Annotated in this window: 63 protein-coding genes, 1 tRNA gene and 1 pseudogene (2 of these 65 cut by a window edge); 58 read left to right on the forward strand and 7 right to left on the reverse strand. The window is 71.2% G+C overall.

Annotation, left to right across the window (positions count from 1 at the left end; genetic code table 11):
* Window positions 1–66, forward strand: partial view of a MaoC/PaaZ C-terminal domain-containing protein gene (locus tag C8D89_RS12590; RefSeq protein WP_116708440.1) — the end only. It extends 354 nt beyond the left edge of the window; the window shows 66 of its 420 coding nt (coding positions 355–420); its start codon lies beyond the left edge, outside the window; its stop codon occupies window positions 64–66.
* 154 nt (window positions 67–220) lie between these two features.
* Here the strand turns inward: C8D89_RS12590 and C8D89_RS12595 are convergent, their stop codons facing one another.
* Window positions 221–1,096 carry an SGNH/GDSL hydrolase family protein gene (locus C8D89_RS12595; protein ID WP_116708441.1) on the reverse strand — a complete coding sequence of 292 codons (876 nt, stop codon included), beginning with the start codon at window positions 1,094–1,096 and terminating at the stop codon, window positions 221–223.
* A 67-nt stretch (window positions 1,097–1,163) separates the two neighbouring features.
* The gene (locus tag C8D89_RS12600; protein WP_116708442.1) at window positions 1,164–2,414 is read right to left on the reverse strand and encodes a pyridoxal phosphate-dependent aminotransferase; all 1,251 of its coding nucleotides are present in this window, start codon (window positions 2,412–2,414) and stop codon (window positions 1,164–1,166) included.
* A gap of 175 nt (window positions 2,415–2,589) precedes the next feature.
* On the opposite strand from C8D89_RS12600, the gene C8D89_RS12605 reads away from it, so the two are divergent.
* From C8D89_RS12605 to truA, 57 genes and pseudogenes are all read left to right on the forward strand, one after another.
* A tRNA-Trp gene (locus C8D89_RS12605) sits at window positions 2,590–2,662 on the forward strand.
* 63 nt (window positions 2,663–2,725) lie between these two features.
* A complete protein-coding gene (gene secE, locus C8D89_RS12610) occupies window positions 2,726–3,100 on the forward strand; it encodes a preprotein translocase subunit SecE (protein ID WP_116708443.1) in 375 nt (124 codons plus the stop codon).
* Window positions 3,101–3,258: 158 nt separating this feature from the next.
* Entirely contained in the window at window positions 3,259–4,221 is a 963-nt protein-coding gene (gene nusG, locus C8D89_RS12615; protein ID WP_423716996.1) for a transcription termination/antitermination protein NusG, read from the forward strand.
* Between the two features lie 35 nt (window positions 4,222–4,256).
* Entirely contained in the window at window positions 4,257–4,691 is a 435-nt protein-coding gene (rplK, locus tag C8D89_RS12620; protein ID WP_116708444.1) for a 50S ribosomal protein L11, read from the forward strand.
* An 85-nt stretch (window positions 4,692–4,776) separates the two neighbouring features.
* Window positions 4,777–5,487 (forward strand): 50S ribosomal protein L1, encoded by a 711-nt coding sequence (rplA, locus tag C8D89_RS12625; RefSeq protein WP_116708445.1) that lies wholly within the window; start codon window positions 4,777–4,779, stop codon window positions 5,485–5,487.
* 297 nt (window positions 5,488–5,784) lie between these two features.
* Window positions 5,785–6,405 carry a 50S ribosomal protein L10 gene (gene rplJ, locus C8D89_RS12630; protein WP_116708446.1) on the forward strand — a complete coding sequence of 207 codons (621 nt, stop codon included), beginning with the start codon at window positions 5,785–5,787 and terminating at the stop codon, window positions 6,403–6,405.
* 65 nt (window positions 6,406–6,470) lie between these two features.
* Window positions 6,471–6,863 carry a 50S ribosomal protein L7/L12 gene (gene rplL / locus C8D89_RS12635; protein WP_116708447.1) on the forward strand — a complete coding sequence of 131 codons (393 nt, stop codon included), beginning with the start codon at window positions 6,471–6,473 and terminating at the stop codon, window positions 6,861–6,863.
* A 388-nt stretch (window positions 6,864–7,251) separates the two neighbouring features.
* Window positions 7,252–8,250, forward strand: a pseudogene (locus C8D89_RS30220) (ABC transporter ATP-binding protein); the annotation flags it as partial.
* Window positions 8,251–9,242: 992 nt separating this feature from the next.
* Window positions 9,243–10,037, forward strand: coding sequence for an MlaE family ABC transporter permease (locus C8D89_RS12645; RefSeq protein WP_116708449.1), 795 nt, complete (start codon window positions 9,243–9,245; stop codon window positions 10,035–10,037).
* A gap of 45 nt (window positions 10,038–10,082) precedes the next feature.
* Entirely contained in the window at window positions 10,083–10,919 is an 837-nt protein-coding gene (locus C8D89_RS12650) for an MlaE family ABC transporter permease (RefSeq protein ID WP_116708450.1), read from the forward strand.
* Window positions 10,916–12,397, forward strand: a complete 1,482-nt coding sequence (locus tag C8D89_RS12655) for an MCE family protein (protein ID WP_116708451.1) — start codon at window positions 10,916–10,918, stop codon at window positions 12,395–12,397. Before C8D89_RS12650 ends, C8D89_RS12655 begins: the two co-directional genes overlap by 4 nt.
* Window positions 12,394–13,461, forward strand: coding sequence for an MCE family protein (locus C8D89_RS12660; RefSeq protein ID WP_116708452.1), 1,068 nt, complete (start codon window positions 12,394–12,396; stop codon window positions 13,459–13,461). Before C8D89_RS12655 ends, C8D89_RS12660 begins: the two co-directional genes overlap by 4 nt.
* Window positions 13,458–14,849 carry an MCE family protein gene (locus tag C8D89_RS12665; RefSeq protein WP_207787194.1) on the forward strand — a complete coding sequence of 464 codons (1,392 nt, stop codon included), beginning with the start codon at window positions 13,458–13,460 and terminating at the stop codon, window positions 14,847–14,849. Before C8D89_RS12660 ends, C8D89_RS12665 begins: the two co-directional genes overlap by 4 nt.
* The gene (locus tag C8D89_RS12670; protein ID WP_116708453.1) at window positions 14,849–16,207 is read left to right on the forward strand and encodes an MCE family protein; all 1,359 of its coding nucleotides are present in this window, start codon (window positions 14,849–14,851) and stop codon (window positions 16,205–16,207) included. Before C8D89_RS12665 ends, C8D89_RS12670 begins: the two co-directional genes overlap by 1 nt.
* A gap of 35 nt (window positions 16,208–16,242) precedes the next feature.
* Window positions 16,243–17,400, forward strand: coding sequence for an MCE family protein (locus tag C8D89_RS12675; RefSeq protein WP_243418052.1), 1,158 nt, complete (start codon window positions 16,243–16,245; stop codon window positions 17,398–17,400).
* Complete coding sequence (locus C8D89_RS12680) at window positions 17,397–18,794, forward strand: MCE family protein (protein WP_243418053.1); 1,398 nt, start codon at window positions 17,397–17,399, stop codon at window positions 18,792–18,794. The genes C8D89_RS12675 and C8D89_RS12680 overlap by 4 nt, the downstream gene beginning before the upstream one ends.
* 19 nt (window positions 18,795–18,813) lie before the next feature.
* Window positions 18,814–19,431, forward strand: a complete 618-nt coding sequence (locus tag C8D89_RS12685) for a hypothetical protein (RefSeq protein WP_116708454.1) — start codon at window positions 18,814–18,816, stop codon at window positions 19,429–19,431.
* A 32-nt stretch (window positions 19,432–19,463) separates the two neighbouring features.
* On the forward strand, window positions 19,464–20,762 hold the full coding sequence (locus C8D89_RS29210) for a hypothetical protein (protein WP_165825678.1): 1,299 nt from the start codon (window positions 19,464–19,466) through the stop codon (window positions 20,760–20,762).
* Between the two features lie 407 nt (window positions 20,763–21,169).
* Window positions 21,170–24,649, forward strand: coding sequence for a DNA-directed RNA polymerase subunit beta (gene rpoB / locus C8D89_RS12695; RefSeq protein WP_116708455.1), 3,480 nt, complete (start codon window positions 21,170–21,172; stop codon window positions 24,647–24,649).
* Between the two features lie 91 nt (window positions 24,650–24,740).
* The gene (locus tag C8D89_RS12700; protein ID WP_116708456.1) at window positions 24,741–28,649 is read left to right on the forward strand and encodes a DNA-directed RNA polymerase subunit beta'; all 3,909 of its coding nucleotides are present in this window, start codon (window positions 24,741–24,743) and stop codon (window positions 28,647–28,649) included.
* Window positions 28,650–29,302: 653 nt separating this feature from the next.
* On the forward strand, window positions 29,303–29,677 hold the full coding sequence (gene rpsL, locus C8D89_RS12705) for a 30S ribosomal protein S12 (RefSeq protein WP_116708457.1): 375 nt from the start codon (window positions 29,303–29,305) through the stop codon (window positions 29,675–29,677).
* Window positions 29,677–30,147 (forward strand): 30S ribosomal protein S7, encoded by a 471-nt coding sequence (gene rpsG, locus C8D89_RS12710; RefSeq protein WP_116708458.1) that lies wholly within the window; start codon window positions 29,677–29,679, stop codon window positions 30,145–30,147. The genes rpsL and rpsG overlap by 1 nt, the downstream gene beginning before the upstream one ends.
* A gap of 102 nt (window positions 30,148–30,249) precedes the next feature.
* Window positions 30,250–32,352, forward strand: coding sequence for an elongation factor G (fusA, locus tag C8D89_RS12715; protein ID WP_116708459.1), 2,103 nt, complete (start codon window positions 30,250–30,252; stop codon window positions 32,350–32,352).
* Window positions 32,353–32,615: 263 nt separating this feature from the next.
* Window positions 32,616–33,809 (forward strand): elongation factor Tu, encoded by a 1,194-nt coding sequence (gene tuf, locus C8D89_RS12720; RefSeq protein WP_116708460.1) that lies wholly within the window; start codon window positions 32,616–32,618, stop codon window positions 33,807–33,809.
* Between the two features lie 440 nt (window positions 33,810–34,249).
* Entirely contained in the window at window positions 34,250–34,555 is a 306-nt protein-coding gene (gene rpsJ, locus C8D89_RS12725) for a 30S ribosomal protein S10 (RefSeq protein WP_116708461.1), read from the forward strand.
* Between the two features lie 50 nt (window positions 34,556–34,605).
* Entirely contained in the window at window positions 34,606–35,274 is a 669-nt protein-coding gene (rplC, locus tag C8D89_RS12730; protein WP_116708462.1) for a 50S ribosomal protein L3, read from the forward strand.
* Between the two features lie 113 nt (window positions 35,275–35,387).
* Window positions 35,388–36,035, forward strand: a complete 648-nt coding sequence (gene rplD / locus C8D89_RS12735) for a 50S ribosomal protein L4 (protein WP_116708553.1) — start codon at window positions 35,388–35,390, stop codon at window positions 36,033–36,035.
* The gene (gene rplW / locus C8D89_RS12740) at window positions 36,032–36,337 is read left to right on the forward strand and encodes a 50S ribosomal protein L23 (protein WP_116708463.1); all 306 of its coding nucleotides are present in this window, start codon (window positions 36,032–36,034) and stop codon (window positions 36,335–36,337) included. Before rplD ends, rplW begins: the two co-directional genes overlap by 4 nt.
* 2 nt (window positions 36,338–36,339) lie before the next feature.
* On the forward strand, window positions 36,340–37,182 hold the full coding sequence (gene rplB, locus C8D89_RS12745) for a 50S ribosomal protein L2 (RefSeq protein ID WP_116708464.1): 843 nt from the start codon (window positions 36,340–36,342) through the stop codon (window positions 37,180–37,182).
* A gap of 23 nt (window positions 37,183–37,205) precedes the next feature.
* A complete protein-coding gene (gene rpsS, locus C8D89_RS12750; protein WP_116708465.1) occupies window positions 37,206–37,487 on the forward strand; it encodes a 30S ribosomal protein S19 in 282 nt (93 codons plus the stop codon).
* Window positions 37,488–37,546: 59 nt separating this feature from the next.
* Window positions 37,547–37,954: a 50S ribosomal protein L22 gene (rplV, locus tag C8D89_RS12755; protein WP_116708466.1), complete on the forward strand. Its 408-nt coding sequence runs from the start codon at window positions 37,547–37,549 to the stop codon at window positions 37,952–37,954.
* A complete protein-coding gene (rpsC, locus tag C8D89_RS12760) occupies window positions 37,954–38,832 on the forward strand; it encodes a 30S ribosomal protein S3 (RefSeq protein ID WP_116708467.1) in 879 nt (292 codons plus the stop codon). The genes rplV and rpsC overlap by 1 nt, the downstream gene beginning before the upstream one ends.
* 3 nt (window positions 38,833–38,835) lie before the next feature.
* Window positions 38,836–39,252: a 50S ribosomal protein L16 gene (gene rplP / locus C8D89_RS12765; protein ID WP_116708468.1), complete on the forward strand. Its 417-nt coding sequence runs from the start codon at window positions 38,836–38,838 to the stop codon at window positions 39,250–39,252.
* Complete coding sequence (gene rpmC / locus C8D89_RS12770) at window positions 39,252–39,506, forward strand: 50S ribosomal protein L29 (protein ID WP_116708469.1); 255 nt, start codon at window positions 39,252–39,254, stop codon at window positions 39,504–39,506. Before rplP ends, rpmC begins: the two co-directional genes overlap by 1 nt.
* Window positions 39,507–39,646: 140 nt before the next feature.
* A complete protein-coding gene (rpsQ, locus tag C8D89_RS29740) occupies window positions 39,647–39,889 on the forward strand; it encodes a 30S ribosomal protein S17 (protein WP_116708554.1) in 243 nt (80 codons plus the stop codon).
* A 111-nt stretch (window positions 39,890–40,000) separates the two neighbouring features.
* Entirely contained in the window at window positions 40,001–40,369 is a 369-nt protein-coding gene (rplN, locus tag C8D89_RS12780) for a 50S ribosomal protein L14 (RefSeq protein WP_116708470.1), read from the forward strand.
* Between the two features lie 3 nt (window positions 40,370–40,372).
* On the forward strand, window positions 40,373–40,696 hold the full coding sequence (rplX, locus tag C8D89_RS12785; protein WP_116708471.1) for a 50S ribosomal protein L24: 324 nt from the start codon (window positions 40,373–40,375) through the stop codon (window positions 40,694–40,696).
* On the forward strand, window positions 40,693–41,277 hold the full coding sequence (gene rplE, locus C8D89_RS12790) for a 50S ribosomal protein L5 (protein WP_116708472.1): 585 nt from the start codon (window positions 40,693–40,695) through the stop codon (window positions 41,275–41,277). The genes rplX and rplE overlap by 4 nt, the downstream gene beginning before the upstream one ends.
* 2 nt (window positions 41,278–41,279) lie before the next feature.
* Window positions 41,280–41,465 (forward strand): type Z 30S ribosomal protein S14, encoded by a 186-nt coding sequence (locus C8D89_RS12795; protein ID WP_116708473.1) that lies wholly within the window; start codon window positions 41,280–41,282, stop codon window positions 41,463–41,465.
* A 286-nt stretch (window positions 41,466–41,751) separates the two neighbouring features.
* The gene (gene rpsH / locus C8D89_RS12805; RefSeq protein ID WP_116708475.1) at window positions 41,752–42,150 is read left to right on the forward strand and encodes a 30S ribosomal protein S8; all 399 of its coding nucleotides are present in this window, start codon (window positions 41,752–41,754) and stop codon (window positions 42,148–42,150) included.
* A 26-nt stretch (window positions 42,151–42,176) separates the two neighbouring features.
* Complete coding sequence (rplF, locus tag C8D89_RS12810) at window positions 42,177–42,713, forward strand: 50S ribosomal protein L6 (protein ID WP_116708476.1); 537 nt, start codon at window positions 42,177–42,179, stop codon at window positions 42,711–42,713.
* The gene (rplR, locus tag C8D89_RS12815) at window positions 42,713–43,126 is read left to right on the forward strand and encodes a 50S ribosomal protein L18 (RefSeq protein WP_116708477.1); all 414 of its coding nucleotides are present in this window, start codon (window positions 42,713–42,715) and stop codon (window positions 43,124–43,126) included. Before rplF ends, rplR begins: the two co-directional genes overlap by 1 nt.
* Before the next feature lie 43 nt (window positions 43,127–43,169).
* Window positions 43,170–43,802 carry a 30S ribosomal protein S5 gene (gene rpsE, locus C8D89_RS12820; protein WP_116708478.1) on the forward strand — a complete coding sequence of 211 codons (633 nt, stop codon included), beginning with the start codon at window positions 43,170–43,172 and terminating at the stop codon, window positions 43,800–43,802.
* 1 nt (window position 43,803) lies between these two features.
* Window positions 43,804–43,995, forward strand: coding sequence for a 50S ribosomal protein L30 (gene rpmD / locus C8D89_RS12825; protein WP_116708479.1), 192 nt, complete (start codon window positions 43,804–43,806; stop codon window positions 43,993–43,995).
* Window positions 43,988–44,455 carry a 50S ribosomal protein L15 gene (gene rplO / locus C8D89_RS12830; RefSeq protein WP_243418054.1) on the forward strand — a complete coding sequence of 156 codons (468 nt, stop codon included), beginning with the start codon at window positions 43,988–43,990 and terminating at the stop codon, window positions 44,453–44,455. The genes rpmD and rplO overlap by 8 nt, the downstream gene beginning before the upstream one ends.
* A gap of 209 nt (window positions 44,456–44,664) precedes the next feature.
* Window positions 44,665–45,984, forward strand: coding sequence for a preprotein translocase subunit SecY (gene secY / locus C8D89_RS12835; RefSeq protein ID WP_116708480.1), 1,320 nt, complete (start codon window positions 44,665–44,667; stop codon window positions 45,982–45,984).
* A 64-nt stretch (window positions 45,985–46,048) separates the two neighbouring features.
* Window positions 46,049–46,606 carry an adenylate kinase gene (locus tag C8D89_RS12840; RefSeq protein ID WP_116708481.1) on the forward strand — a complete coding sequence of 186 codons (558 nt, stop codon included), beginning with the start codon at window positions 46,049–46,051 and terminating at the stop codon, window positions 46,604–46,606.
* Between the two features lie 87 nt (window positions 46,607–46,693).
* On the forward strand, window positions 46,694–47,458 hold the full coding sequence (map, locus tag C8D89_RS12845; RefSeq protein ID WP_116708556.1) for a type I methionyl aminopeptidase: 765 nt from the start codon (window positions 46,694–46,696) through the stop codon (window positions 47,456–47,458).
* A gap of 247 nt (window positions 47,459–47,705) precedes the next feature.
* Window positions 47,706–48,152 (forward strand): DUF1707 SHOCT-like domain-containing protein, encoded by a 447-nt coding sequence (locus tag C8D89_RS12850; RefSeq protein WP_207787196.1) that lies wholly within the window; start codon window positions 47,706–47,708, stop codon window positions 48,150–48,152.
* A 201-nt stretch (window positions 48,153–48,353) separates the two neighbouring features.
* A complete protein-coding gene (infA, locus tag C8D89_RS12855) occupies window positions 48,354–48,575 on the forward strand; it encodes a translation initiation factor IF-1 (protein WP_030532868.1) in 222 nt (73 codons plus the stop codon).
* Between the two features lie 51 nt (window positions 48,576–48,626).
* Window positions 48,627–48,740 carry a 50S ribosomal protein L36 gene (rpmJ, locus tag C8D89_RS12860; protein WP_018330934.1) on the forward strand — a complete coding sequence of 38 codons (114 nt, stop codon included), beginning with the start codon at window positions 48,627–48,629 and terminating at the stop codon, window positions 48,738–48,740.
* 199 nt (window positions 48,741–48,939) lie between these two features.
* Window positions 48,940–49,320, forward strand: a complete 381-nt coding sequence (gene rpsM, locus C8D89_RS12865; RefSeq protein WP_116708482.1) for a 30S ribosomal protein S13 — start codon at window positions 48,940–48,942, stop codon at window positions 49,318–49,320.
* Window positions 49,321–49,374: 54 nt separating this feature from the next.
* A complete protein-coding gene (rpsK, locus tag C8D89_RS12870) occupies window positions 49,375–49,785 on the forward strand; it encodes a 30S ribosomal protein S11 (protein WP_116708483.1) in 411 nt (136 codons plus the stop codon).
* A 19-nt stretch (window positions 49,786–49,804) separates the two neighbouring features.
* Entirely contained in the window at window positions 49,805–50,410 is a 606-nt protein-coding gene (gene rpsD / locus C8D89_RS12875; protein WP_116708484.1) for a 30S ribosomal protein S4, read from the forward strand.
* A gap of 122 nt (window positions 50,411–50,532) precedes the next feature.
* A complete protein-coding gene (locus C8D89_RS12880) occupies window positions 50,533–51,606 on the forward strand; it encodes a DNA-directed RNA polymerase subunit alpha (protein ID WP_116708485.1) in 1,074 nt (357 codons plus the stop codon).
* A 98-nt stretch (window positions 51,607–51,704) separates the two neighbouring features.
* A complete protein-coding gene (gene rplQ / locus C8D89_RS12885) occupies window positions 51,705–52,445 on the forward strand; it encodes a 50S ribosomal protein L17 (RefSeq protein WP_116708486.1) in 741 nt (246 codons plus the stop codon).
* 11 nt (window positions 52,446–52,456) lie between these two features.
* Window positions 52,457–53,332: a tRNA pseudouridine(38-40) synthase TruA gene (truA, locus tag C8D89_RS12890; RefSeq protein ID WP_243418055.1), complete on the forward strand. Its 876-nt coding sequence runs from the start codon at window positions 52,457–52,459 to the stop codon at window positions 53,330–53,332.
* Here the strand turns inward: truA and C8D89_RS12895 are convergent.
* The 5 genes in view from C8D89_RS12895 to C8D89_RS12915 are tightly spaced (at most 48 nt apart) and all read right to left on the reverse strand, a layout consistent with a single transcriptional unit that may run on beyond the window.
* On the reverse strand, window positions 53,314–53,691 hold the full coding sequence (locus C8D89_RS12895) for a VOC family protein (protein ID WP_116708487.1): 378 nt from the start codon (window positions 53,689–53,691) through the stop codon (window positions 53,314–53,316). The genes truA and C8D89_RS12895 overlap by 19 nt on opposite strands.
* On the reverse strand, window positions 53,688–54,056 hold the full coding sequence (locus C8D89_RS12900; RefSeq protein ID WP_116708488.1) for a Rieske (2Fe-2S) protein: 369 nt from the start codon (window positions 54,054–54,056) through the stop codon (window positions 53,688–53,690). Before C8D89_RS12900 ends, C8D89_RS12895 begins: the two co-directional genes overlap by 4 nt.
* A gap of 48 nt (window positions 54,057–54,104) precedes the next feature.
* Window positions 54,105–54,854 carry a hypothetical protein gene (locus tag C8D89_RS12905; protein ID WP_116708489.1) on the reverse strand — a complete coding sequence of 250 codons (750 nt, stop codon included), beginning with the start codon at window positions 54,852–54,854 and terminating at the stop codon, window positions 54,105–54,107.
* Window positions 54,851–56,083, reverse strand: a complete 1,233-nt coding sequence (eccE, locus tag C8D89_RS12910; RefSeq protein ID WP_116708490.1) for a type VII secretion protein EccE — start codon at window positions 56,081–56,083, stop codon at window positions 54,851–54,853. The genes C8D89_RS12905 and eccE overlap by 4 nt, the downstream gene beginning before the upstream one ends.
* On the reverse strand, window positions 56,080–56,274 hold the final stretch of the coding sequence (locus tag C8D89_RS12915) for a S8 family serine peptidase (protein ID WP_116708491.1). It continues 1,191 nt past the right edge of the window; 195 of the gene's 1,386 nt are visible here — the last part of the coding sequence; its start codon lies beyond the right edge, outside the window — the gene reads right to left on this strand; it ends in the stop codon at window positions 56,080–56,082. The genes eccE and C8D89_RS12915 overlap by 4 nt, the downstream gene beginning before the upstream one ends.

Genomic DNA, 56,274 nt, shown 5'->3' on the forward strand with positions numbered 1-56,274 from the left:
GTGACGGCCACCCACGAGGGCAAGGGCGTCCTCGGCAAGGCCGTCGCCACCGTCCGCCTCGCCTGACCCGCTCCCCGCCGCAGCGAACGGGTATCTCGCTGCTTCTACGCGCGCAGAGTCCCCGTTCGCGGGTGCTCCATCACGTCCGGCGCCGACCGCGAACGCGGAGTTCAGACGCGTAGAAGCAGCGAACAGCGCGTTCGTTGCGAAACCCCGGCGATCACGCCGCGGCCGGCACCCCGAGGGTCGCGAGCACGGCCCGCGAGAGCGCGGCGGCGCCGAGGGCGTTGGGGTGCAGGGGCGCGGCGGGGGCCGTGGGGACGAGGCCCTCGACCCAGCGCGTGCCGGGCAGCGTGCACACGTCGTGTCCCACGGTCGGGGTGAAGGCGTCGACGTAGGTCGCGTCCCCGTCGGCGGCCGCCTGGGCGATGGTGTCGTTGAGGTCGGCGAGCACGCCGCGCAGGTACTCCACGTCGCCCGCGGTGTACGGCACGACGGGGTAGCAGCCCGGGCCCTCGGCGGGCAGCACGGACGGGTAGCCGACGATCAGCACCCGGGCGCCCGGCGCCCGGTCCCGGACCTCGCCGAGGACGTCGTCGAGACGCCCGGAGAGCTCGTCGATCCGGGCGGCGAGCCGGTCGGTGCCGCCCGCGGTGTACCGGTCCCGGCAGGGGGTCCCGAACGGGCTCGGGCTCACGCAGGACCGGACGATCTCCCCGAAGCCGATGTCGTTGCCGCCGATGCCGATGGTCACGAGCTGCGTCGCCGCCCCGAGCGCGTCGTACTGCGGTGGGTTCTGCCCGCCCTGGACGGCCTGGGGGGCGGCGAAGTCGCGGGTCCGGGCGCCGCTGCAGCTCACGTCGGTGAGTTGCGCCCCGGTCCGCTGCGCCACGAGGTGCGGGTAGTTGTTGGCCGAGCGCTGGCACCCCGGCGGGGGCCCGGCGGCGGGGCCGGTCAGCGGCGACGAGGTGTAGGAGTCGCCGAGGGCGACGTAGACCTGCCCCGGCGCCGCCGAGGCGGCGGGCACCGCCAGCAACGCGGCGAGCACGGTGAGGGCCGAGACGGCCAGGCGCACGACGATCGGCCGACGGCCCACCGGTTCTCCTCGTGTCGGAGGTGTCGAAGAGGTCCCGGCGGGACCGTCGGTCGGAGTCTGGCGTCGGTCAGCGGGCCTCGCCCAGCAGCTCCGCCATGCGGGTGACGCCGGTGCGCAGGTCGTCGTCGCCGAGCGCGTAGGAGAGCCGGAAGTAGCCCGGCGTCCCGAACGCCTCGCCGGGCACGACGGCCACCTCGGCGTGCTCGAGCACGAGCGCGGCGAGGTCGACGCTGGTCTGCGGGCGCTCGCCGCGCAGCTCCTTGCCCAGCAGGCCCTCCACCGAGCAGTAGGCGTAGAACGCCCCGCGCGGGGTGGGACACTCGACGCCGTCGATGGCGGAGAGCATCTCGACGATCGTGCGGCGGCGGCGGTCGAAGGCCGCGCGCATCTCGTCCACCGCGTCCAGCGGACCGGTCACCGCGGCGAGGGCGGCGCGCTGCGACACGTTGGCGACGTTCGAGGTCATGTGCGACTGCATGTTGGCCGCGGCGGCGACGACGTCGGCCGGGCCGATCAGCCAGCCGACACGCCAGCCCGTCATCGCGTAGGTCTTGGCGACGCCGTTGACCACGATGCAGCGGTCGGCGATCTCGGGGACCGCGACCGGCATCGACACGTGCTCCGCGCCGTCGTAGACGAGGTGCTCGTAGATCTCGTCGGCGATCACCCAGATGCCGTGCTCGGCCGCCCAGCGCCCGACGGCCTCGACCAGCTCCCGCGGGGCGACGGCGCCGGTCGGGTTGGACGGCGAGCACCACAGCAACGCCTTGGTGCGGGGGGTGCGCGCAGCCTCCAGCTGCTCGACCGTCGGCAGGAAACCGGTCGAGGCGTCGGTGTCGATCTGCACCGGCTCCCCGCCGGCCATCCGCGCGGCCTCCGGGTAGGTCGTCCAGTACGGCGCCGGGAGGAGGACCTCGTCACCCGGGTCGATGATCGTCGCAAACGCCTCGTACACCGCCTGCTTGCCGCCGTTGGTGATGAGCACCTGGCGCGCCTCGACCTGCCAGCCCGAGTCGCGGGCGGTCTTGGCCGCGACGGCGTCGCGCAGCTCGGGCAGGCCCGCGGCGGGGGAGTAGCGGTGGTTCTTCGGGTCCGAGCACGCCGCGACCGCCGCGTCCACCACCGGCTGCGGGGTGGGGAAGTCGGGCTCGCCGGCGCCGAACCCGATCACCGGCCGGCCGGCGGCCTTGAGCGCCTTGGCCTTCGCGTCCACGGCCAGCGTCGCCGACTCCGCGATCCCGCCGACACGGGCGGAGATGCGGCGGTCGGTCGCGGGCGACCGCAGGGCCGAGGAGGACGGGGACGTGACCGATGCCATGTCCCGGTATTCTGGCAGACGGGCCCGCCCCGCCCGCCCGGGTGCACCCGGCGCCATCGGGCACCGGCGGTTGCCGTAGCATGGTTCTCCAGGGCGGTCCGTCCGTGGCCCTCGCGCGCTCGCCGAGCGGGTTCGCAGGTCACGCGGTCGTCCGGCGGTCCTCCGGGGCCGCCACAGGGGCGTAGCTCAATTGGCAGAGCAGCGGTCTCCAAAACCGCAGGTTGCAGGTTCAAGTCCTGTCGCCCCTGCAGCACGTGACGGCAGGTCCGCCGACCGGCGGGCGGGTGGACGAGGACGGTGAGGACGGCGCAGTGAGCGAGGACAGCAGCCGGCGTCGGCGCGCGAGCGACGACGACGACGCGCGTCCGGTCACCGCCGCCGGCCGTCGACGGCGGAGCGGTGGGGACGGCGACGAGGGCACCGGCACCACCGGGGCCACGGCCACCAAGGGCACCGCGACCCCGACCCGCGATCGGGCGCAGGCCGCACCGCAGGGGTCGGTGTTCGCCCGCCTGCAGCGGTTCCTGCGCGAGGTGGTGGCCGAGCTCCGCAAGGTGCACTGGCCGACCCGGCGCCAGGTCGTGGTCTACACGTTCGTCGTCCTCGTGTTCGTGTCGTTCATGATCGCCTTGATCGCGGGGCTCGACTGGGTGTTCGCCAAGGCCGTGTTCGCCCTCTTCGGCTGACCGTTCCGCCGAGCGGCCGGCCGGGCACCGTCCGCGGTGCCCGCCGTGCAAAGGAAGTGAGACGAGAAGTGACCTCCGCAGGATCCGGCGCAGAGCCCGACACCACCCCGGACGGCGGCGAGCCCGAGCTCGTCGGTGAGTCGCGCACGCGTGGCGTGATGGTGCGCGAGGGCAGTGGCACCTACGGGGACCTCAGCACCGAGGAGAACCCGGCGACGCTCGACGACGGCGAGGTCGCCCGCGCGGCGCAGGAGGCCCGCGAGGCCGACGACACCGACGGCGCGGACGCCACCGAGCAGGACGCCGGCGAGCAGGACGCCGGCGAGCAGGACGCCGGCGACCCGGAGGCCGACCTGCGCGCGGCGCGCACCGCCCTCGGCGCACCCGTTGACGAGGACGACACCGACCTCCCCGAGGAGTCGGCCGGCACCGGTGACCTCGCGGCGCGCGACGACCTCGACGACGAGATCCAGGTCGACGACGAGGGCGCCGCGGAGCCCGAGGAGGAGGTCGACCCGGCCCAGGCCCTCAAGAACTCCCTGCGGCTGGCCCCCGGCGACTGGTACGTCGTGCACTCCTACGCCGGTTACGAGAACAAGGTGAAGGCCAACCTCGAGACGCGCGTCCAGACCCTGGACGTCGAAGACTTCATCTTCCAGGTCGAGGTGCCCACCGAGGAGGTCACCGAGATCAAGAACGGGCAGCGCAAGCAGGTCCAGCGCAAGGTGCTGCCCGGCTACATCCTCGTGCGGATGGATCTCAACGACGCGTCGTGGAGCGCGGTGCGCAACACCCCGGGCGTCACCGGTTTCGTCGGCGCCACCTCGCGCCCCTCGCCGCTGACGCTCGACGAGGTCGTCAAGTTCCTCCTGCCGCGCCAGGAGACGCCGAAGAAGGCCAAGGGTGCGGAGAAGGGCCCCGAGACGTTCGGTGCGAAGCCGGCGGTCGAGGTCGACTTCGAGGTCGGCGAGTCGGTGACCGTCATGGACGGCCCGTTCGCGACGCTGCCCGCCAGCATCTCGGAGGTCAACGTCGACGCCCAGAAGCTCAAGGTGCTCGTCTCGATCTTCGGCCGGGAGACCCCGGTCGAGCTCGGGTTCAACCAGGTCTCGAAGATCTAGACCCGGCACACGGACAGAACAGGGAACAGGAAGCGATGCCCCCGAAGAAGCGACGGCTCTCCGCGGTCGTCAAGCTGCAGATCAGTGCCGGCGCGGCGACGCCGGCCCCGCCCGTCGGCCCGGCCCTGGGTCAGCACGGCGTGAACATCATGGAGTTCTGCAAGGCCTACAACGCCGCCACCGAGGCGCAGCGCGGGCAGGTCGTGCCGGTGGAGATCTCGGTCTACGAGGACCGGTCCTTCACCTTCGAGCTCAAGACCCCGCCGGCGGCCAAGCTGCTGCTCGCCGCGGCCGGCGTGAAGTCCGGCAGCCCGACGCCGCACAGCAGGAAGGTCGGCTCGGTCACGCAGGAGCAGGTCCGCGAGATCGCGCAGACCAAGATGCAGGACCTCAACGCCTACGACCTCGACCAGGCATCCAAGATCATCGCCGGCACCGCCCGGTCGATGGGCCTGACCGTCTCCGAGTGACCCGCGTCGGCCGGTGACCACCCGGCCGACGACCCGTGGGAGGGCCGCGCCGCCCTGACCACACCTGATCCGCGAAGGACAGCTCATGAAGCGCAGCAAGAAGTACCTGCAGGCCGCCGAGAAGGTGGACCAGGACAAGCTCTACAGCCCGCTCGAGGGCATCAACCTGGCCAAGGAGACGTCGACGACGTCGATGGACGCCACGGTCGAGGTGGCCATGCGGCTGGGTGTCGACCCCCGCAAGGCCGACCAGATGGTCCGCGGCACCGTGAACCTGCCGCACGGCACCGGCAAGACCGCCCGCGTCATCGTGTTCGCCACCGGCGACAAGGCGCGCGAGGCCGAGTCGGCCGGCGCCGACGTCGTGGGCTCCGACGACCTCATCGAGCGCATCCAGGGCGGATGGCTCGAGTTCGACGCCGCCGTCGCCGCGCCCGACCAGATGGCCAAGGTCGGCCGCGTCGCGCGCATCCTCGGCCCCCGCGGGCTCATGCCGAACCCCAAGACCGGCACCGTGACCCCGGACGTCGCCCGCGCCGTGAGCGACATCAAGGGCGGCAAGGTCAACTTCCGCGTGGACAAGCAGGCGAACCTGCACCTGATCATCGGCAAGGCCAGCTTCGACACCGAGAAGCTCGTCGAGAACTACGGCGCCGCGCTGGACGAGATCCTGCGCGCCAAGCCCTCCGCGGCGAAGGGCCGCTACGTCAAGAAGATCACGGTGACCACGACGATGGGTCCCGGCGTCCCGGTCGACCCGAACCGCACGCGCAACCTGCTCGCCGCCGACGCGTGACCCCGTGCCGGGCACCCCTGCTCGAGGGGTGCCCGGGCGCGCGCGTAGACTGAGCACCAGATCGAACCCCGATCCACCCGAGACCGCTGGTCCCCGCCGGGCTGCACGCCCGGTCGGACGAAGGCCCCACGACGGGGCGGCCCGCGCAGGAGGACGAGGGTCGTGACCCGCCGGGCCCGGCTCGACCAGCGGCCCGCGCGCCGTCCCGACGCCCCGTGCGCCTGCGCACGGGGCGTTCGTCGTTCCGGGCCCGGAACAGCCACCGCGGTCGCCCGAGAACGCAGAGAGGAGGCGCGGATGGCTGCTGAGACGAGAGCACCGGCTGCCGACAAGGTCGCCGCCGTCGCCGAGATCGCCGCGGAGTTCCGCGACGCCTCGGCCATGGTCGTCACCGAGTACCGCGGCCTGTCGATGAAGCAGCTCTCGCAGCTGCGCCGGTCGCTGGGCTCGGACGTCACCTACGCCGTCGCCAAGAACACCCTGGTCAAGCGCGCCGCCGCGGACGCCGGGGTCGAAGGGCTCGACGACCTGCTCGTCGGCCCGACGGCCATCGCCTTCATCGCCGGGGAGCCCGTGGACGCCGCCAAGGCGCTGCGCGACTTCCAGCGCGAGAACAGGGCGCTGGTCGTCAAGGGCGGCTACATGGAGGGCCGCGCGCTCTCCGCCACCGAGGTCGAGCAGCTGGCCGACCTCGAGTCGCGCGAGGTGCTGCTCGGCAAGCTCGCCGGCGCGATGAAGGGCAACCTCACGAAGGCCGCCCAGCTGTTCAACGCCCCGGCGTCGCAGATCGCCCGTCTCGCCCAGGCCCTGCAGGACAAGCGGGCCCAGGAGGGCAGCGGCAGCACGGAGGAGGCCGTCGAGGCGGTCGAGTCCGCCGACGCCGCGGCCGCCGACACCACCGCTGACTCCACCGCCTGACACACCCACCCGCACGCACCCAGCCCGTAGCGGGGTGGGGACGAACGAAGGAAGGAACCGCCACCATGGCGAAGCTGTCCAGCGACGAGCTTCTCGACGCCTTCAAGGACATGACGCTCATCGAGCTCTCGGAGTTCGTGAAGAAGTTCGAGGAGACCTTCGAGGTCACCGCGGCCGCCCCGGTCGCCGCTGCCGCGCCCGCCGCCGCCGGCGCCGGCGCCGCCGCGCCGGTCGAGGAGGAGAAGGACGAGTTCAACGTCGTCCTCGAGGGCGCCGGCGACAAGAAGATCCAGGTCATCAAGGTGGTCCGCGAGGTCGTCTCGGGCCTGGGTCTCAAGGAGGCCAAGGAGCTCGTCGAGAGCGCCCCGAAGCCGATCCTCGAGGGCGTCAACAAGGAGGCCGCCGACGCGGCCAAGGCCAAGCTCGAGGAGGCCGGCGCGAAGATCAGCCTGACCTGATCGTCGCGCGCGAGCGCAGCACGGACGGGGCGGGGACCCACCGGGTCCCCGCCCCGTCGTCGTCTCCGGGTCCGTCCCTGAGTCCTCTCCAGGACCACGCGACCGGGTGTCACCCGCTCCGGTCCAGCGGCCGCCGAATGCGCGACGAGCGGCAGCAGGTGGTCCGCCGAACGCGTGAGGAGCGCCGCCCACCGCCCCCCGCTCGGACCAGCACCGGAGCGTGACCGGGCGACCACGACCCCCCCGCTGCCCACGTTTCCCGATGAGTAACCTTCTCAGCCATCCGTCGTTGAGGACGTGACGCCCCTCTCGTGGGGTGCCGACTCGATGGCGTCGGTAACACAGGGCGTGCATCCGTCGACACGACGACGACAGCGGGAGGACTCCATTGGCGGGCGTCGAGGTCGGCATCAAGAACCTGTCGAAGTCGTTCGGCAGTTCCACCATCTGGTCCGACGTCACGCTGACACTGCCTGCCGGTGAGGTGAGCGTGCTGCTCGGCCCGTCGGGTACGGGCAAGTCGGTGCTCCTGAAGTCCATCATCGGGCTGCTCAAGCCGGAGAAGGGCTCGATCTTCATCCACGACACCGACCTCGTGCGGTGCTCGGAATCGAAGCTCTACGAGATCCGGAAGCTGTTCGGCGTCCTGTTCCAGGACGGCGCGCTGTTCGGGTCGATGAACCTCTTCGACAACATCGCCTTCCCGTTGCGGGAGCACACCCGCAAGGGCGAGAAGGAGATCTCCGACATCGTCATGGAGAAGCTCGACATGGTCGGGCTCTCGGGTGCGGAGGACAAGCTTCCCGGCGAGATCTCCGGCGGGATGAAGAAGCGCGCCGGCCTGGCCCGCGCGCTGGTGCTCGACCCCGAGATCATCCTCGTCGACGAGCCCGACTCGGGCCTCGACCCGGTGCGCACGGCGTACCTCAACCAGCTCATCGTCGACCTGAACGCCCAGCTCGACGCGACGATCCTCATCGTCACCCACCACCTGGGCACCGCGCGGTCGCTGCCGGACAACATCGGCATGCTGTTCCGCCGCAACCTGGTGATGTTCGGCCCGCGCGAGGTGCTGCTCACCTCCGAGGAGCCGGTGGTCCAGCAGTTCCTCCAGGGCCGGCGCATCGGCCCGATCGGCATGTCCGAGGAGAAGGACTCGGCCCAGATGGAGGCCGAGATGGAGGAGCTGAAGAAGAAGGGCGGGTCGGCGGAGTCCGAGGAGTCGTTCATCGACCCGCAGCTCGAGGTCAGCGAGGGGATGCCCGAGCGCAAGGCGGTGCAGCGGCGCAAGGACCGCGTCATGCAGGTCCTGCACACCCTGCCGTACAAGGCGCAGACGGCCATCCTCGAGCAGTTGACCGAGGAGGACCAGGAGCGCTACGGGATCTCGCGCGACCAGGACCGCACCGAGCTCATCGAGATCACCTACAACAACCCGCCCGAGGACGCCGACCCGTTCGGGTACAAGGCCATGTCCGAGGCCGAGGACAACTCGATGGTCGAGGGCAGCCCGGCCGGCGAGGGCGAGGGCGAGGGCGACCAGGCCGGGTCCGGGGACCCCAACGCCGACGCCGAGGCCCGCAAGGCGCCGCCCGCGCCGCCGGAGTCCGACGAGCCGCTGGTGGGTGTCCCCGCCGACGAGGACGCGGGGGGCACCGTCGTGCTCCCGCAGGCCGGCGAGCACACCAAGGACGACTCCGAGAAGTCCGACGAGACCGGTGCCTCGCCCTCCGACCAGGAGGACGACCAGCAGGACGGATCCGGTCAGCAGCAGGGCGACCGGCAGGACCAGGACGAGCCGAGGACCGAGCAGATCCCGGTCGCCCGCGACGACTCCGGGCAGGCCACCGAGCAGACCGAGCAGTCCGACCAACAGGGCACCGAGGACGACCAGCGTCCGACCGAGCAGGTCGCCACGGCCGGCGCCGCGGCGGCGGCCTCGGGCGGACGCCACCACTGGCGCGAGGAATCCGAGGACCAGGACGCGCAGGTCGCGCAGGGCGGGTCCGGCCTGGTGCCGATGGAGCGCCGGCCCGACCGCGAGGGCGAGGGTCAGCAGGGCGGCTCCGCCCCACGGAGCAGCCGGGAGGCGGACCGCTCGGGGTGGGCGGCGCCCGCGGCGGGGCAGGACACCGCCCCCGACGCGTCCGGCGAAGCCGCGGGCGATCCGCCGGCCGAGGGCGGGCCGGGCTCGCCGCAGCAGGCCGCGCCGGCGACCGACGAGACGGGTCGCCCGCAGGGCGGTGACTCCGGGATCGGGTCGAGCCGTGGCACCAGCGGGACGAGCGACACGAGCCACGACGGAGGGCCGCGCGGCCGTGGGGACAACGACGAGGGGCTCATGGGTGGTCTGAAGCGCATGTTCCGCCGGAGCGCTTCGTGAGCAATCGGCTCGCCGCGGGCAACTTCCCCGGGGCCGGGGCCCTCACCGCGACCGGCAAGCTCTTCGCGTTGGGCCTCGACGTCGTCGTCGGGATCTTCCAGCGCCCGTTCCAGACCCGCGAGTTCATCGATCAGTGCTGGTTCATCTCGCGGGTCTGCATCCTCCCCGCGGCGCTGGTGTCGATCTCGTTCGGCTCGGTCATCTCGCTGCAGCTGGGGTCGCTGATCCGCCAGTTCGGCGCCCAGTCGTTCTCCGGCGCGGCGAGCACGCTGGCGGTCATCCAGCAGGCGGCGCCCGTCATCTGCGCGCTCCTGGTGGCCGGGGCCGGCGGCTCGGCGATCTGCGCCGACCTCGGCGCCCGCACGATCCGCGAGGAGATCGACGCCATGGAGGTGCTGGGCGTCAACCCGATCCAGCGCCTCGTCGTCCCCCGCGTCCTCGCGTCCATCCTCGTGTCGGCGCTGCTGTTCGGCCTGGTGTCGATCGTCGGTGTCGCCGGCGGCTACTACTTCAACGTGGTTCTGCAGGGCGTCACCCCGGGCGCCTACGTGCAGGGCTTCTCGGCCCTGTCGAAGCCGTCGGACCTGCTCGTCGGCTTCATCAAGGCAGCGTTGTTCGGGCTTGCCGCCGGGATCGTCGCCGCGTACCGCGGCCTCAATCCCGCGGGTGGGCCGAAGGGCGTGGGTGATGCGGTGAACCAGGCCGTCGTCATCACGTTCATCCTGCTGTTCGCGATCAACGTGATCGTGACGGCCGTCTACCTCAACCTCGTCCCGCCGAGCAAGTTCTGACCGCAGCTCTGACGTTCTGACCGCCGCTCCCCAGGCCAGGATTCGATGACGATCACCTCCCGCGTACGACGCGCGGTCGATGCCCCGCTGGGTGTCCTCGACACCCTCGGCGACCAGGCGTCGTTCTACACCCGGACACTCGGGTGGATCCCGAAGTCGGTGACCCGCTACCGGCGCGAGGTCCTGCGTCTCCTCACGGAGGTCGCCTTCGGGTCCGGCGCCCTCGCGTTGATCGGCGGCACCGTCGTCATCGTCGCCACGTTGACGTTCTTCACCGGCTCCGTCGTCGGTCTGCAGGGCTACTCAGCGCTGAACCAGATCGGCACCTCGGCCTTCTCCGGGTTCGTCACCGCGTACTTCAACACCCGCGAGGTGGCACCCCTGGTGTCGGCGCTGGCGCTGTCCGCGACGGTCGGCGCCGGCTTCACCGCCCAGCTCGGCGCCCAGCGGGTGTCGGAGGAGATCGACGCGCTCGAGGTCATGGCCGTGCCCTCGCTGCCGTTCCTCGTCACCACGCGCGTGGTGGCCGGCTTCATCGCGGTCATCCCGCTCTACGTCATCGGCCTGGTCAGCTCGTACCTGGCCTCCCGGCTGCTGGTCACGAACTTCTACACGCAGTCGCCCGGCACGTACGACCACTACTTCAACCTCTTCCTGCCACCGCAGGACGTCGTCTACTCGTTCCTGAAGGTGATCATCTTCGCCCTGGTGATCATCCTCGTGCACTGCTTCTACGGCTACAACGCCAGCGGCGGACCCGCCGGCGTGGGCGTGGCCGTCGGCAACGCGGTGCGCAACTCGATCGTGCTGTTCACCGTCCTGGACAACCTGCTGACCCTGGCCATCTGGGGCACCACGACCTCGATCAGGATCGCCGGATGAGCGCGCCCACCCACGAGACCCAGCAGGATGACTGGGCGCCGCCGATCAAGGACAAGCGGCCGCCGCTGAGCCCCCTGCGCCGCCGCCTGATGGGCCTTGGGCTCGTCATCCTCATGCTGTTCGTCGTCGCCTTCTGCCTGGCGATGTTCAACAAGGTGTTCAAGCCGACCGAGACCGTCTACCTGCGCACGGAGACGGTGGGCAACCAGCTCTCCCCGCAGGGCGACGTGAAGGTGCGCGGGGTCATCGTCGGTGAGATCACCTCGGTGGACAGCGACGGCTCCGGCGGCGTCATCGAGATGGCGATGGACCCGGACTTCCTGCCGAACATCCCGAGCAACACCACGGCGATGCTGATCCCGAAGACGCTCTTCGGCGAGCGCTACGTGTCGCTGTCGATCCCCCCGAACGCGAGCCCGCGGCCGCTGCAGGAGGGCGACACGGTCACGCAGGACCGCTCGGAGAACGCCACCGAAACCGAGCAGGTGCTCAACAACCTGCTCCCGGTGCTCACCGCCGTGCAGCCGCAGAAGCTCTCGGACACCCTCGGCGCGATCTCGCAGACGCTGTCGGGTCGCGGCGAGGAGCTGGGCGACACCCTCGTGCTTCTCAACCAGTACGTCGAGGGCCTCCAGCCGGCGCTGCCCGACCTGCAGGCCAACCTGCGGGCCCTGGCGCCGACCGCAGACATCTACAACCAGGCGGCCCCCGACCTGCTGCTGGCGCTGGACAACCTCGTCACCACCAGCCGCACGCTCGTCGAGCAGCGCGCTGCCTTCGAGTCGACGTTCCGGTCGGTCACCTCCGCGTCGAACGTGACGACCGAGTTCCTCGCGGCCAACCGGGACAACATCATCGAGCTCGCCGCCTCGGCGCGACCGACCCTCGAGACATTGGCGCGCTACAGCTCCGAGTTCCCCTGCCTTCTCCGGCAGCTGACGGACCTCACGCCGAAGATCAACGATGTGTTGAACCCAGCGACCGGCATTCAGATCGACGCCGAGATCACCATCGACCGTACGAAGTACACGGGCGCAGATCGTCCGGTGTACCGGGACGATCGGGGCCCGCGGTGCTACCAGATCGAGGGTCAGGCGCCGCAGTACCCGCCGGGCGGCCCCATTGCCGACGGCTCGACCCAGCCCGACCCCTCGCGGAGCACCCAAGACGCCTATGCCGGCGGTCAGGGCGAGGAGATCGACGAGGACTCGCAGACGGGTGATGACTCGCAGGCGGGGGCGCGCACTCCGGCCGACCCGACCGCCGACACGGGCGGCGAGACCGAGGGCCAGGCGGCGGTCGGCCGCGTCGACGGCGCCAACATCGGCCTGCCCAACAGCCCGAACTCACCCGAGGAGCGCCAGCTGGTGACCGAGGTGACGGCGATGCAGATGGGGATCTCCCCGTCGCAGGTGCCCTCCTTCGCGCCCTTCCTGAACGCCGCGACGCTGCGTGGAGCGCCGGCGGTGATCCGATGAGGGGTCTCGCCGCACCGCTGATCAAGCTCGGCATCTTCACGGTCGTCACGGTGCTCTCGGTCGCGGTGCTGCTCACCGCGATCCAGAACAGCTACTTCGGCAGCGCCTCCGACTACAAGGCGCGCTTCACCGACGCCTCCGGCCTCATCGCGGGCAGCGACGTCCGCATCGCCGGGGTCCGGGTCGGGCAGGTCACCGAGGTCGCGCTGGTCGACCGCCACGTCGCCGAGGTGACCTTCAAGGTCGACGAGAGCCGGCGCATCCCCATCGGGTCGATCTTCGCGATCAAGTACCAGAACCTCGTCGGCCAGCGGTACCTCGAGATCTCCCGCGGTAACGGGCCGATGAACGCGGTCCTGGCCGCCGGGTCGACGGTCCCGGAGAGCCAGACCCGGCCCCCGCTCAACCTCACGGTGGTCTTCAACGGCTTCAAGCCGTTGTTCCAGGCGCTGAGTCCGAACGACATCAACCAGCTGTCGTTCGAGATCATCCAGGTGCTGCAGGGCGAGGGCGGCACCGTCAACTCGTTGCTGGCCCGCACGGCCTCGCTCACGTCGACCATCGCCGACCGTGACGCGGTGATCGGCTCTCTGATCACCAACCTGAACAGCGTGCTCGACACCGTCAACGCGCGTGACGAGCGGCTGAGCGGCCTGATCGTGTCGCTGCAGCAGCTCGTCAGCGGCCTCGCCGCGGATCGGGTCGCAATCGGCTCGACCCTGCAGCCGATCGCGGACCTGACAACCGCGACTGCCGGCCTCCTCGAGGAGGCACGCCCGCCACTGCGGGACGACATCATCCAGCTCGGGCAGCTCTCCGCCAACCTCAACGACAACCGGGGCCTCGTGGAGAACTTCCTGCGCTACACCCCACAGAAGGCGAACAACATCGGCCGCGCCGGGAGCTACGGCTCCTGGTTCAACTTCTACCTCTGCTCCGCAGGGGTCTCGATCGGCTTCGGTGGGACACCGATCTCGCAGACGCCGCTCGGTCTGCTCGGCATCCCGGATGAGTTGAGCCTGCCTCCTGAAGTGCTCGGCGGGGGTTTCCGATGCAACGCATGAAGCCGTTCCGGAAACGGAACCCGCTCCCGATCGGCGCGGCGAGCCTCGCGATCCTCCTGCTGCTCACCGCTGCGTCCCTCAACATCAAGGACCTGCCGCTGATCGGGCAGGGCCCGACTTACACGGCGCGCTTCTCCGAGGCGGCGGGCGTCCTACCCGACGACGACGTCCGCGTCGCCGGCATCCGCGTCGGGACGGTCACCGACCTGACGCTGGAGGGTCGCGACGTCCTCATCTCGTTCAAGGCGCCGGACGCCTGGATCGGCAACCGGACCTCCGCTTCGATCGAGATCAAGACCGTGCTGGGGCAGAAGTACATCCAGCTGGAGCCGGCCGGCGACCGCCCGCTGGACCCCGACCAGCAGATACCCCGCGAGCGCACTCGGGCGCCCTTCGACGTCATCCAGGCGTTCTCCCAGCTGTCGACCACGGTGGAGGACCTCAACACCGATCAGCTGGCCGAGAGCCTCGGCGTGCTGTCGGAGACGCTCGACGGCGCGGCCGGCCCGGTCCGCGGCGCCCTCGACGGCCTCAGCCGACTCTCGCGCACGATCTCCTCGCGCGACCAGGAGCTGGCACGGTTGCTGGCCAACACCCGCACGACCACCCAGGTGCTCGCCGACCGCGACGCCGAGGTCGAGCGGCTCATCAACGACGGCAACCTGCTGCTCTCGGAGCTACGTGCGCGCAAGGCGGCCATCGACAACCTGCTCAACGGCACGATCGCACTCTCTGCGCAGCTGCGCGGGCTCGTCGCCGACAACGAGGCGACGCTGCGGCCGACCCTCGAGGAGCTCGACGGCGTGCTCTCGACGCTCGAGGAGAACTCGGCGAACCTCGAGAACGGGCTGCGCCTGCTCGGGCCCTTCTACCGTGTGTTCGCGAACGTGGTCGGCAACGGCCGCTGGTTCGACGCTTACATCTGCAACCTGGATGGACCGACGTTGATCGATCCGGGTTGTGATCCGGGTACGAGGCTTGATCCAAGTGCCCTGTTCGGCGCGCTCGACCCAGCAAATCTGCGAACGCTCCTGGAGAACGCCCTGGCCCAGCTCGGGGCGCCCTCGATACCCGGGATCGATGAGCTGCCCACCGTTCTGGCGGCCCTGACCCCGGCACAGCTGACCGAGCTCCAGGGGCTCCTCGCCGGCGGGACCGAGGAGACGCCCGGCCTAACCCCCGCTCAGCTTCAGATTCTCTTCCCGAACGGGGTGCCCGACATCGGGGCGTTCCTCGGCGCGCTGGGCCCGGTCGCCGGTGGAGCGAGGGGCCTCCTTCCCGGTGCCGGTGCGCCGGCCGGCGGTGCCGCCGAAGCCCCGGCGGGTGGCGACGCAGAAGAGACCCCGACCGGCGAGACCACCGGCGACAGCGAGGAGGGAGGCGGCTGATGGCCGACCGCATGGTCACGTTCTTCGAGAGTGCGTCGCGCACGCTCGCGGCGGCGTTGGTGCTGGCCCTCCTCGCGACGGCAGGGCTCTGGTACGTCCTCCAGCAGGGCAGCCAGCGCACGGTCACCGCGTACTTCACGTCGACGATCGGTCTGTACGTCGCCAACGAGGTGACGATCCAGGGCATCCCCGTCGGCAAGGTCGACGAGATCGTCCCGCAGGGCGACGTCGTGCGGGTGGTGCTCAAGGTCGACAAGAAGGCGCCGGTCCGCGCCGACGCGCAGGCCGTCATCGTTGCGCCCACCCTGGTCAGTGACCGCTACGTGCAGCTCGGCCCGACCTACGAGGGCGGGCCGCAGCTCGCCGATGGCGCGGTCATCCCGGTCGAACGCACCGGCGTGCCCGTCGAGCTCGATCGTGTCTACCAGAGCCTGGACACCATTGCCCGGGCTCTCGGGCCCAACGGCGCCAATTCCACCGGCGCGCTCAATCGGCTCTTACAGTCCTCGGCCGGAGCCCTCGGCGGCAACGGCGAGTTGCTCAAGAGCACGATCACCGAGCTGGGCGGCGCTGTGGGCACGTTGGCCGACAACCGCGACAACCTGTTCGCGACGGTCGACAACCTCGGACAGTTCACGAACATGCTCGCCCGCAACGACGGCGCCGTACGCGACCTCAACAATCAGCTGGCCGACATCGCCGCCTTCCTGGCCTCGGAGCGTGGCGACCTTTCACGAGTACTGGCAGATCTGCCGCCGGCCCTGGACGACGTAGCTCGCTTCGTGAGAGATAACCGCGACATCCTGCGCACCGACGTCGGTCGCCTGGCCAACATCTCCGACATCCTGGCCCGCCAACGCGTCGCGCTCACCGAGATCGCAGATGTCGCCCCGTTGGCGCTGAACAACCTGACGAACTCCTACAACGCGAATTCCGGGACACTCGACGTCCGTCCGGTGCTGGCGCCAGAGCTGATCGGCGATGGGCTCGATCCTCGCGCCCTGCTCTGCAATCTGCTGGCCAACCAGCCTGGCCTGCCGACATTCCTCCAGCAGACGCCGCCTAGCGAGCTGGTGACCCAGGTCGCGCGGGCGTCCGTGGTCTGCGGTGCGATCCTCGGCGGCACCGGGCCAGAGAGCCCGCTCGGCCTTTCTCTGGCCCCTATCCAGGCGTTGCTGGGATTGCTCGGCGACCAGCCGAACCTCGACCTGGCCGAAATTGCCCCGGGCCTACCTCCGGGGGTCGGGACCGGGGGCGGTAGCGCCGATCCCACTGTCGGGACGAGTGACCAGACCGCGACCCCGACCGAGCCGGGCGCCGGCATCCTCGGCCTCGACTCCTTGGGAGGTGGGGAGTGACCGCGCCGTACATGCGTTCGACGAGGGGTGTCCGAGTGGTCGCGCTGTTTGTGGTGGCCTTGATCGGACTGTCCGGCTGTGGCGTACGGTCGCTGCAGGAGCTGCCTCTGCCGGGCGGTGCCGCGCTCGGCCCCGAGCCGTACACGGTGACCGCGCAGTTCACCAACGTCGTCGACCTCGTGCCCAACAACAGCGTGCGCGTCAACGACGTGCCGGTGGGCGTCGTGCGGGAGATCCGGCTCGCGCCCGACGGGTGGACCGCCCAGGTCACGGTCGAGGTCAACGGCGCGGTCGTGCTGCCGGCGAACGCCACGGCCCGCCTGCGCCAGACCAGCCTCCTGGGCGAGAAGTTCGTCGAACTGCTGCCCTCGCCGACCGATCCTCCCCAGGGCCGACTGGCGACCGGTGCGGTCATCCCGGTCGACCGCACCGACGTGGGTGCGCAGGTCGAGGAGGTCCTCGGCGCGCTGTCGCTGCTGCTCAACGGTGGCGGGGTCGAGAAGATCCAGACCATTGCTCGGGAGGTCAACGCCGCCACCGAGGGCAACGAGGTGCAGCTGCGTGCTCTGCTAAACAACCTCGACACCTTCGTCGGCACCCTCGACCGGCAAAAGGCCGACATCGTGCGGGCCATCGACTCGCTCGAGCGCCTGACCCGCACGCTGGTCGACCAGCGTGCCCGGATCGCCAACGTCATCGACAACCTCGGACCGGGCCTCGACGTGCTCAATCAGCAGCGGGGCCTGCTCGTGGAGACCCTGCAGTCGCTCGAACGGCTCTCGGTGGTGGGCACTGACGTGATCCGCAACAGTCAGGCGAATACGGTGGCTGACCTGCGGGCGCTGCAGCCGATCCTGCGGAACCTGGTCGAGGCCGGGGACGCGCTCCCCGGCTCGCTACAGATTCTCGTCACAATCCCCTTCGCTGACGAGTCGCTCGAGGTTGTCAAGGGCGACTTCGCGAACATCGACGTCACCCTGGACCTGGACCTCCAGGCCATCCTCACGAACATCCTCAACAGCCCCGCCGTCCCGGGCGTGGACGCGATCTTCGATCTCCTACAGTCGCCGGGGACCACGCCTCAGCCGGGCACCACCGCAACCGAAGGCACTGGCGCGCCGGGCGACCCGACCACCAACACCGCCGGTCTGATCCCCCAGCTCCCCGGCCTCGGCGGAGGGACCAGCGGATGATCGGCACGAAGATCCTGCGGTTGGTTGCGCTGTTCGCCGTCATCTCGGTGGTCGGCGTCTCGTACGTCGCCCTGCGCTATGTCGGGGCCGACTCGTTGATCGGGCTCGGCCCGTACACGGTCAAGGTGCAGCTGGCCGAGTCCGGAGGCATCTTCCCCGACGCCTCGGTGAGCTACCGCGGCGTGGAGATCGGCAAGGTCGGCGACATGCGGGTCACGCCGCAGGGGCTGGAGGTCGACCTGGAGATCGAGCAGGAGTCCCCGCAGGTGCCCGCGTCGTCGGTGGCGGTCATCGCCAACCGCTCCGCGGTCGGTGAGCAGTACGTCGACCTGCAGCCGCCCTCGAACGCCGGGCCGTACCTTGAGGATGAGTCGATCATCCCCATCCAGCAGACGCGGACGCCGGTGCCGGTCGACCAGCTGCTCGCGGACGTCGACGCGCTCGCGACGTCGGTGCCGCTGCCCGAGCTCCGCCAGACCGTGGACGAGCTCTACCTGGCGTTCGACCGTGCCGGGCCGGACCTGCAGCGCCTGCTCGACGCGAGCAACGCTCTCATCCCCGACGCCATCCGTAACCTTCCGCAGACCCTGCAGCTGCTGCGCGACGGACGAATCGTGCTCGAGACCCAGAGCCAGCTGGGGCCACAGATCACCTCGTTGAGCCGTGACCTCCAGCTGTTCACCGCTCAGCTCAAGGCCGACGACCCGAACCTGCGCCGTCTCGTGACGGCTGCTCCTCCTGCGGCGGCGGAGATCGAGGGCCTCATTCGCGACGTCGGACCGGACCTGGGTCGCGTTCTCGAGAATACGCTCGTCGTTGCGCGCATCTTGGAGCCACGGCAGGCAGGTCTCAAACAGGTCTTGGTGACATACCCGGCCCTTTCGGCGGCGGCTCCGACCGTGGTCCCCGGCGACGGACGGGTGCACTTCGGCCTCGTGCTGAACCTCGCCGACCCACCCTATTGCCGTGACGGGTACCTGCAGGCGAACGGCAACGGTGATCCCGACACGACATGGCAGTCCGCAGCGCTTCCGGGCGGACGATACGGTCGGGACGGGCCTGGGATCGAAGATGTCATTGCTGGCCAGCGAAACGACGCTTCTGGCTACTACCCCATGAACACGAGGGTGTTCTGCAACGAGGACCTCCCTGTGAACCCACGCGGTGCCCAGTGGCACCCGAACCCCGACGGGAGCCCGACGCCAGAGCGTCGGATGCCGCCGGGCGGCGGCGACCCCCGGCTCATGGGGGGCGGTGGCGGAGGTGAGAACACCGAGTCCCAGAATGACCAGCAGGACGCCACCGCGCTGGCCTCTTTGCCTGCCGGCGGAGTCCTGGGGGGCGCGACGGAAGGTGCGCCGCCGGTGATCATTCCTGGTTTGACCAGCCCCTGAGCACCACCACCGCCGCCGGGTGCCCCGAAGCCCGGCGGTCGACACCGAGGAGCTGAGTGCCACGTCCGCGACGACGGCCGACGAGGCCACCGAGACCGACGAGGCCACCGACCGCACCGGTGACGCCGAGCGCCGCCGGCGCCGCACCGTCACGGTGCTCGCCGTGGTGACGGTGCTGGCCCTGGCCGCCGCCGTCGCGAGCGGCATCTACTGGTGGTCGGGTACCCAGAGCGACACGGCCGCCGCCGCCGCGACCCGCGACGAGGCCATCGACGCGGCGGAGCAGATCGTCGTCAACATCAACACGGTGCGCCCGTCCACGCTGGACGCCGACCTCGACGCCGCGCAGTCGTCGCTGACCGAGCCGATGCTCGGCGAGTACCAGAAGGTGCGGGAGCGCTTCGCCGAGAACCTGCGCACGTCGCAGGCCGAGGTCATCGCGACCCCGGTCTCCGCGGCCCTCACCGCCTTCGACCCCGAGCGCCGGACGGCCTCGGCGATCGTGGCCATCGACGTCAACGCCCGCAGTGCGCAGGCGCCGCCCCAGGCCAAGCAGCAGCTGTTCCTCGTCGAGATGATCCGCACGCCCGACGGCTGGAAGGCCGCCAAGGCGACGCCCACGACCGGACAGCAGTAGCTGCGGCCGACCCGAGAAAGGGGGGAGTGACCGTGCCGTCCCGCTCCCGCACCAAGCCCGGCGCGACGAACCGTCGCCCGAAGGTCGCCGGCCTGCGCCAGCACGCCCACGCGGGCGCCGCGACCCGGGGCCCGGACGTCGACCTGACCGACCACGACCTCGTCGAGGCGCCGGACACCCTCGACACCGTCGAGGCCCCCGCCGACGACCGTTCCACCTCGACGACCGGGACCCCGCAGCCCGAGGCGCCGGCCGCCGAAGACCCGGAGGCCCGCGCCACGGCCCCGGCCACCGCGCCCGACGGGCCGTCGCCCGCCGACGCCCCGGCGACGCGCGAGAGCGACGACGGGCGCACCGACGCCGTGGACGCCGCCGACACGACGGGGCTCGTGGCGACGGCGACGCCCGTGGCCCCGGCCGACCCGACGGACGCCGTCGAGAGCGGGCCCGACACGGCCGCCCCGGCGGCCCCGGCCGCCCCGGCCGGCTCGTCGACGGCGGAGACCGAGGACGCCGCGACGCCGGCCGACACCACACCGGCCACGGATGCGGTGGTCGACGGCGAGGCCCCGGCGACCACCGCCACCACCGCGGCACCGACCCGCAAGCGCAAGCGGGGCGCCGGGATGACGCCCCGCCCGGAGGCGGCGACCGCCCCGACCCGCGAGCGCCGGGACACCAGCGACGCGTCCGCTCCGACGCGCACCGCGAAGCCCTCCCGCACGGGCGGGCGGCGCACCGAGCCCGAGGCGGCGCCGGGCCGCCTCGACCGCGCACGGGCCGTTCTGGTGCGCTTCGGCCGCTCGCGGGCGCTGCCGGTCACGCTCGTCGTCGTCACCGTCGTGTGCCTCGTCCTGGGCGGGCTCGCGTTCTGGCAGGGCCGCGAGGCCTGGACCGAGGGACCGGTCGCCAACGAGGCCGTCGTCGACATCAGCGGCACCGCAGAGCTCGTCGGGCAGAGCCGCGAGGCGGTCGAGAGGATCTTCTCGTACGACTTCACGCGCCTCGACGACTCGGTCGACGCGGCCCGCACGATGTCGACCAACCCGTTCACCGACCGCTACCTGCAGGTGTTCGACCAGACGATCCGCGTGCCGGCGCAGCAGCAGCAGCTGACCCAGACCGCCACCGTCGTCAACATCGGCGTCATGAGGATGCAGGACGACCGCGCCGAGGTGATGGCGCTGGCGCAGTTCTCCGCGCAGCGCACGACCACCGGCCAGTCGACCAACGCGCCCGGCCTGCTGCGCCTGCAGATGGAGCGCATCGACGGGCGGTGGAAGCTCGCCGAGCTGACGCCGCTGACGGCGCCGCCGCCCGCGCCGCGCTAGGACCCGTCCCGAGCACCCCGCGACAGCGCGTCGGGCGGGCCCCCGCGGCCCGCCCGGCGCGCTGACCTGCGTCGGACCGCGTCCACGCTCGTACGACACCGGGCGCGTCCCACTTGACGCGGAGGGCACGGGCGGTCACTCTGTTCGCAGCGCGCGGCCCTCCGCGTCCGACCCCGGAGGTCGATCCCGCCCCAGGCGGAGTTCCCTCCCGGCGTGTCACGAGGGGGGGTCGTTCGACAGGTGCCACCGTGCGTGGCTAGACTGTCGGATCGCGCTGCCCTACGTCTGTCCGCCTACCCGTGTGCCGACGCCCGGGCCGCGTCCACGCCGCCCGGCGCGCTGCGCTGCGTTCCGGGCGGTGAAGCTACTGACAGCGTTCAGACAGCGTTGTTCCGGAAGGACGCATCTTGGCAGTTACCCGCGCCACCAAGGTCTCGAACCACCACGCGTCGTTCCCCGGGGCACCCACCCGGGTCTCCTTCGCCAAGCTGGACCAGCCCCTCGAGGTTCCCGACCTGCTCGCCCTGCAGACCCAGTCGTTCGAGTGGCTGGTCGGCAGCGAGGAGTGGTTCGAGCGTCGCGTGGAGGCGGGTGAGGAGCTCCCCGTCGGTGGCCTGGAGGAGGTCCTCGCCGAGATCTCCCCCATCGAGGACTTCTCCGGCTCCATGAGCCTGTCCTTCTCCGACCCGCGCTTCGACGAGGTCAAGGCCTCGGTCGAGGAGTGCAAGGACAAGGACATGACGTACTCGGCGCCCCTGTTCGTCACCGCCGAGTTCACCAACAACACCACCGGCGAGATCAAGAGCCAGACGGTCTTCATGGGCGACTTCCCCGTGATGACCGACAAGGGCACCTTCATCATCAACGGCACCGAGCGCGTCGTCGTGTCGCAGCTCGTCCGGTCGCCCGGGGTGTACTTCGACCGCACGGTGGACAAGACCACCGACAAGGACGTCTTCAGCGTCAAGATCATCCCCAGCCGCGGTGCATGGCTGGAGTTCGACGTCGACAAGCGCGACACCGTCGGCGTGCGCATCGACCGCAAGCGGCGCCAGCCGGTCACCGTGCTGCTGAAGGCCCTCGGCTGGACCACCGAGCAGATCCAGGAGAAGTTCAACTTCTCCGAGACGCTGCTGGCCACGCTGGAGAAGGACTCCACCGCCGGCCAGGACGAGGCGCTGCTCGACATCTACCGCAAGCTGCGCCCGGGCGAGCCGCCGACGCGCGAGTCGGCCCAGACGCTGCTCGAGAACCTCTTCTTCAAGGACAAGCGCTACGACCTGGCGAAGGTCGGCCGCTACAAGGTCAACAAGAAGCTGGGCTCGGCGGTGGACCCGTCGGTCGGCACGCTGACCGAGGACGACATCATCAACACGATCTCCTACCTCGTGCGCCTGCACGCGGGGGAGACCGAGGTCGAGACGGAGACCGGCACGATCCCGGTCGAGACCGACGACATCGACCACTTCGGCAACCGTCGCCTGCGCACCGTCGGCGAGCTCATCCAGAACCAGATCCGGGTGGGCCTCTCCCGGATGGAGCGCGTCGTGCGCGAGCGCATGACGACGCAGGACGTCGAGGCCATCACGCCGCAGACCCTGATCAACATCCGGCCGGTCGTGGCCGCGATCAAGGAGTTCTTCGGCACCTCGCAGCTCTCGCAGTTCATGGACCAGACCAACCCGCTCGCGGGCCTGACCCACAAGCGCCGCCTGTCGGCGCTGGGTCCGGGCGGTCTGTCCCGTGAGCGCGCGGGCATGGAGGTCCGCGACGTCCACCCGTCGCACTACGGCCGCATGTGCCCGATCGAGACCCCGGAGGGCCCGAACATCGGCCTGATCGGGTCGCTGTCGAGCTTCGCGCGGGTCAACCCGTTCGGCTTCATCGAGACGCCGTACCGCAAGGTCGTCGACGGGATCGTCACCGACCAGATCGACTACCTCACCGCCGACGAGGAGGACCGCTTCGTCGTCGCGCAGGCCAACGCGCCGCTGCGCGACGACGGGCACTTCGCCGAGGACCGCGTGCTGGTCCGGCGCAAGGGCGGCGACGTCGACCTCATCGCGCCGACCCGCGTCGACTACATGGACGTCTCGCCGCGCCAGATGGTGTCGGTCGCGACGGCCATGATCCCGTTCCTCGAGCACGACGACGCCAACCGCGCGCTGATGGGCGCCAACATGCAGCGCCAGTCGGTGCCGCTGCTGCGCTCGGAGTCGCCGCTGGTGGGCACGGGCATGGAGCTGCGGGCCGCCGTCGACGCCGGTGACGTCGTCGCCACCGACCGCGGTGGTGTGGTCGAGGAGCTCTCCGCGGACTACATCACGATCATGGACGACGAGGGGCAGCGCACCACCCACCGTCTCCACAAGTTCACGCGGTCCAACCAGGGCACCTGCATCAACCAGAAGCCGATCGTCTCCGAGGGCGACCGCGTCGAGCCCCGCCAGGTGCTCGCCGACGGGCCGTGCACCGAGGACGGCGAGATGGCCCTCGGCAAGAACCTCCTCGTGGCGATCATGCCGTGGGAGGGCCACAACTACGAGGACGCGATCATCCTGTCGCAGCGCCTCGTGCAGGACGACGTCCTGACCTCGATCCACATCGAGGAGCACGAGATCGACGCGCGCGACACGAAGCTGGGCGCCGAGGAGATCACCCGGGACATCCCGAACGTCTCCGAGGAGGTCCTGGCCGACCTCGACGAGCGGGGCATCATCCGCATCGGCGCCGAGGTCGCGGACGGCGACATCCTCGTCGGCAAGGTGACCCCCAAGGGCGAGACCGAGCTGACCCCCGAGGAGCGCCTCCTGCGCGCGATCTTCGGTGAGAAGGCGCGCGAGGTGCGCGACACCTCGCTCAAGGTCCCGCACGGCGAGACCGGCAAGGTCATCGGCATCCGGGTGTTCGCCCGCGACGACGACGACGAGCTGCCGCCCGGGGTCAACGAGCTGGTCCGCGTCTACGTGGCCCAGAAGCGCAAGATCTCCGAGGGTGACAAGCTCGCCGGCCGCCACGGCAACAAGGGCGTCATCGGCAAGATCCTGCCGGTCGAGGACATGCCGTTCCTCGCCGACGGGACGCCGGTGGACATCGTCCTCAACACCCACGGCGTGCCGCGACGCATGAACATCGGCCAGGTCCTCGAGACCCACCTGGGGTGGATCGCGAAGAGCGGCTGGGAGGTCGATCCGGACAACACCGCCGAGTGGGCGGTGAACATGCCCGACGACATGCGCCGGGTGGAGCCCGACACGAACACCGCCACCCCGGTGTTCGACGGTGCCCGCCAGGCCGAGATCTCGGGGCTGCTGGGCTCGACGCTGCCCAATCGCGACGGCGTACGGCTGGTCGGCGAGGACGGCAAGGCGCAGATCTTCGACGGACGTACCGGCGAGCCCTACCCGCACCAGATCGCGGTGGGCTACATGTACATCCTCAAGCTGCTGCACCTGGTGGACGACAAGATCCACGCCCGCTCCACGGGCCCGTACTCGATGATCACCCAGCAGCCGCTCGGTGGTAAGGCCCAGTTCGGCGGCCAGCGCTTCGGTGAGATGGAGTGCTGGGCCATGCAGGCCTACGGCGCGGCCTACACGCTGCAGGAGCTGCTGACCATCAAGTCCGACGACGTGCTCGGCCGCGTGAAGGTCTACGAGGCCATCGTCAAGGGCGAGAACATCCCCGAGCCGGGAATTCCCGAGTCGTTCAAGGTGCTGCTCAAGGAGCTCCAGTCGCTCTGCCTCAACGTGGAGGTGCTGTCCTCGGACGGCGCCGCCATCGAGATGCGCGACGGCGACGACGAGGACCTCGAGCGGGCCGCCGCGAACCTCGGCATCAACCTCTCGCGCAACGAGTCGCCCTCCGTGGACGACGTCGTCAACTGACGCCTCGCTGCCCCGGGCCGGCACCGACCGTGCCGGCCCGGGGACTGCGGACCCTCTAGAGAATCAGCTCACCCATCCAGGGGAGAACCTTTTGCTCGACGTCAACTTCTTCGACGAGCTGCGGATCGGTCTGGCCACCGCCGACGACATCCGCCAGTGGTCCTTCGGCGAGGTCAAGAAGCCCGAGACCATCAACTACCGCACGCTCAAGCCCGAGAAGGACGGCCTCTTCTGCGAGAAGATCTTCGGCCCGACCCGGGACTGGGAGTGCTACTGCGGCAAGTACAAGCGCGTCCGGTTCAAGGGCATCATCTGTGAGCGCTGCGGCGTCGAGGTGACCCGGGCCAAGGTGCGCCGCGAGCGCATGGGCCACATCGAGCTGGCCGCGCCGGTCACGCACATCTGGTACTTCAAGGGCGTTCCGTCGCGCCTGGGCTACCTGCTGGACCTGGCGCCCAAGGACCTCGAGAAGATCATCTACTTCGCTGCCTACGTGATCACCGAGGTGAACACCGAGCAGCGGCACAACGACCAGTCGACGCTCGAGAACGAGATCGCCGGCGAGCGCAAGCGTCTCGAGACCCAGCGCGACAACGACCTCGAGGCCCGCGCGCAGAAGCTGGAGAGCGACCTCGCCGAGCTCGAGGCCGAGGGCGCGAAGTCCGACGTGCGGCGCAAGGTCAAGGAGGGCGGCGAGCGCGAGATGCGCCAGCTGCGCGACCGTGCGCAGCGCGAGATCGACCGCCTCGACGAGGTCTGGACCACGTTCACCAAGCTCGACCGTGGCCAGCTGATCTCGGACGAGACGCTCTACCGCGAGCTCTACGACCGCTACGCCGACTACTTCACCGGCGCCATGGGTGCCGAGGCGATCCAGAAGCTGCTGGAGACCTTCGACATCGAGGCCGAGGCGGAGAACCTCCGCGAGACGATCCGCTCGGGCAAGGGGCAGCGCAAGCTGCGCGCGCTCAAGCGGCTCAAGGTCGTCGCGGCGTTCCAGGCCACCGGCAACCGGCCCACCGGCATGGTGCTGGACTGCGTCCCGGTCATCCCGCCGGACCTGCGCCCGATGGTGCAGCTCGACGGTGGCCGCTTCGCGACGTCGGACCTCAACGACCTGTACCGCCGGGTCATCAACCGCAACAACCGCCTCAAGCGACTGATCGACCTCGGCGCGCCCGAGATCATCGTCAACAACGAGAAGCGGATGCTGCAGGAGGCCGTCGACGCGCTGTTCGACAACGGCCGCCGCGGCCGGCCGGTGACCGGACCGGGCAACCGCCCGCTCAAGTCGCTGTCCGACCTGCTCAAGGGCAAGCAGGGCCGGTTCCGCCAGAACCTGCTCGGCAAGCGCGTCGACTACTCGGGCCGTTCGGTCATCGTCGTCGGCCCGCAGCTCAAGCTGCACCAGTGCGGGCTGCCCAAGCAGATGGCGCTCGAGCTGTTCAAGCCGTTCGTCATGAAGCGGCTGGTCGACCTCAACCACGCCCAGAACATCAAGTCCGCGAAGCGGATGGTCGAGCGTCAGCGCGGCCAGGTCTGGGACGTGCTCGAGGAGGTCATCAACGAGCACCCGGTGATGCTCAACCGGGCGCCCACCCTGCACCGTCTCGGCATCCAGGCCTTCGAGCCGCAGCTGGTCGAGGGCAAGGCGATCCAGCTGCACCCGCTGGTCTGCGAGGCGTTCAACGCCGACTTCGACGGTGACCAGATGGCGGTCCACCTGCCGCTGTCCGCCGAGGCGCAGGCCGAGGCCCGCATCCTCATGCTGTCGGCGAACAACATCCTGTCGCCGGCGTCGGGCAAGCCGCTGGCCATGCCCCGCCTCGACATGGTGACCGGCCTGTACTACCTGACCCAGCGGCGCGAGGGCGCCACCGGCGAGGGCCAGGCCTACTCGTCGCCCGCCGAGGCGATCATGGCCTACGACCTGGGGTCGCTCGACCTCCAGGCGCCGGTGCGGATCCGCCTGAACGGCACCACCGTCCCGGGCCCGGGCATGGCGCCCGAGGGTTGGGAGCCGGGCACGCCGTGGCTGGCCGAGACGACGCTGGGCCGGGTGCTGTTCAACGAGCTGCTGCCGGAGGACTACCCCTTCGTCAACGACCAGCTCCCGAAGAAGCGCCAGGCCGCGATCATCAACGACCTGGCCGAGCGGTACTCGATGACCGAGGTCGCGATGACCCTGGACCGGCTCAAGGACGCCGGGTTCCACTGGGCCACGCGCTCCGGGGTCACCATCGCCATCGACGACGTCGTCGTGCCCCCGCGCAAGCAGGAGATCCTCGACGAGTACGAGGGTCGCGCGGAGCAGGTCAACAAGCGCTACCAGCGCGGTGCGCTCTCCTACCAGGAGCGCAACGACGAGATGGTGCGCATCTGGGGCCAGGCCACCGAGGAGGTGGCCCGGGCCATGGAGGACTACTTCCCCGAGGACAACTCGATCTCGCGGATCGTCGCCTCCGGCGCGGCCGGCAACATGACCCAGGTCCGTCAGCTGGCGGGCATGAAGGGTCTGGTCGCCAACCCCAAGGGCGAGTTCATCCCGCGTCCGATCAAGTCGAACTTCCGCGAGGGCTTCTCGGTCGTCGAGTACTTCATCTCGACGCACGGCACCCGCAAGGGTCTGGCTGACACCGCCCTGCGGACCGCCGACTCGGGCTACCTGACCCGGCGTCTCGTGGACGTCTCGCAGGACGTCATCGTCCGCGAGGTCGACTGCGGCACCGAGCGCGGCATCCCGATGCCGATCGGCGAGGAGGGTCCGAACGGGCTCGTGCGCGATGTGCACGTCGACACCAGCGTGTACACCCGCACGGCGGCCTCGGCGGTCACCGACGACGCCGGCAACGTGCTGCTCGACCGCGGTGCCGACATCGGCCAGCAGGCGATCGACACCCTCCTGGGCGCCGGCGTCGGCAAGGTCCGCGTCCGCAGCGTCCTGACCTGCGACTCGGCCCAGGGCGTCTGCGCGATGTGCTACGGCCGCTCGCTGGCCACCGGCAAGCTCGTCGACGTCGGCGAGGCGGTCGGCATCGTCGCCGCGCAGTCGATCGGTGAGCCCGGCACCCAGCTCACGATGCGCACCTTCCACACCGGTGGCGTCGCGGGCGAGGACATCACCACGGGTCTGCCGCGTGTCCAGGAGCTCTTCGAGGCCCGCGTCCCGAAGGGCAAGGCGCCCATCGCCGACGTGGACGGCCGCATCCAGCTCGAGGACGGCGACAAGTTCTGGAAGATCACCCTCATCCCGGACGACGGGAGCGAGGAGGTCGTCTACGACAAGCTGTCCAAGCGCCAGCGGCTCGCGACGCTGACCGTCGACGGCAACGAGCGCCCGCTGCAGGACGGCGACCACGTCGGCGTCGGCCAGCAGCTGCTCGAGGGCACCGCCGACCCGCACGAGGTCCTGCGCGTGATGGGCCCGCGCGAGGTGCAGCTGCACCTCGTCGACCAGGTGCAGAAGGTGTACCGGTCGCAGGGTGTGTCCATCCACGACAAGCACATCGAGGTCATCGTCCGGCAGATGCTGCGCCGGGTGACGATCATCGATTCGGGCGCCACCGAGTTCCTGCCCGGTGGTGTCGTCGACCGCGCCGAGTTCGAGGCGGCCAACCGCAAGGTGGTCTCCGAGGGCGGCGACCCGGCGGCGGCCCGCCCGGTGCTGATGGGCATCACGAAGGCCTCGCTGGCCACGGAGTCTTGGCTCTCGGCCGCGTCGTTCCAGGAGACCACCCGGATCCTCACGAACGCCGCGATCGAGGGGAAGTCCGACAGCCTGGTCGGCCTCAAGGAGAACGTGATCATCGGCAAGCTGATCCCGGCCGGCACCGGCATCAACCGGTACCGGAACATCCAGGTCCAGCCGACCGAGGAGGCCCGCGCGGCCGCCTACGCCCTGCCGAGCTACGACGACGGGTACTACGCCCCCGACGTGTTCGGCTCGGGGACCGGGGCCGCCGTGCCGCTCGACGACTACGACTTCGGTCAGTTCCGCTGACCTGAGCCCGTAGCCAGCACGACACCGGAGGGCGTCCCCGCACCGCGGGGGCGCCCTCCGTCGTGTGCGGGGCGGCGCGCCTGGAGCGAGGGCGTCCCTGGGTGCGTGGGACGCAGCGAGGGCGTCGCTCGCTGCGACACGGGCGCGCCGGCCCGCCTGGAGTGAGGGCGTCCCTGGGTGCGTGGGACGCAGCGAGGGCGTCCCTCGCTGCGACACGGGCGCGCCGGGGGAGCGGCGGGTTGCGGGGCAGGGAGTCACCGGTATCGTGGCGCCAGTCCGGTCGGTGCGGTGACGCTCCCCGCGCCGGCATGGCCGCCCGATCTGCGCGGCGGTCGAGGACGTCCGAGGGGCCGCGGCGCAGGACACCGACGGCGTCGCCGGACCGCCCGCGAGGCGGCGACCGGCACCCTGATCCGACCCGCTGCGACGTGCCCTCGGACAGGCGCGTACCCTGGAGTCCAGTGCCCGACGTGGTCGGGTCGCTCCGCGTGCCCCGGGTGTGCGGTGCGCCGGTCTCCCCTCGCGAGGGACGACCACGGCGCCCCCCGTGTGGCCGGTCGGTACGCCGGGGCTCGGCGTGTTCGCGACGCCGGCCCCGGGCGCGGAGCACGAGCCCGATCGGACAGCCAGCAGAACGGAAGAAACCCCACTCGATGCCCACCATCCAGCAGTTGGTCCGCCGGGGCCGCGAGGACAAGGTCGAGAAGACCAAGACCGCGGCCCTGAAGGGGAGCCCGCAGCGCCGCGGCGTCTGCACGCGCGTCTACACCACCACGCCGAAGAAGCCGAACTCCGCGCTGCGCAAGGTCGCGCGCGTCCGGCTCTCGAACGGCATCGAGGTCACCGCCTACATCCCCGGTGAGGGCCACAACCTGCAGGAGCACTCGATCGTGCTCGTGCGTGGTGGCCGTGTGAAGGACCTCCCCGGTGTCCGTTACAAGATCATTCGCGGCGCGCTCGACACGCAGGCGGTGAAGAACCGCAAGCAGGCCCGCAGCCGCTACGGGACGAAGAAGGACAAGAGCTGATGCCGCGCAAGGGACCCGCTCCGAAGCGTCCGCTCGTGGCCGACCCGGTCTACGGGTCGCCGCTCGTGACGCAGCTCGTGAACAAGGTGCTCGTGGACGGCAAGCGCTCGCTCGCCGAGCGGATCGTCTACGGCGCCCTGGAGGGCTGCCGCGAGCGCAACGGCGCCGACCCGGTCGTCACGCTCAAGCGCGCGCTGGACAACGTGAAGCCGGCCCTCGAGGTCCGCAGCCGCCGCGTCGGTGGCGCGACCTACCAGGTGCCGATCGAGGTCCGCGCGGGCCGCTCGACCACGCTCGGCCTGCGCTGGCTCATCACGTACTCCCGGGCGCGGCGGGAGAAGACCATGATCGAGCGGCTGACGAACGAGCTGCTCGACGCCTCGAACGGCCTGGGCGCGAGCGTCAAGCGCCGCGAGGACACTCACAAGATGGCGGAGTCGAACAAGGCGTTCGCGCACTACCGCTGGTGATCGAGCGGGGCGCCCGGGTGCGAACCACCCGGGCCCCCGGCCGATCCGAGAGAACACCCGCCGCGGGACCCGCGGCGACGAACCGACGGGAAGAGGAATCTCGTGGCACGCGACGTGCTGACCGACCTGGGCAAGGTCCGCAACATCGGGATCATGGCCCACATCGACGCGGGCAAGACCACCACGACCGAGCGCGTCCTGTTCTACACCGGCATCAACTACAAGCTCGGTGAGGTCCACGACGGCGCGGCCACGATGGACTGGATGGAGGAGGAGCAGAAGCGCGGCATCACGATCACGTCCGCCGCGACGACCTGCTTCTGGAAAGACCACCAGATCAACATCATCGACACGCCGGGCCACGTCGACTTCACCGTCGAGGTGGAGCGCTCGCTGCGCGTCCTGGACGGCGCGGTCGCCGTCTTCGACGGCAAAGAGGGCGTCGAGCCGCAGTCCGAGACGGTGTGGCGCCAGGCCGACACGTACAACGTCCCGCGCGTCTGCTTCGTCAACAAGATGGACAAGCTCGGCGCGGACTTCTACTTCACCGTGCAGACGATCAAGGACCGCCTCGGCGCCAGGCCGCTGGTCCTGCAGCTCCCGCTCGGTTCGGAGTCGGAGTTCTACGGCGTCGTCGACCTGGTGCGCATGCGCGCGCTGACGTGGCGCGGCGAGGTGTCCAAGGGCGAGGACTACGCCGTCGAGGACATCCCCGCCGAGATGGCCGACCAGGTCGAGGAGTACCGCACGGCCCTCATCGAGGCCATCGCCGAGAACGACGAGGCGCTCATGGAGCGCTACTTCGCCGGCGAGGAGCTCACGGTCGAGGAGATCGAGCACGGCATCCGCGCCGTGACGATCACCGGTGAGGCCTACCCGGTGCTGTGCGGCTCGGCGTTCAAGAACAAGGGCGTGCAGCCGATGCTGGACGCGGTCATCGCCTACCTCCCGGCGCCGACCGACGTCCCCGCCGTGAACGGCACGCTGCTCGACGGGGAGACCGCCGTGCAGCGCCACGCCACGACGGACGAGCCGTTCTCGGCGCTCGCCTTCAAGATCGCGGCGCACCCGTTCTACGGGAAGCTGACCTACGTCCGCGTGTACTCGGGCCGCATCGCCCAGGGCACGCAGGTCATCAACTCGACCAAGGACCGCAAGGAGCGCATCGGCAAGCTGCTGCAGATGCACTCCAACAAGGAGAACCCGGTCGACGAGGCCCGCGCCGGCCACATCTACGCCGTGGTGGGCCTCAAGGACACGACGACGGGTGACACCCTCTGCGACCCGCAGAACCCGGTGATCCTCGAATCGATGACCTTCCCGGAGCCGGTCATCTCCGTCGCGGTCGAGCCGAAGTCGAAGGCCGACCAGGAGAAGCTCTCCACGGCCATCCAGCGTCTCGCCGACGAGGACCCGACGTTCCGCGTCAACCTCGACGAGGAGACCGGACAGACGATCATCTCGGGGATGGGCGAGCTCCACCTCGAGGTGCTGGTCAACCGGATGAAGTCCGACTTCAAGGTCGAGGCCAACATCGGCAAGCCGCAGGTGGCCTACCGCGAGACCATCCGCAGGACGGTCGACAAGTACGAGTACACGCACAAGAAGCAGACCGGTGGCTCGGGGCAGTTCGCCCGCGTCATCATCAAGCTCGAGCCGCTCGAGAAGTCCGCGGACGGCCCGCTGTACGAGTTCGACAACAAGGTCACCGGTGGTCGCGTGCCGCGCGAGTACATCCCGTCGGTGGACGAGGGTGCGCAGGACGCCATGCAGTACGGCGTGCTGGCCGGCTACCCGCTGGTCGGGCTCAAGCTGACGCTGCTCGACGGCCAGTACCACGAGGTCGACTCGTCGGAGATGGCGTTCAAGGTGGCCGGGTCGATGGCGCTGAAGGAGGCGGCCCGCAAGGCCGACCCCGCGCTGCTCGAGCCGGTCATGGCCGTCGAGGTCAACACGCCCGAGGACTACATGGGCGACGTCATCGGCGACCTCAACTCCCGCCGTGGCCAGATCCAGGCCATGGAGGAGCGGGCCGGCGGCCGCGTCGTGCGCGCGATCGTCCCGCTCTCGGAGATGTTCGGCTACGTCGGCGACCTGCGGTCGCGGACCCAGGGCCGGGCGAACTACTCGATGCAGTTCGACTCCTACGCGGAGGTCCCGGCCAACGTGGCCAAGGAGATCATCGCGAAGGCGACGGGCGAGTGAGCATCGAACCGAAGCGAGGAGCGGAGCGAGCCCGGAGTCGAGCCATGAGCAGAGCGAAGACGACCGGCGAGTGAGGCGGGCCCGCGACCCGGGTGAACCCCCGGGTCGCGGACCACGTCACGGACCGGCACGAGGCCTTCGCTAGCCTCGTGTCGGCCCTCTCGGTCCTCCGAGACACGGCAGGACCCAACCGACGAGCACCACCCGGCCCGGGCCCACGACGAGGGACGGGCAGGAGAACACAGTCCAGGAGGACGAGAGCAGTGGCGAAGGCCAAGTTCGAGCGGACCAAGCCGCACGTCAACATCGGCACGATCGGTCACATCGACCACGGGAAGACGACGCTCACCGCGGCGATCACCAAGGTCCTGCACGACAAGTACCCGGACCTCAACCAGGCCTCGGCGTTCGACATGATCGACAAGGCGCCCGAGGAGCGCCAGCGCGGCATCACGATCTCGATCGCGCACGTCGAGTACCAGACCGAGAAGCGCCACTACGCGCACGTCGACTGCCCCGGGCACGCCGACTACGTCAAGAACATGATCACCGGTGCCGCCCAGATGGACGGTGCCATCCTCGTGGTGGCCGCCACCGACGGCCCCATGCCGCAGACCCGCGAGCACGTGCTGCTCGCCCGCCAGGTCGGTGTGCCCTACATCGTCGTGGCGCTGAACAAGGCGGACATGGTCGACGACGAGGAGATCATGGAGCTCGTCGAGATGGAGGTCCGCGAGCTGCTGAGCTCGCAGGACTTCCCCGGCGACGACCTCCCCGTGGTCCGCGTCTCGGCGCTCAAGGCGCTCGAGGGCGACGCCGAGTGGGGCAACGCCATCATGAACCTGATGGACGCCGTCGACGACAACATCCCGTCGCCGGAGCGTGACACCGACAAGCCGTTCCTCATGCCCGTCGAGGACGTCTTCACGATCACCGGCCGCGGCACCGTCGTCACCGGCCGCGTCGAGCGCGGCATCGTCAAGGTGAACGAGGAGGTGGAGATCATCGGCATCCGCGCGAAGTCGACGAAGACCACCACCACGGGCATCGAGATGTTCCGCAAGCTCCTCGACGAGGGGCGCGCCGGCGACAACGTCGGTCTGCTCCTGCGCGGCATCAAGCGCGAGGACGTCGAGCGCGGCATGGTCATCGGCAAGCCGGGCTCGATCACCCCGCACACCGAGTTCGAGGGCCAGGTCTACATCCTGGGCAAGGACGAGGGCGGTCGGCACACGCCGTTCTTCAACAACTACCGCCCGCAGTTCTACTTCCGGACCACCGACGTCACCGGCGTGGTGACGCTGCCGGAGGGCACCGAGATGGTCATGCCCGGTGACAACACCGAGATGTCCGTCCAGCTGATCCAGCCGATCGCCATGGAGGAGGGCCTCCAGTTCGCCATCCGTGAGGGTGGCCGGACGGTCGGCGCCGGTCAGGTCACGAAGATCATCAAGTAGGGCCCGCGCAGGAGCAGCTGCTCCTGCGCACCCCCGGTGTGGGGCCGCCCCGGCGGCCGTGCGACACTGGAGTCCTAGCTCGCACGGGGCGGCCGGCTCATGCGGTATCGAGCCGGCCGCCCCGTTGTGAGTGGGGTCCGAGAGCCACACCACCGGACCCGGGTGCGCCGGCCTGGCCGGCACCCACCGTGCCGACGCCCTCGCGGGTGGCGGGACGGACACACGTTGAACAGCGCGGGGTCCGCGGGGCCGCACGAGTGCGAGAGCACGAGGCGGAGCCTGCCGACGGATTCGACACGCCCGACCGCGTGGACCGGAGACGGTCCGGCTCGGGGGGATCGAGGCCGGGCGGCACGAGCACCGGGGCGTCTCGAGAACCTGGCCAGCCGCCGGGGGGTCACACCCCCGGGCGGGACGAGAAGAGGAACGGCGAAGCCACCATGGCGGGACAGAAGATCCGCATCCGGCTCAAGGCCTACGACCACGAAGCGATCGACGCGTCGGCTCGCAAGATCGTCGAGACCGTGACGCGCACCGGCGCCTCGGTGGTCGGGCCCGTGCCGCTGCCGACCGAGAAGAACATCTACTGCGTCATCCGCTCGCCGCACAAGTACAAGGACTCGCGCGAGCACTTCGAGATGCGCACGCACAAGCGACTGATCGACATCGTCGACCCGACGCCGAAGACGGTGGACGCGCTCATGCGCATCGACCTGCCGGCGAGCGTCGACGTGAACATCCAGTGAGGTCGGCAGTGACTACAGCGACTGCAGCGCCGGCGAAGCCGGAGCGGAAGATGAGCGGCGTCCTCGGCACCAAGGTCGGCATGACCCAGGTGTTCGACGAGGCGAACCGCGTCGTCCCGGTGACCGTGGTCAAGGCCGGGCCGTGCGTCGTGACGCAGGTCCGCACGCCCTCGGTCGACGGGTACAACGCCGTCCAGATCGCCTACGGCGCCATCGACCCGCGCAAGGTGAACAAGCCCGAGACCGGCCACTTCACCAAGGCCGGCGTGACCCCGCGGCGCCACCTCGCCGAGCTGCGCACCAGCGACGCGAGCGACTACGAGGTCGGCCAGGAGGTCACCGCCGAGGTGTTCTCCGCCGGCGCCGTCGTCGACGTCTCGGGCACCAGCAAGGGCAAGGGCACCGCCGGTGTCATGAAGCGTCACGGCTTCGGCGGCCTCGGGGCCAGCCACGGCACGCAGCGCAAGCACCGCTCGCCGGGCGCCATCGGCGGCTGCGCGACCCCCGCGCGCGTGTTCAAGGGCCAGCGGATGGCCGGCCGGATGGGCAACGAGCGCGTGACCACCCAGAACCTGACCGTGCACGGCGTCGACGCCGACGCGGGCCTGCTGCTGATCCGCGGCGCCGTCCCCGGTCCCCGCGGCGGCCTGGTCCTCGTGACGAGCGCCAGCAAGAGGCCCCAGGAGACGACACAGTCCTCGAAGGGCGGTGAGCAGTGAGCACCCCGGAGACCACGACCGCCCGGCGCAGTGGCTACTCGGCCGGTGAGGCCCGCCGCCTCGCCCGGCGCGAGGCCCACGCCGCGGCCGCCGGCGAGACGCGCAGCGTCCCCGTGCACACGCCGACCGGCGGCACGGACGGCACCGCGGAGCTCCCCGGCGAGCTCTTCGACGCGCCGGCCAACACCGCGCTGATGCACCAGGTCGTCACCGCGCAGCTCGCGGCGGCCCGCCAGGGCACGCACGACACCAAGACGCGCGGCGAGGTCCGCGGCGGCGGCAAGAAGCCGTACCGCCAGAAGGGCACCGGCCGCGCCCGCCAGGGCTCGGTGCGCGCGCCGCAGTTCACCGGTGGAGGCACCGTCCACGGTCCGACGCCGCGGCAGTACGACCAGCGGACCCCGAAGAAGATGAAGGCGGCGGCCCTGCGCGGCGCGCTGTCCGACCGCGCCCGCCACGAGCGCATCCACGTCTTCTCCGCGCTGGTCGACGGCACCGCGCCGTCCACCAAGGGCGCGCGCACCGCGCTGGAGGGCGTCGTGGCGCCGAGCCGCGAGCACCGCCGGGTGCTGGCGGTCATCGCCCGCGACGACGAGGCGGGCCGGCGCAGCATCGCCAACCTGCCGGCGGTCCACCAGCTCACGCCGGACCAGCTCAACACCTACGACGTCCTGCGCGCCGACGACGTGGTCTTCACGACCGCGGCGCTCGAGGCCTTCATCGCCTCCCGGACGACGGCGGGACAGGAGGCCGTCCAGTGATCACGGACCCGCGTGACGTCATCATCGCGCCGGTGATCTCGGAGAAGAGCTACGGCCTTCTCGAGGAGCGCCAGTACACGTTCCTGGTGCGGCCGGACGCGAACAAGACGCAGATCAAGATCGCCGTCCAGCAGATCTTCGACGTGCAGGTGGCCAGCGTGAACACGCTGAACCGCGAGGGCAAGCGCAAGCGCTCCCGCCGCGGCTTCGGCAAGCGCAAGGACACCAAGCGCGCCGTGGTGACCGTGACGCCCGAGAGCCGGACCATCGACGTCTTCGGCGCCCCCGGGGCAGGGAGCTGACCATGGGAATCCGCAGGTACAAGCCGACGACCGCCGGGCGGCGCGGCGCGAGCGTCTCGGACTTCGCCGAGATCACGCGCGACCACCCCGAGAAGTCGCTGATCCGTCCGCTGCACAACAAGGGCGGCCGCAACGTCACCGGGCGCATCACCACCCGGCACCAGGGCGGGGGCCACAAGCGGGCCTACCGGGTCATCGACTTCCGTCGACACGACAAGGACGGCGTGCCGGCCAAGGTCGCGCACATCGAGTACGACCCGAACCGCAGCGCCCGCATCGCCCTGCTGCACTACCTCGACGGCGAGAAGCGCTACATCATCGCCCCCGAGCGCCTCGGCCAGGGCGACACGGTGGAGGCCGGCCCCAAGGCCGACATCAAGCCGGGCAACAACCTGCCACTGCGCAACATCCCCACCGGCACCGTGATCCACGCGATCGAGCTCCGCCCCGGCGGCGGCGCCAAGATCGCGCGGTCGGCCGGCGCGCGGGTGCAGCTGGTGGCCAAGGACGGCCCGTACGCGCAGCTGCGGATGCCCTCGGGCGAGATCCGCAACGTGGACGTGCGGTGCCGCGCCACCATCGGCGAGGTCGGCAACGCCGAGCACTCGAACATCAACTGGGGCAAGGCGGGCCGCAACCGCTGGCGCGGCAAGCGCCCGTCGGTGCGCGGTGTGGCCATGAACCCGGTCGACCACCCGCACGGCGGTGGTGAGGGCAAGACCTCGGGTGGGCGCCACCCGGTCAACCCCGCCGGCACCCCCGAGGGCCGCACCCGGACCCGGAAGCCGAGCGACAGCATGATCGTGCGCCGTCGCCGCACCGGCAAGAACCGCAAGAAGCGCTGACGAGAGCAGGAGGGAGCGAAGCGATGCCACGCAGTCTCAAGAAGGGCCCGTTCGTCGACGACCACCTGCTCAAGAAGGTGGACGCGCTCAACGAGGCCAACCGCAAGACCGTCATCCGGACCTGGTCCCGACGGTCGACGATCATCCCGGACATGATCGGCCACACGCTGGCCGTCCACGACGGGCGCAAGCACGTCCCGGTGTTCGTCTCGGAGTCCATGGTCGGGCACAAGCTCGGCGAGTTCGCCCCGACCCGCACGTTCCGCGGGCACGTCAAGGAGGACCGCCGCTCCCGTCGTCGCTGACGGCGCCGGGAACAGCGCGCGGCATCCGAATGGCCCGAACCAAGGAAGGTACGTCCGAAATGGCTGCACCAGCCGACACCGACACGGCGCCCCGCGGCGCCGTCGCGCGGGCGCGCTACGTGCGCATGTCGCCGATGAAGGTCCGTCGCGTGGTGGACCTGGTGCGCGGCATGCCCGTCGGCCAGGCCGCCTCGGTGCTGGAGTTCGCCCAGCTGAAGGCGGCCCGCCCGGTGGCGAAGCTCGTCGCCAGCGCGGTGGCCAACGCCGAGAACAACGTCGACCTGGACCCCGCGGACCTCGTGATCTCGACGATCACGGTGGACGAGGGTCCGACCATGAAGCGGTTCCAGCCCCGCGCGCAGGGCCGGGCCTACCGCATCCGGAAGCGGACCAGCCACATCTTCGTCGAGGTGACCGAGGCCCCGGCGAAGGGCGGCCGTCCGCGCGCGAAGGGGAGTGGCCGCTGATGGGCCAGAAGATCAACCCGCACGGCTTCCGCCTGGGCATCACCACGGACTGGAAGTCGCGCTGGTACGCCGACAAGCAGTATTCCGACTACGTGGCCGAGGACGTCAAGATCCGCCGCATGCTCTCCAAGGGCATGGAGCGGGCCGGCATCTCCAAGGTCGAGATCGAGCGCACCCGTGACCGCGTGCGCGTCGACATCCACACCGCGCGCCCGGGCATCGTCATCGGCCGCCGCGGCGCCGAGGCCGACCGCCTGCGCGGCAACCTCGAGAAGCTGACCGGCAAGCAGGTCCAGCTCAACATCCTCGAGGTCAAGGGCGCCGAGGCCGACGCCCAGCTCGTCGCGCAGGGCGTGGCCGAGCAGCTGTCCAACCGCGTGTCGTTCCGCCGCGCGATGCGCAAGGCCATGCAGTCGGCCATGCGCAGCCCGGGCGTCAAGGGCATCCGGGTGCAGTGCTCGGGCCGGCTCGGCGGCGCGGAGATGTCGCGCTCGGAGTTCTACCGCGAGGGGCGCGTGCCGCTGCACACGCTGCGCGCGGAGATCGACTACGGCCTGTTCGAGGCCCGGACCAACTTCGGCCGCATCGGCGTGAAGGTCTGGATCTACAAGGGCGACGTCGTGGGCGGCAAGCGCGAGTCCGAGCGTCAGGCGGCGCTCGACGCCGCGCAGCGCGACCCGCGCGGTGGCCGTGGCCGTGGCGACCGTGACCGTCCCCGCGGCCGGCGCTCCGGCTCCTCCGGCACGACCGGGACGAGCACCGAGGCCGGGCGCGCGGCGGCGGAGCAGGCAGGGGCGGGTGCGACCACCGGCGGTGCGCCGGCGGGCGCCGCGCCCGAGGCGACCACGCAGACAGCCACCTCACCGACGGAGTCCTGAGCCATGCTGATCCCGCGCAAGGTCAAGTACCGCAAGCAGCACCGGCCGGACCGGACGGGCTCCGCCAAGGGCGGCACCCAGATGTCCTTCGGTGACTACGGCATCCAGGCCCTGGAGCACGCCTACGTCACCAACCGGCAGATCGAGTCCGCCCGTATCGCCATCACGCGGCACATCCGCCGTGGCGGCAAGGTGTGGATCAACATCTTCCCCGACCGGCCGCTGACCAAGAAGCCGGCGGAGACCCGCATGGGTTCGGGGAAGGGCTCGCCCGAGAAGTGGGTGGCCAACGTGAAGCCGGGCCGGGTCATGTTCGAGATGAGCTACCCCAACGAGGCCACGGCCCGCGAGGCCCTGCGCCGCGCGCAGCACAAGCTGCCGATGCGCTGCCGCATCGTGAGCCGTGAGGAGACGTTCTGATGGCCGCCGGAACCCCCGCCAGCGAGCTGCGCGAGCTCACCAGCGAGGAGCTCGTCGCCCGGGCCCGCGAGGCCAAGGCGGAGCTGTTCAACCTCCGCTTCCAGATGGCCACCGGGCAGCTGGACAACAACCGTCGACTGCGGACCGTGCGCCACGACATCGCGCGCATCTACACGGTGATGCGCGAGCGTGAGCTCGGCCTGTCGGTCAGCCCCGATGAAGGATCTGGCGCCGACGAGGAGGGAGCGGCATGAGCGAGCCCCAGGAGACCACTCCGTCCAGCTCGGGGGCGTCGGCCCCGGAGCGTGACGAGGAGCAGCAGGTCCGCTCGGAGGTCAAGCAGGGCGAGAAGGCCCAGCAGACCCCGGGCGAGGCCCGCAACGACGACCGCGGCCTGCGCAAGGTCCGTGAGGGCCTGGTCGTCTCGGACAAGATGGCCAAGACCATCGTCGTGAGCCTCGAGGACCGGGTGAAGCACCCGCGCTACTCGAAGGTCATCCGGCGCACGAAGAAGGTCAAGGCGCACGACGAGGAGAACACCGCCGGCCCCGGCGACCGCGTGCTCCTCATGGAGACCCGGCCGCTGTCGGCCACGAAGCGCTGGCGCCTCGTCGAGATCCTCGAGAAGGCCAAGTAACCGACAACCGGGGGGCTCCACCCCCCAACAGCCCCCCGGGAAGTGCGAGGACCGGCTTCGCCGGGCTGAAACCCCCACCGAACGACGTTCGGTGACAGGTCAGGAGAAGAAGTGATCCAGCAGGAGTCGCGCCTGAGGGTCGCCGACAACACCGGTGCACGGGAGATCCTGTGCATTCGCGTGCTGGGCGGGTCGTCCCGCCGGTACGCCGGTATCGGCGACGTCATCGTGGCGACGGTGAAGGAGGCCATCCCGGCCTCCGGGGTCAAGCGCGGTGACGTCGTCAAGGCCGTCGTCGTGCGCACCCGTAAGGAGAAGCGCCGGCCGGACGGTTCCTATATCAAGTTCGACGAGAACGCGGCCGTCATCATCAAGAACGACCGTGAGCCCCGCGGGACCCGCATCTTCGGCCCGGTCGGCCGCGAGCTGCGCGACAAGAGGTTCATGCGGATCATCTCGCTCGCGCCGGAGGTGCTGTAGCAGATGAAGGTCAAGAAGGGCGACACGGTCGTCGTCATCGCCGGCAAGGACAAGGGCGCCAAGGGCAAGGTCATCCAGGCCTACCCCGACCGCGAGCGCGTGCTCGTCGAGGGCGTCAACCGCATCAAGAAGCACACGGCCCAGTCGGCCAACCAGCGCGGTGCGCAGTCGGGCGGGATCGTCACCCAGGAGGCGGCCATCCACGTCTCGAACGTGATGGTCGTCGACGCCGACGGCAAGCCGACCCGCGTCGGTCACCGTGACGGCGGCGAGGGCGAGCCGAAGCGCGTGCGCATCTCGCGGCGCACGGGGAAGGACCTCTCGTGACCAGCCCAGGAACCCTCGAGGCAGCGCCCGAGACCACCCGCCCCCGGCTGCAGCAGCGCTACCACGACGCGATCAAGCCGGCGCTGGTCGAGCAGTTCGGGTACGCGAACCCGATGCTGATCCCCGGCATCGTCAAGGTCGTCGTGAACATGGGCGTCGGCGAGGCGGCGCGCGACTCGAAGCTGATGGAGGGCGCGGTCCGCGACCTCACCCTCATCGCCGGCCAGAAGCCGGAGGTCCGCCGGGCCCGCAAGTCCATCGCGCAGTTCAAGCTGCGCGAGGGCATGCCCATCGGTGCCCGCGCCACGCTGCGCGGCGCGCGGATGTGGGAGTTCCTGGACCGGCTGCTGACCATCGGCCTGCCGCGCATCCGCGACTTCCGCGGGCTGTCGCCCAAGCAGTTCGACGGCCAGGGCAACTACACGTTCGGTCTCACGGACCAGACGATGTTCCACGAGATCGACCAGGACTCGATCGACCGGCCGCGGGGGATGGACATCACCGTGGTCACCTCCGCGACGACCGACGAGGAGGGCCGGGCGCTGCTCCGCCAGCTCGGCTTCCCGTTCAGGGAGAACTGAGAATGGCGAAGAAGGCACTGGTCAACAAGGCCGCGCGCAAGCCGAAGTTCGCGGTGCGCGGCTACACCCGCTGCAACCGTTGCGGTCGCGCTCGCGCCGTCCTGCGCAAGTTCGGGCTCTGCCGCGTCTGCCTCCGCGAGATGGCGCACCGGGGCGAGCTCCCGGGCGTGAGCAAGGCGTCCTGGTGAGCGGGGTGAGCGTGGTGAGCGAGGAGGACCCCGCGCACCGCGACGACGCCCCCACCGAGGGTGAGGCCATCGCTCCCGAGCTTCTGCGCCTCATCCAGCGCGTCGCCCACCGCGAGCACCTGCTCGACGGTGCCCCGGCGGTGAGCACGCGCCCCCGTACGACCGCTCCGAGAAGCACTGGCAGCACGGCACGCCGCAGGCCCGCCATCGGGACCGCGCACAGCAGCACGACGACAGCCGCTGTGCGCGCCACCCGGGGAACCACGGCGAGGAAGGTGACCTGGTCATGACGATGACCGACCCGATCGCGGACATGCTCACGCGCATCCGCAACGCCAACTCGGCGTTCCACGAGAGCGCGATCATGCCGCACAGCAAGCTCAAGGCCCACGTGGCGCAGGTCCTGCTCGACCAGGGCTACATCGCGGGCTACCGCACCGAGGCCGCGACCGTCGGCAAGTCGCTCGTCATCGACCTGAAGTACGGGCCGAACCGCGAGCGCAGCATCGCCGGCATCAAGCGCGTCTCCAAGCCGGGGCTGCGCGTCTACGCGAAGTCGAACGAGCTCCCGCGGGTGCTCGGCGGCCTCGGCGTCGCGATCATCTCGACGTCCTCGGGCCTGTTGACCGACCGCCAGGCCCACCAGCGACGGATGGGCGGGGAAGTCCTCGCCTTCGTCTGGTAACGGCACCGGAGAGGAGGGCACCCACCATGTCCCGCATCGGCAAGGCCCCGATCACCGTGCCGTCCGGTGTCGACGTCACCGTCGACGGCCGGAAGGTCACCGTCAAGGGCCCCAAGGGCACCCTGAGCCACGAGGTCGACGAGCCCATCACGGTCTCGCTCGACGACGGCGTGCTCTCGGTGCAGCGCCCCGACGACGAGCGCGAGAGCCGCGCGCTGCACGGCCTCTCGCGCTCCCTGCTCAACAACCTGGTGCAGGGCGTCTCGCAGGGCTACGAGCGCAAGCTCGAGATCCACGGCGTCGGTTACCGCGTCCAGCTGCGCGGCTCGGACCTCGAGTTCGCGCTCGGGTTCAGCCACCCGGTCAAGATCACGCCGCCGGAGGGCATCACCTTCGCGGTCGAGAGCCCCACCCGGTTCTCGGTCCAGGGCATCGACAAGCAGCTGGTCGGCCAGGTGGCCGCCAACATCCGCTGGCTGCGCCGTCCCGACCCCTACAAGGGCAAGGGCGTCCGCTACGCCGGCGAGCAGATCCGCCGCAAGGTCGGGAAGACGGGCAAGTGATGGCTGCAGACACGGCGAACACCACCACCAAGGCCCGGGGGCACCTGGGCAAGAACGTCTCGGAGACCCGCCGCGCGGGTCGTACGCGGCGTCACGTCCGGCTGCGCAAGAAGATCGCCGGCACGCCGTCGCGTCCGCGTCTGGTCGTCACCCGGTCCACCCGGCACATCACCGCGCAGGTGGTCGACGACATCGCCGGCCACACGATCGCCCACGCCTCCACCATGGAGGCCGACATCCGCGGGATGGAGGGCGACAAGAAGGCCCAGGCCGCGAAGGTCGGGGAGCTCGTCGCTTCTCGCGCGCAGGCGCAGGGCATCGACGCGGTCGTCTTCGACCGCGGCGGTCGCCGTTACCACGGCCGCATCGCGCAGCTCGCGGATGCGGCCCGCGAGGGGGGCCTGCAGTTCTGATGCACATCCAGCCCCCCACGAACACGAACGGAAGGAACTCCTGATGCCGGGACGCACACGGCGCGACGGGCCCGCGGGCTCGGGCGCACAGGGCGGCGAGCGTCAGGGCGGCAGCGCCGGCCGGGACCGCCAGCAGGGCGGCCGCGACCGCTCGCAGGACCGCACCCCGCACCTCGAGCGCGTCGTCGCCATCAACCGCGTGGCGAAGGTCGTCAAGGGTGGCCGCCGCTTCAGCTTCACCGCCCTGGTCGTCGTCGGCGACGGCGACGGCATGGTCGGTGTCGGCTACGGCAAGGCCAAGGAGGTGCCGGCCGCGATCGCCAAGGGCGTGGAGGAGGCGAAGAAGAACTTCTTCCGCGTCCCGCGCGTCGGCGGCACCATCACCCACCCCGTGCAGGGCGAGGAGGCGGCGGGCGTGGTCCTCCTGCGCCCCGCCAGCCCCGGTACCGGTGTCATCGCCGGTGGTCCGGTGCGCGCGGTGTTGGAGTGCGCGGGCATCGCCGACGTCCTGTCCAAGTCGCTGGGCAGCCAGAACGCGATCAACATCGTGCACGCCACCGTGGCCGCGCTGAAGGCCCTGCAGGTGCCCGAGGCCGTCGCCGCCCGTCGCGGGCTGCCGCTCGAGGACGTCGCGCCGGCGCGCATGCTGCGCGCCCGCGCGGGACAGGGGGTCTGAGATGGCCGACCTCAAGGTCACCCAGACCCGGTCCGAGATCGGTGGCAAGCACCACCAGCGCGAGAGCCTGCGGAGCCTGGGGCTCCGGCGCATCGGCGCGAGCGTCGTGCGCCCGGACACCCCCCAGAACCGCGGCCTGATCAAGGCCGTCCGTCACCTCGTGACGGTCGAGGAGGTGGAGAACGGTGGCTGAATCGTCGACCGGGTCCCCGATCAAGCTGCACCACCTGCGTCCGGCGCCCGGGTCGAAGACCGAGAAGACCCGCGTGGGACGCGGTGAGGCCTCGAAGGGCAAGACCGCCGGCCGCGGCACGAAGGGCACGGGCGCCCGTAAGAACGTCCCGTCGTCCTTCGAGGGCGGCCAGATGCCGCTGCAGATGCGGCTGCCGAAGCTCAAGGGATTCCGCAACCGCAACAAGGTGGTCTCGCAGGTCGTCAACGTCGGCGACCTGGCGCGCCTGTTCCCCGACGGCGGCGAGGTCGGCCCGGCCGAGCTCGTGGCCGCCGGCGCCGTGCGCGCCGGCCACCCCGTCAAGGTGCTCGGCACCGGCGAGGTGGGCTCGGTGGCCCTGCGCGTGCGGGCGCACGCCTTCTCCGGCTCCGCGAGCGAGAAGCTCGAGGCCGCGGGCGGCAGCGCCACCGTCGTCGACTGACGACGTCCCCGTGACACCGACACCGGCCCCGTGCTGCTCCTCCCCAGGAGCGGCCCGGGGCCGGTGGTGTGTCCCCGTGTAGTCTCAGCCCGGGTCTGCACGACGAGACCCGGTCCGGCCGCCGGCGCCCCGCGATCGTGCCCGGCCGGTGACACCCGGCCCGCGCGGCCCGCCTCCGCGCCGTGGCCGAACGACATCTGGAGGTCCGAGTGCTCGGCGCCGTGCGGTCAGCCCTGACCACACCGGACCTGCGCAAGAAGATCCTGTTCACGCTCGGCATCGTCGCGGTCTACCGCCTGGGGGCCACCCTCCCGGCGCCCGGCGTCTCGTACTCGAACGTGCAGGAGTGCCTGCGGCAGGTCCAGGGCAGTGACGCGGCGAGCGTCTACTCGCTGATCAACCTGTTCTCCGGCGGGGCGCTGCTCCAGCTGTCGATCTTCGCGCTGGGCATCATGCCCTACATCACGGCCAGCATCATCGTGCAGCTGCTGACGGTCGTGATCCCCCGCTTCGAGCAGCTGAAGAAGGAGGGGCAGAGCGGTCAGGGCAAGCTCACGCAGTACACGCGCTACCTGACCATCGCCCTCGCGGTCCTGCAGTCGACGGGCATCGTGGCCCTGGCCGACCGCAACCAGCTCTTCCAGGACTGCGACCCCTCGCAGTTCCCGATCCTGCCGAACGCCGACATCTTCGACCTCGCGGTCATCGTCATCGTGATGACGGCGGGCACCGCGGTCATCATGTGGTTCGGCGAGCTCGTCACCGAGCGCGGCGTCGGCAACGGGATGTCGCTGCTGATCTTCGCCTCGATCGCGGCGCGCATCCCGGCCGAGGGCGGCAACATCCTCGCGAGCGCCGGCGGCGTCGCCTTCGCGGTGGTCTGCCTGTTCGGTCTGGTCATCATCGCGAGCGTCGTGTTCGTCGAGCAGGGCCAGCGGCGCATCCCGGTGCAGTACGCCAAGCGCATGGTCGGGCGGCGCATGTACGGCGGCACGTCCACCTACCTGCCGCTCAAGGTGAACCAGGCCGGCGTCATCCCGGTGATCTTCGGGTCGTCGCTGCTCTACCTGCCCGACCTGCTCTCGCGCATCACCGGCAACCAGGACTCGGGCTTCTCCCGGTTCGTGCAGACCTACCTGGCCAACCAGTCCAACTGGCTGCACATCCTGCTGTACTTCGCACTGATCATCTTCTTCACGTACTTCTACGTCTCGATCACGTTCAACACCGAGGAACGTGCCGACGAGATGAAGAAGTTCGGCGGGTTCATCCCCGGGATCCGCCCCGGGCGCCCCACGGCCGAGTACCTCAGCTACGTGCTGTCCCGGATCACCTTGCCCGGCTCGATCTACCTCGGCATCATCGCCGTCCTGCCGAACTTCTTCCTCGGCCTGACCGGTCAAGGGCAGAACCAGAACTTCCCCTTCGGGGGCACGGCTGTTCTGATCATGGTGGGCGTCGGGCTGGACACGGTGAAGCAGATCGAGAGCCAGCTGATGCAGCGCAACTACGAGGGCTTCCTGCGCTGAGCGCGGGGCCCGCGCGCCGGGTACAGACAAGACAACGGGTTACGTCGGGCGAAGGGATGTCGTCGTGAGGATCGTGCTGGTGGGCCCGCCGGGGGCGGGCAAGGGAACGCAGGCGACGCGGCTGTCCGAGCGTCTGGACGCCCCGCACATCTCCACCGGCGACCTCTTCCGCGAGAACATGAAGAACGAGACGGAGCTGGGCAAGGAGGCCCAGCGCTACGTCGACGCCGGTGACCTCGTGCCCGACGAGGTCACCGTGAAGATGGTCAAGGACCGTCTCGCCCAGCCCGACGCGCAGGAGGGCTTCCTGCTCGACGGCTTCCCGCGCAACGCGGCCCAGGCCCAGGAGCTCGAGAGCGTGCTGGACGAGCTGGGGCAGCGCCTGGACGCCGTGCTGGTCTTCGAGGTCGACGACGAGGAGCTGATCAAGCGCCTCACGGCCCGCGGACGCTCGGACGACACCGAGGAGACCATCCGCCACCGGCAGGAGGTCTACCGCTCCGAGACCGAGCCGCTCATCGAGCACTACCGGGACATCGCCGTGCGCGTGGACGCGGTCGGGTCGGTCGAGGAGATCACCGACCGCGCGATGGACGCGCTCGCCGACGAGCCCGACGACTGAGTGGGGACGGACCGCCGCCCCCTCGCCGAGCTCGTCTCGGCGCGGGTCGGGGGGCTCGCGGACCGTGTGCGGGGTCGCGCCGTGGAGATGAAGACGCCGGGCCAGATCGAGGCCATGCGCGCCGCCGGGCTCGTGGTCGCGGCCGCGCTCGCGGCGGTGACCGAGGCCGCGCGCCCCGGGACGAGCACCGCCGACCTCGACGGGATCGCCGAGGCGGTCATCCGCGACGCCGGGGCGGCGCCGTCGTTCCTGGGCTACCAGGGCTTCCCGGCCTCGCTGTGCACCTCGGTCAACGAGCAGGTCGTGCACGGCATCCCGGCGGCCTCGCAGGTGCTCGGTGACGGTGACCTCGTCTCGATCGACTGCGGGGCGATCCTCGAGGGCTGGCACGGCGACGCCGCGGTGACGGTGCTCGTCGGCACCCCTCGCCCCGAGGACGAGGCGCTGTCGGCGGCGTGCCGCGCGGCGATGTACGCCGGCATCGAGCGCCTCGTGCCCGGCGGGCGTCTCGGAGACGTCTCGCACGCCGTCGAGTCCGAGGCGCGGCGGTGCGCGGCCGCCGACGGCCGCGAGTACGGGATCGTCGCCGACTACGGCGGCCACGGCATCGGCACCTCCATGCACATGGACCCGTTCGTGCCGAACCTCGGGCGCGCCGGCTCCGGGCTGCGCCTGCGGCCGGGGATGGTGCTCGCGATCGAGCCGATGCTCACCGCGGGCACCGACGAGACCGACGAGCTCGACGACGGCTGGACCGTGGTCACCGCCGACGGCAGCCGCGCGGTGCACTGGGAGCACACGGCCGCCGTCACCGATGACGGTCCCCGGATCCTCACCGCGCCCGCGGACTGACGCGCTCGGTTCCCGCGGCGCCCGTGCTCCCCGGAGCGAGGGACGCCCTGGCTGCGTCGCAGGCAGCGGGGGTGACCCTCGCTGTGCGGCGGCGCCGTGCCCTCTCGGAAAGCGAAGGACGCCCTTGCTGCGTGGGAAGCAGCGGGGGTGACCCTCGCTGCCCACCATCGGGTGCCGCAAACTGGATAGCGGGACTATCCGCTCTCTGCTAGTCTCGGCCGCGAGACGAGCGAGTGGGGTGGTGAGCGTGGACGGGACGGGCCGACTGCGGGTGGCCGACGTCGATCGCGAGCGGGTGGCCGCGCGGTTGGCGCAGGCCCACGCCGAGGGGCGGTTGACCCTGAGGGAGTACGACGAGCGGGTGCGGGCCGCGCACGGGGCCGTGGTCGTCGCGGACCTCGCGCCGCTGACCGCGGACCTGCCGGACCTGCCGGACGCCGCGCCGCCCCGGGACCGCGCGCCCCGGCGTCCCGGCCCGTCGCCGCTGCGGGCCGCGGTCGCGGTGTGGGCGGCGGTGTCGGCGCTCAACGTCGTGATCTGGCTGGCGGTGGTCGCCGGCACCGCGGAGCCCGTGGCACCGTGGTGGATCTGGGTGGCCGGGCCCTGGGGCCTCGTGCTCGCGGTGGGCGCCCTCGCGGGACGCGTCGGCCTCCCGCTGCCCGGGCCGTGCGGGAGCGCGCCGCTGCGGCGGTGATCCGCGGGGAAGGCCCCGGTGACGGACGTCCCGACACGCCCCGCGTACACTCGACAGCTGGTGCGCGTGTCGTGCCGGTCCCGCGCGCTCGTGTGTCGGTCCCCGGTCCGCTCGCGTGCTCGGTCCCTCCGGAACCTCCGTCGCCCGGCGTCGGTGCGCCCGGCCGGGACGCCAGCGTACGTCGAGAAGAATGCGGAGGACATGGCGAAGAAGGACGGCGCCATCGAGGTCGAGGGCCGGGTCATCGAACCCCTGCCCAACGCGATGTTCCGGGTGGAGCTCGAGAACGGGCACAAGGTCCTGGCGCACATCAGCGGCAAGATGCGTCAGCACTACATCCGGATCCTCCCCGAGGACAAGGTCGTCGTGGAGCTGTCGCCCTACGACCTGTCGCGCGGCCGGATCGTCTACCGCTACAAGTGAACCCACGGGGGGCTCCGGCCCCCCGTGAGCCCCCCGGAGAAAGAGAAGGACGTGAAGGTCCAGCCGAGCGTCAAGCGCATCTGCGCGAAGTGCCAGGTGGTCCGCCGTCACGGGCGGGTCATGGTCATCTGCGACAACCTGCGCCACAAGCAGCGCCAGGGCTGACGCAGCCCGACCTGGGCACCGCGGCCCGCCCGGGCCGCACACAGGACAACCTCCCCGCACCTACGCCGGCTCGAGAGATCGATGCCCCGGCGGAGCACCCCCGGCACGGGAGGCCGGGGCCCGGACCCGCACAGCACGACGCGGCCCGGGACGGGCGGGGAGCCAGACCTCCCGGACGACACGAGGAGCACGTCGCCCCATGGCACGACTCGCCGGCGTCGACCTCCCCCGCGAGAAGCGGATGGAGATCGCGCTGACCTACATCTTCGGGATCGGTCGCAGCCGTTCCCGGGAGATCCTGGCCGAGACCGGCGTCGACCCCGACCTGCGGTCGAAGGACCTGTCGGACACCGACACCGCCGCGCTGCGCGCGTACATCGAGAACAACTACCGGGTCGAGGGTGACCTCCGCCGCGAGGTCCAGGCGGACATCCGGCGCAAGGTCGAGATCGGCAGCTACCAGGGCCTGCGGCATCGCCGCAACCTGCCGGTGCACGGGCAGCGGACGAAGACGAACGCCCGCTCCCGCAAGGGTCCGAAGAAGACCGTCGCCGGCAAGAAGAAGGCCACGCGCAAGTAGGGCGCACCGCCCCGCGGCGCAGCCGATCGAAGAACCCGAGCCAGGAGTATGTGAATGCCACCCAGGACCCGCCAGGGCGCGGCCGGGGCCAAGAAGGTCCGGCGCCGGGAGAAGAAGAACGTCTCCCACGGCCACGCGCACATCAAGAGCACGTTCAACAACACGATCGTCTCCATCACCGACCCGACGGGCAACGTCATCAGCTGGGCGTCGGCCGGCCACGTGGGCTTCAAGGGCTCGCGCAAGTCGACGCCGTTCGCCGCGCAGATGGCCGCGGAGAACTGCGCCCGCAAGGCCGCCGAGCACGGGATGAAGAAGGTCGACGTCTTCGTCAAGGGCCCGGGGTCGGGCCGCGAGACGGCGATCCGATCGCTGCAGGCCGCGGGCCTCGAGGTCGGGACGATCTCCGACGTCACCCCGCAGCCGCACAACGGCTGCCGCCCGCCCAAGCGTCGTCGAGTCTGAGGCGGAGAGGAGAACAGCCATGGCCCGCTACACCGGCCCCGCCACGCGCAAGTCCCGCCGCCTCAAGGTCGACCTGATCGGCGGCGACAAGTCCTTCGAGCGTCGCCCGTACCCGCCGGGGCAGCACGGCCGGATCCGCATCAAGGAGTCCGAGTACCTGCTGCAGCTGCAGGAGAAGCAGAAGGCCCGCTTCACCTACGGCCTGCTCGAGAAGCAGATGCGCGCCTACTACGAGGAGGCGAACCGTCGCGAGGGCAAGACCGGCGACGAGTTCCTCCGCCTCCTCGAGTCGCGCCTCGACTCGGTCGTCTACCGCGCCGGGCTCGCCCAGACCCGCCGCCAGGCCCGCCAGCTCGTGGGCCACGGCCACTTCCTGGTCAACGGCCAGAAGGTCGACGTCCCCAGCTACCGGGTGACGCAGTACGACATCATCGACGTCCGGGACAAGTCCCGGAACATGCTGCCGTTCGTGGTGGCCAAGGAGAACTTCGGCGACCGCCCGGTGCCCGGGTGGCTGCAGGTGGTCCCGGACTCGCTGCGCATCTTCGTCCACTCCCTGCCGGAGCGGGCGCAGATCGACACGCCGGTCCAGGAGCAGCTGATCGTCGAGTTCTACTCGAAGTAGGCGGACACGCGGGGGCTCCGCCCGCCGCGTGCCCCCAGCAGTACCCCCGGGTGCCAGTTCGGTGCACCGGGGTCGGGTTCGGCGTCAAATAGCGGACGCCGCATCGGAAAGGTTCTGAGTACGTGCTGATCTCCCAGCGTCCCGCTCTGTCCGAGGACGCCATCGACGACACCCGCTCCCGGTTCGTCATCGAGCCGCTGGAGCCGGGCTTCGGCTACACCCTCGGCAACTCGCTGCGTCGCACGCTGCTGTCGTCCATCCCGGGCGCGGCCGTGACGAGCATCCGGGTCGACGGGGTCCTCCACGAGTTCACCACCGTCCCGGGGGTGAAGGAGGACGTCACCGACATCATCCTGAACCTCAAGGAGCTCGTCGTGAGCTCCGAGGAGGACGAGCCGGCGACGATGTACCTGCGCAAGCAGGGTCCCGGCACCGTCACCGCGGGCGACATCGTGCCGCCGGCCGGTGTCACCGTGCACAACCCCGATCTGCACATCGCGACCCTGAACGACCAGGGCCGCCTCGAGGTCGAGCTGGTGGTCGAGCGTGGCCGTGGCTACGTGCCGGCCGCGCAGAACAAGGCCTCCGGCGCCGAGATCGGCCGCATCCCGGTCGACTCGATCTACTCGCCGGTGCTCAAGGTGAGCTACAAGGTCGAGGCGACCCGCGTCGAGCAGCGCACCGACTTCGACAAGCTCATCCTCGATGTCGAGACCAAGCCGTCGATGAGCCCGCGCGACGCGATCGCGTCGGCCGGCCGCACCCTGGTCGAGCTCTTCGGCCTGGCCCGTGAGCTCAACGTCGACGCCGAGGGCATCGAGATCGGGCCGTCGCCCGCCGAGGCCGACTCGATCGCCGCGTTCGCGATGCCCATCGAGGACCTCGACCTCACGGTCCGGTCCTACAACTGCCTCAAGCGGGAGGGCATCCACACCGTCGGCGAGCTCGTCGGACGGTCGGAGGCCGACCTGCTGGACATCCGCAACTTCGGTGCGAAGTCCATCGACGAGGTCAAGATGAAGCTGGCCGGGCTGGGCCTCGCGCTCAAGGACAGCCCGCCCGGGTTCGACCCGTCCGCCGCGGCGGCGGACTACCCGTCCGAGGGCTTCGAGTCCTACGGCTCCGACGGCGGCTTCGGCGGCTACGGGGTCCCGGACGACGACGGCCAGGACTACGCCGAGACCGAGCAGCTCTAGTAACCCAGCGACTCTGACGTGCTGCCCCCTCCCCGGCCCGTGCCACAGATCTTGGGCGTGGCCGGGGAGGAAAGGCGTCACGAGACAGGAGCAGTGACATGCCCCAGCCCTCCAAGGGCCCGCGGCTCGGGGGTTCCCCCGACCACCAGAAGCTGATGCTGGCCAACCTGGCCACGTCGCTGTTCACCCACGGGCGGATCCACACCACCCGCGCCAAGGCCGAGCGGCTGCGTCCCTACGCGGAGCGGCTGATCACCAAGGCGAAGAAGGGTGGCCTGCACAACCGCCGGATCATCGCCCAGCAGATCCGTGACAAGGACGTCGTGCACCGCCTCGTCGCGGAGATCGGCCCGTTCTTCGCGGATCGTCCCGGCGGCTACACGCGCATCGTCAAGACGCTGCCGCGCAAGGGTGACAACGCGCCGATGGCCGTGATCGAGCTGGTGAACGAGCGCACCGCCACCGCGGAGGCCTCGCAGGCGACTCGCACGGCCGCGCCGCCCAGGTCGCCGTCGGGTCCGGGCGCCCAGATCGGCGAGACCGCCACCGGTGCTGCGGCGACCGCGGCCACCATCGCGGCGGCCGAGGAGTCCGACCTCTCGCCGGAGACCGCCGGGCCCGGGGACGCCGGCGACGCGGTCGAGGCGCAGGAGAGCGTGGGCACCGGCGACGACGCGCCGGAGGTCCCCGAGGCCGAGCCCGCCGCGACCTCCGCCGGGCGTGACCCCTCGGAGGACGCCGACTCCGGTGCATCCGAGGGTGACACCGGCGCGTCCAGCGACCAGGACCCGTCGGAGGACGCCGACTCCTCGGCGACCACCGGGGACGACAAGTCCTGACCGACCGCTCCGTGTCCCGCGAGCCCGCCCCCGACCCCGGGGGCGGGCTCGCGGCGTCTCCGGTGCGGTACCGGCTGGACCTCGCCTACGACGGCACCGACTTCTCCGGGTGGGCGCGCCAGCCCGGGCTGCGGACCGTGCAGGGTGTCCTCGAGGACACGCTCGCGACGATCTGGCGCGTGCCGGTCGCGCTGACGGTCGCGGGGCGGACCGATGCGGGGGTGCACGCGGACGCGCAGGTCGCGCACGTCGACCTGCCCGCCGAGGTGGAGCCCCACCCGGGCCTCGTCGGGCGGCTGGCCCGGATGCTGCCGCCCGACGTGCGGGTGCGTGCGGTGACGGCGGCCTCCGAGGGCTTCGACGCCCGGTTCTCGGCGCTGCGCCGGCACTACGTCTACCGCGTGAGCACCGCGCCCTGGGGTCCCGAGCCGCTGCGGGCGCGCGACACACTGCGCTGGCCACGGCCGCTGGACCCCGAGGCGATGAACGCCGCCGGGCGGGGCCTGCTCGGCGAGCACGACTTCGCGGCCTTCTGCCGCCCGCGCCCCGGCGCCACGACGATCCGCGAGCTGCAGGCGCTGGACTGGGAGCCCGCGGCGGGCGAGACCGAGGTGCTCGTCGCCCGCCTGTCGGCCGACGCGTTCTGCCACTCGATGGTGCGCTCGATCGTGGGGGCGCTGCTGGCCGTCGGCGAGGGCCGGCGCCCCGTCGGATGGCCGGCGCAGCTCCTGGCCGCGCGCGAGCGTTCGAGCGAGGTGACGGTCGCCGCCGCCCGGGGCCTGCGCCTGACGGGGATCGACTACCCCGGCGACGCCGAGCTCGCCGACCGGGCCGCGGCCACCCGTCGGCGGCGCGGCGAGCCCACCGGTCAGCCCCCGCTGCCGTAGGGCCGGGTGAGGATCTCCAGGTTGTGGCCCTCGGGCGAGTCGAAGTAGGTCCCCTGCCCACCGTCGTTGGTGTTGTGGCCCGGGCGGCGGTGCATCGGGTCGGCGAAGGTGGGGGTTCCCCGCGCGCGCAGCCGCTCGGTGATCACCCCGAACTCCTCGTCGGGGACGAGGAAGGCGTAGTGCTGCGGGTGGGGCTCGTCGACCGTCATGTAGTCGAGGCTCGTGCCGTGGGCGACCTCGACGACGGTGAACGGTCCGAAGTGGGTGGGCGCCGGGAGACCGAGGACCTCGGTGAGGAAGGCCGCGCCGGCGTCCGGGTCGCGGGACTCGACGATGGTGTGGTTCAGCGCGATGCTCATGTCCCGAGAGTGGGACCTCGACCTCGGTCGAGGTCAAGCGCGCGTCCTCGAGGCACGGCGACCGCGACGGTGCCCTCGTCGTCGACCCGGCAGGGGTAGGCGACGAGGTCGCAGCCGCCGGCGTCGATCCCGCGCCCCGTGGCCGCGTCGAACGTGTAGCGGTGGTTCGCGCAGGTCAGCACCCCGTCGGCGAGGGTGCCGCGCTCGAGCGGCCACGCCCGGTGGGGACAGCGGTTGTCGTAGGCGTGCACCTCGCCGTCGACGTGGACGAGCAGCACGCGCCGGCCACTGACCGTCACCGCGGTCGTCGCCCGCTCGCGCACCGTCTCCAGCGAGGCGACGGGGGTGTACGTGGACTCCGGCATCGCGACTCCTCCGTGCACGGCGGCAGCGGGGTGACGCCGGCCACGGTACTAGTCGCCGCGGCGGACGGGACCCAGGATCGCGGTCTCGCGGGGTCCGGTGACGAGGTCGACGCGACGCCAGAGGTTGCGGCCGAGCACCACGACACCGCGGTCGGGGAGGGTCCGCAGGCTCTCGATCATCGACGGCGTCAGCCGCCAGAGACGTCCGGCGAGCTCGGCCTCGTGCGGGGGCATGCGCTGGAGCAGGACGAGGTCGGCGTCGTCGGCGAGGTCGGACACCGCGGGCACGAGCGACGGCAGCACGACGAGAGTCGTCTGGCGGGGGCGGCGCGCCGGGCTCGAGCCGCGGGTGGTGGCACCGCGGTCGTGGACGACGAGCAGGGGCGCGCCACCGGGCACGGCGAGGTCGGCCGGGGGCTCGGCGACGACGCGGACCGGTGCGTCGGGGTGGTCGGCGGTCGGCGCGTCGCCCGCGGGCACGGCCGCCCGGCGCACCGCCTCCCAGGCCGGCGGGCGGCCGGTCACGACCACCGCGCGCATGCCCGTGCCCGCGGCGCGCAGCACGACCTGGCGGGCGAGGTAGAGCCCGCCGAGCACGACCACCCGGGTGGGCGCCGCCCGCACGAGGGTCACCGTGACCGGCTCGCCGTCCGGGTCGGCGCCGAGCACGACGCCGGCGGGCCGCACGGGCGGGCCGAGGGTGTCGAGCACGGCGGGCGGCACGGCGAAGGTGGGCGCGAGCTCGGGGTCGGCGCGGGTGGGGGCGGTGCGGCCGGAGGGGCCCGGGGGAGCGGTCACGGCGCGGTTCCCAGCGGCAGCGTGGCGGCGAGACCGGCGGCGTGCTGCCCGTCGAGCGGGTCGAGGGCCACCCCGAGCGCGTGCCCGCGGGCCACGAGCTCGCGGCCGGCGACGTCGAGCGCGTCCGGGGTGTCGGCGGTGAGGCGCACGGTGCCGCGCAACCCGACCGTCGCCTCGTCCGCCCGGGTCCCCGGCTCGAGGGTGAGCGCGAGGGTGCAGGTGCGCGCCACGGTGGCGGTGAGGTCGGTGAGCCGGGCGGGCGCGGTGTCGGCCGGCCAGCGCGTCACCGCGAACGCGGCGTGCCCGATCTCCCCGACGACCACCGCCCGCCAGTGCTCCTTCAGCCGCTCGCCGGGGCCCTCGTCGGCGTCGGCGGCCTCGAGCGCGGCGTCGAGGACCTCGTCGGCCGACAGCGGGCGGACCGTCGTGCCGTGGTCGGCCAGGACGCGGCCGATGCGGGCGAGCGCGCCGACGACGGCCCGGTGCGCGCCGACGACCCCGCCGCCGCGCTCGGCCACCGCGTCCGGGCAGCGCTGGGGGTCGAGGCGCACGACGAGCCACGCCTCGCGGCGCGAGACCGGCGGCAGCGGGCCGAGGACCTCGCGGTAGGCCGCGGCCGCGGGCGTGTCGCCGGCGACCGGCCGGCAGTGCCACACCGCGCTGATGGCGTCGAGCACGACGCCCCGGTCGGCGAGGCTCCCGGCCAGCGCGGCCAGGGGGAACGACGCGGAGCCGGCCGTGGCGTCGTCGGCGACGAGGCCGGCGCCCCCGTCGGCGCCCACCGGGTCGGGGGCGAGCACGGCGCTCCAGCCGCCGCCGTGACCGAGCAGGCCCACCTCGCGGCCGTCGTGGTCGCGGGTGCGTGCGACGGCGAGGTCGCCGGTGAGCAGACGCAGCGTCCGCAGCCGCGCGTCGGCCCTGTCGGTGTCGGCGCCGGGCGGCTCGGCCTCCCGCTCGCGGACCCGCAGCCGGTAGCGCAGCGCCAGGCCGATCCACTGCACCACCCAGCGGCGCCGTACCCGCAGCAGCCCCACGAGCAGCGCCGCGGACAGCACGACCCCGGCGAGCGGTGCGAGGCCACGGTCGAGGGCCACCAGCGCCACCGCGAGCGCCAGCCCCGCCTCGACCACCACGACGGCGGCCAGCGGCAGCGGCCCCAGCGACGGCCCCGCCGGGCGGCGGCGGGCGGCGAGCTCCGGGCGGGGAGCACGGTCGGCGACGACGCTCATCGCGCACCCCGCCCGCGCCGGAGCGCGAGCGCAGCGCCGGCGGCCCCGGCGGCCCCGACGGCGAGCGCGCCGACGACGACCGTCGTGGCGCCGGTGTCGGGGGCCGCGCCGGTGGCGGTGTCGGTCGCGGCGGCCGCCGGCTCGGGCCGCACCTCGGGTCCGGTGCGTGGCGGCCCCCCGCGCACGGCGGC

Origin of the sequence: Actinomycetospora cinnamomea (assembly GCF_003096675.1) — a bacterium.
In the GTDB taxonomy this organism is placed as follows: domain Bacteria; phylum Actinomycetota; class Actinomycetes; order Mycobacteriales; family Pseudonocardiaceae; genus Actinomycetospora; species Actinomycetospora cinnamomea.

Bases quoted from the DNA above. Each gene is read 5' to 3' on its own strand.
- rplA (WP_116708445.1), top strand. From the start codon at position 4,777: ATGAAGCGCAGCAAGAAGTACCTGCAGGCCGCCGAGAAGGTGGACCAG.
- nusG (WP_423716996.1), top strand. From the start codon at position 3,259: ATGGTGCGCGAGGGCAGTGGCACCTACGGGGACCTCAGCACCGAGGAG.
- rpsE (WP_116708478.1), top strand. From the start codon at position 43,170: ATGCCGGGACGCACACGGCGCGACGGGCCCGCGGGCTCGGGCGCACAG.
- C8D89_RS12900 (WP_116708488.1), bottom strand. From the start codon at position 54,056: ATGCCGGAGTCCACGTACACCCCCGTCGCCTCGCTGGAGACGGTGCGC.
- rpsJ (WP_116708461.1), top strand. From the start codon at position 34,250: ATGGCGGGACAGAAGATCCGCATCCGGCTCAAGGCCTACGACCACGAA.
- rpsC (WP_116708467.1), top strand. From the start codon at position 37,954: ATGGGCCAGAAGATCAACCCGCACGGCTTCCGCCTGGGCATCACCACG.
- rplJ (WP_116708446.1), top strand. From the start codon at position 5,785: ATGGCTGCTGAGACGAGAGCACCGGCTGCCGACAAGGTCGCCGCCGTC.
- rplQ (WP_116708486.1), top strand. From the start codon at position 51,705: ATGCCCCAGCCCTCCAAGGGCCCGCGGCTCGGGGGTTCCCCCGACCAC.
- rplC (WP_116708462.1), top strand. From the start codon at position 34,606: ATGAGCGGCGTCCTCGGCACCAAGGTCGGCATGACCCAGGTGTTCGAC.
- rpsS (WP_116708465.1), top strand. From the start codon at position 37,206: ATGCCACGCAGTCTCAAGAAGGGCCCGTTCGTCGACGACCACCTGCTC.
- rplB (WP_116708464.1), top strand. From the start codon at position 36,340: ATGGGAATCCGCAGGTACAAGCCGACGACCGCCGGGCGGCGCGGCGCG.
- infA (WP_030532868.1), top strand. From the start codon at position 48,354: ATGGCGAAGAAGGACGGCGCCATCGAGGTCGAGGGCCGGGTCATCGAA.
- rpsL (WP_116708457.1), top strand. From the start codon at position 29,303: ATGCCCACCATCCAGCAGTTGGTCCGCCGGGGCCGCGAGGACAAGGTC.
- rplK (WP_116708444.1), top strand. From the start codon at position 4,257: ATGCCCCCGAAGAAGCGACGGCTCTCCGCGGTCGTCAAGCTGCAGATC.
- rplP (WP_116708468.1), top strand. From the start codon at position 38,836: ATGCTGATCCCGCGCAAGGTCAAGTACCGCAAGCAGCACCGGCCGGAC.
- C8D89_RS12680 (WP_243418053.1), top strand. From the start codon at position 17,397: ATGATCGGCACGAAGATCCTGCGGTTGGTTGCGCTGTTCGCCGTCATC.
- C8D89_RS12795 (WP_116708473.1), top strand. From the start codon at position 41,280: ATGGCGAAGAAGGCACTGGTCAACAAGGCCGCGCGCAAGCCGAAGTTC.
- rpsM (WP_116708482.1), top strand. From the start codon at position 48,940: ATGGCACGACTCGCCGGCGTCGACCTCCCCCGCGAGAAGCGGATGGAG.
- rplL (WP_116708447.1), top strand. From the start codon at position 6,471: ATGGCGAAGCTGTCCAGCGACGAGCTTCTCGACGCCTTCAAGGACATG.
- rpmD (WP_116708479.1), top strand. From the start codon at position 43,804: ATGGCCGACCTCAAGGTCACCCAGACCCGGTCCGAGATCGGTGGCAAG.
- rplV (WP_116708466.1), top strand. From the start codon at position 37,547: ATGGCTGCACCAGCCGACACCGACACGGCGCCCCGCGGCGCCGTCGCG.
- C8D89_RS12665 (WP_207787194.1), top strand. From the start codon at position 13,458: ATGAAGCCGTTCCGGAAACGGAACCCGCTCCCGATCGGCGCGGCGAGC.
- C8D89_RS12650 (WP_116708450.1), top strand. From the start codon at position 10,083: ATGACGATCACCTCCCGCGTACGACGCGCGGTCGATGCCCCGCTGGGT.
- C8D89_RS12670 (WP_116708453.1), top strand. From the start codon at position 14,849: ATGGCCGACCGCATGGTCACGTTCTTCGAGAGTGCGTCGCGCACGCTC.
- rplR (WP_116708477.1), top strand. From the start codon at position 42,713: ATGGCTGCAGACACGGCGAACACCACCACCAAGGCCCGGGGGCACCTG.
- C8D89_RS12895 (WP_116708487.1), bottom strand. From the start codon at position 53,691: ATGAGCATCGCGCTGAACCACACCATCGTCGAGTCCCGCGACCCGGAC.
- rpsK (WP_116708483.1), top strand. From the start codon at position 49,375: ATGCCACCCAGGACCCGCCAGGGCGCGGCCGGGGCCAAGAAGGTCCGG.
- rpsD (WP_116708484.1), top strand. From the start codon at position 49,805: ATGGCCCGCTACACCGGCCCCGCCACGCGCAAGTCCCGCCGCCTCAAG.
- map (WP_116708556.1), top strand. From the start codon at position 46,694: ATGAAGACGCCGGGCCAGATCGAGGCCATGCGCGCCGCCGGGCTCGTG.
- rplF (WP_116708476.1), top strand. From the start codon at position 42,177: ATGTCCCGCATCGGCAAGGCCCCGATCACCGTGCCGTCCGGTGTCGAC.
- C8D89_RS12660 (WP_116708452.1), top strand. From the start codon at position 12,394: ATGAGGGGTCTCGCCGCACCGCTGATCAAGCTCGGCATCTTCACGGTC.
- C8D89_RS12655 (WP_116708451.1), top strand. From the start codon at position 10,916: ATGAGCGCGCCCACCCACGAGACCCAGCAGGATGACTGGGCGCCGCCG.
- rpmC (WP_116708469.1), top strand. From the start codon at position 39,252: ATGGCCGCCGGAACCCCCGCCAGCGAGCTGCGCGAGCTCACCAGCGAG.
- rpsH (WP_116708475.1), top strand. From the start codon at position 41,752: ATGACGATGACCGACCCGATCGCGGACATGCTCACGCGCATCCGCAAC.
- rplX (WP_116708471.1), top strand. From the start codon at position 40,373: ATGAAGGTCAAGAAGGGCGACACGGTCGTCGTCATCGCCGGCAAGGAC.
- eccE (WP_116708490.1), bottom strand. From the start codon at position 56,083: ATGAGCGTCGTCGCCGACCGTGCTCCCCGCCCGGAGCTCGCCGCCCGC.
- C8D89_RS12600 (WP_116708442.1), bottom strand. From the start codon at position 2,414: ATGGCATCGGTCACGTCCCCGTCCTCCTCGGCCCTGCGGTCGCCCGCG.
- rpsG (WP_116708458.1), top strand. From the start codon at position 29,677: ATGCCGCGCAAGGGACCCGCTCCGAAGCGTCCGCTCGTGGCCGACCCG.